The organism is Plantibacter sp. ME-Dv--P-095, assembly GCF_030209365.1.
GTDB lineage: Bacteria > Actinomycetota > Actinomycetes > Actinomycetales > Microbacteriaceae > Plantibacter.
On sequence record NZ_JARVSB010000013.1, the window covers coordinates 1 to 57671 of the forward strand.

54 protein-coding genes and 1 pseudogene (1 of these 55 running past the window's edge) are annotated in these 57671 nt (G+C 69.1%); 51 read left to right on the forward strand and 4 right to left on the reverse strand.

What is annotated here, in order from left to right; translation table 11 throughout:
- Positions 1 to 130: 130 nt before the first annotated feature.
- Positions 131 to 814 carry a lysoplasmalogenase gene (locus tag QRN26_RS17620; RefSeq protein WP_162239328.1) on the reverse strand — a complete coding sequence of 228 codons (684 nt, stop codon included), beginning with the start codon at positions 812 to 814 and terminating at the stop codon, positions 131 to 133.
- A gap of 137 nt (positions 815 to 951) precedes the next feature.
- Here QRN26_RS17620 and thrS point away from each other — a divergent pair, with 137 nt between their 5' ends.
- The 12 genes from thrS to QRN26_RS17680 all read left to right on the forward strand — a co-directional run bounded on the left by thrS (position 952) and on the right by QRN26_RS17680 (position 13969).
- Positions 952 to 2919, forward strand: a complete 1968-nt coding sequence (gene thrS, locus QRN26_RS17625; protein ID WP_502927727.1) for a threonine--tRNA ligase — start codon at positions 952 to 954, stop codon at positions 2917 to 2919.
- On the forward strand, positions 2916 to 3476 hold the full coding sequence (locus QRN26_RS17630; RefSeq protein WP_285037744.1) for an HIT family protein: 561 nt from the start codon (positions 2916 to 2918) through the stop codon (positions 3474 to 3476). Before thrS ends, QRN26_RS17630 begins: the two co-directional genes overlap by 4 nt.
- Before the next feature lie 99 nt (positions 3477 to 3575).
- Entirely contained in the window at positions 3576 to 4481 is a 906-nt protein-coding gene (pdxS, locus tag QRN26_RS17635) for a pyridoxal 5'-phosphate synthase lyase subunit PdxS (protein WP_285037745.1), read from the forward strand.
- 42 nt (positions 4482 to 4523) lie between these two features.
- A complete protein-coding gene (pdxT, locus tag QRN26_RS17640; protein WP_285037746.1) occupies positions 4524 to 5120 on the forward strand; it encodes a pyridoxal 5'-phosphate synthase glutaminase subunit PdxT in 597 nt (198 codons plus the stop codon).
- A gap of 97 nt (positions 5121 to 5217) precedes the next feature.
- Positions 5218 to 5979: a YebC/PmpR family DNA-binding transcriptional regulator gene (locus QRN26_RS17645; RefSeq protein ID WP_056005840.1), complete on the forward strand. Its 762-nt coding sequence runs from the start codon at positions 5218 to 5220 to the stop codon at positions 5977 to 5979.
- Between the two features lie 94 nt (positions 5980 to 6073).
- A complete protein-coding gene (gene ruvC, locus QRN26_RS17650) occupies positions 6074 to 6706 on the forward strand; it encodes a crossover junction endodeoxyribonuclease RuvC (protein ID WP_285037747.1) in 633 nt (210 codons plus the stop codon).
- On the forward strand, positions 6703 to 7329 hold the full coding sequence (ruvA, locus tag QRN26_RS17655; protein WP_056005833.1) for a Holliday junction branch migration protein RuvA: 627 nt from the start codon (positions 6703 to 6705) through the stop codon (positions 7327 to 7329). The genes ruvC and ruvA overlap by 4 nt, the downstream gene beginning before the upstream one ends.
- Positions 7326 to 8357, forward strand: coding sequence for a Holliday junction branch migration DNA helicase RuvB (gene ruvB / locus QRN26_RS17660; protein ID WP_056005830.1), 1032 nt, complete (start codon positions 7326 to 7328; stop codon positions 8355 to 8357). The genes ruvA and ruvB overlap by 4 nt, the downstream gene beginning before the upstream one ends.
- Positions 8358 to 8429: 72 nt before the next feature.
- Positions 8430 to 8810, forward strand: coding sequence for a preprotein translocase subunit YajC (locus tag QRN26_RS17665; RefSeq protein WP_056777498.1), 381 nt, complete (start codon positions 8430 to 8432; stop codon positions 8808 to 8810).
- 64 nt (positions 8811 to 8874) lie between these two features.
- On the forward strand, positions 8875 to 10626 hold the full coding sequence (gene secD, locus QRN26_RS17670) for a protein translocase subunit SecD (protein WP_056777496.1): 1752 nt from the start codon (positions 8875 to 8877) through the stop codon (positions 10624 to 10626).
- On the forward strand, positions 10626 to 11666 hold the full coding sequence (gene secF / locus QRN26_RS17675; protein ID WP_056005822.1) for a protein translocase subunit SecF: 1041 nt from the start codon (positions 10626 to 10628) through the stop codon (positions 11664 to 11666). The genes secD and secF overlap by 1 nt, the downstream gene beginning before the upstream one ends.
- A 47-nt stretch (positions 11667 to 11713) precedes the next feature.
- Positions 11714 to 13969, forward strand: a complete 2256-nt coding sequence (locus QRN26_RS17680; protein ID WP_056005819.1) for a RelA/SpoT family protein — start codon at positions 11714 to 11716, stop codon at positions 13967 to 13969.
- Here the strand turns inward: QRN26_RS17680 and QRN26_RS17685 are convergent.
- The 3 genes from QRN26_RS17685 to QRN26_RS17695 all read right to left on the reverse strand — a co-directional run bounded on the left by QRN26_RS17685 (position 13956) and on the right by QRN26_RS17695 (position 16897).
- Positions 13956 to 14633 carry a hypothetical protein gene (locus tag QRN26_RS17685; protein ID WP_285037748.1) on the reverse strand — a complete coding sequence of 226 codons (678 nt, stop codon included), beginning with the start codon at positions 14631 to 14633 and terminating at the stop codon, positions 13956 to 13958. The genes QRN26_RS17680 and QRN26_RS17685 overlap by 14 nt on opposite strands.
- Before the next feature lie 94 nt (positions 14634 to 14727).
- The gene (locus QRN26_RS17690) at positions 14728 to 15957 is read right to left on the reverse strand and encodes a DUF349 domain-containing protein (protein WP_502927731.1); all 1230 of its coding nucleotides are present in this window, start codon (positions 15955 to 15957) and stop codon (positions 14728 to 14730) included.
- A 133-nt stretch (positions 15958 to 16090) separates the two neighbouring features.
- Entirely contained in the window at positions 16091 to 16897 is an 807-nt protein-coding gene (locus QRN26_RS17695) for a peptidylprolyl isomerase (protein ID WP_235526733.1), read from the reverse strand.
- A gap of 161 nt (positions 16898 to 17058) precedes the next feature.
- Between QRN26_RS17695 and QRN26_RS17700 the strand changes: the two genes are divergently transcribed.
- The 39 genes and pseudogenes from QRN26_RS17700 to gltB form a co-directional block, all read left to right on the forward strand.
- A complete protein-coding gene (locus tag QRN26_RS17700; RefSeq protein WP_082455756.1) occupies positions 17059 to 18504 on the forward strand; it encodes a replication-associated recombination protein A in 1446 nt (481 codons plus the stop codon).
- 222 nt (positions 18505 to 18726) lie between these two features.
- Positions 18727 to 19356 (forward strand): 30S ribosomal protein S4, encoded by a 630-nt coding sequence (rpsD, locus tag QRN26_RS17705; RefSeq protein WP_056005806.1) that lies wholly within the window; start codon positions 18727 to 18729, stop codon positions 19354 to 19356.
- Positions 19357 to 19515: 159 nt separating this feature from the next.
- Complete coding sequence (locus QRN26_RS17710) at positions 19516 to 19749, forward strand: hypothetical protein (protein WP_056005804.1); 234 nt, start codon at positions 19516 to 19518, stop codon at positions 19747 to 19749.
- Positions 19750 to 19820: 71 nt separating this feature from the next.
- Positions 19821 to 22475 carry an alanine--tRNA ligase gene (gene alaS, locus QRN26_RS17715; protein ID WP_056005802.1) on the forward strand — a complete coding sequence of 885 codons (2655 nt, stop codon included), beginning with the start codon at positions 19821 to 19823 and terminating at the stop codon, positions 22473 to 22475.
- Position 22476: 1 nt separating this feature from the next.
- A complete protein-coding gene (gene ruvX / locus QRN26_RS17720) occupies positions 22477 to 22944 on the forward strand; it encodes a Holliday junction resolvase RuvX (RefSeq protein ID WP_157580136.1) in 468 nt (155 codons plus the stop codon).
- Positions 22945 to 23056: 112 nt separating this feature from the next.
- Positions 23057 to 24589: an endolytic transglycosylase MltG gene (mltG, locus tag QRN26_RS17725; RefSeq protein WP_285037750.1), complete on the forward strand. Its 1533-nt coding sequence runs from the start codon at positions 23057 to 23059 to the stop codon at positions 24587 to 24589.
- Between the two features lie 65 nt (positions 24590 to 24654).
- Positions 24655 to 25515 (forward strand): shikimate dehydrogenase, encoded by an 861-nt coding sequence (locus QRN26_RS17730; protein WP_235522537.1) that lies wholly within the window; start codon positions 24655 to 24657, stop codon positions 25513 to 25515.
- A 75-nt stretch (positions 25516 to 25590) separates the two neighbouring features.
- Complete coding sequence (aroC, locus tag QRN26_RS17735) at positions 25591 to 26805, forward strand: chorismate synthase (RefSeq protein WP_285037751.1); 1215 nt, start codon at positions 25591 to 25593, stop codon at positions 26803 to 26805.
- Complete coding sequence (locus tag QRN26_RS17740; RefSeq protein ID WP_056005793.1) at positions 26798 to 27316, forward strand: shikimate kinase; 519 nt, start codon at positions 26798 to 26800, stop codon at positions 27314 to 27316. The genes aroC and QRN26_RS17740 overlap by 8 nt, the downstream gene beginning before the upstream one ends.
- Positions 27313 to 28410, forward strand: coding sequence for a 3-dehydroquinate synthase (gene aroB / locus QRN26_RS17745; protein WP_056005790.1), 1098 nt, complete (start codon positions 27313 to 27315; stop codon positions 28408 to 28410). The genes QRN26_RS17740 and aroB overlap by 4 nt, the downstream gene beginning before the upstream one ends.
- A gap of 52 nt (positions 28411 to 28462) precedes the next feature.
- On the forward strand, positions 28463 to 28906 hold the full coding sequence (locus tag QRN26_RS17750) for a type II 3-dehydroquinate dehydratase (RefSeq protein ID WP_285037752.1): 444 nt from the start codon (positions 28463 to 28465) through the stop codon (positions 28904 to 28906).
- Between the two features lie 116 nt (positions 28907 to 29022).
- A complete protein-coding gene (gene efp / locus QRN26_RS17755; RefSeq protein WP_056005785.1) occupies positions 29023 to 29586 on the forward strand; it encodes an elongation factor P in 564 nt (187 codons plus the stop codon).
- Complete coding sequence (nusB, locus tag QRN26_RS17760; protein WP_056005782.1) at positions 29583 to 29999, forward strand: transcription antitermination factor NusB; 417 nt, start codon at positions 29583 to 29585, stop codon at positions 29997 to 29999. Before efp ends, nusB begins: the two co-directional genes overlap by 4 nt.
- Entirely contained in the window at positions 29996 to 30412 is a 417-nt protein-coding gene (locus QRN26_RS17765) for a VOC family protein (protein ID WP_235522536.1), read from the forward strand. Before nusB ends, QRN26_RS17765 begins: the two co-directional genes overlap by 4 nt.
- A gap of 68 nt (positions 30413 to 30480) precedes the next feature.
- Positions 30481 to 31026: pseudogene (gene pyrR / locus QRN26_RS17770) on the forward strand (bifunctional pyr operon transcriptional regulator/uracil phosphoribosyltransferase PyrR); the annotation flags it as partial.
- The gene (locus QRN26_RS17775; RefSeq protein WP_056005773.1) at positions 31023 to 31982 is read left to right on the forward strand and encodes an aspartate carbamoyltransferase catalytic subunit; all 960 of its coding nucleotides are present in this window, start codon (positions 31023 to 31025) and stop codon (positions 31980 to 31982) included. The pseudogene pyrR and the gene QRN26_RS17775, both read left to right, overlap by 4 nt.
- The gene (locus QRN26_RS17780; RefSeq protein WP_285037754.1) at positions 31975 to 33342 is read left to right on the forward strand and encodes a dihydroorotase; all 1368 of its coding nucleotides are present in this window, start codon (positions 31975 to 31977) and stop codon (positions 33340 to 33342) included. The genes QRN26_RS17775 and QRN26_RS17780 overlap by 8 nt, the downstream gene beginning before the upstream one ends.
- Entirely contained in the window at positions 33342 to 33935 is a 594-nt protein-coding gene (locus QRN26_RS17785) for a PH-like domain-containing protein (protein ID WP_056005770.1), read from the forward strand. Before QRN26_RS17780 ends, QRN26_RS17785 begins: the two co-directional genes overlap by 1 nt.
- The gene (gene carA, locus QRN26_RS17790) at positions 33932 to 35098 is read left to right on the forward strand and encodes a glutamine-hydrolyzing carbamoyl-phosphate synthase small subunit (protein WP_056005767.1); all 1167 of its coding nucleotides are present in this window, start codon (positions 33932 to 33934) and stop codon (positions 35096 to 35098) included. Before QRN26_RS17785 ends, carA begins: the two co-directional genes overlap by 4 nt.
- Positions 35098 to 38388 (forward strand): carbamoyl-phosphate synthase large subunit, encoded by a 3291-nt coding sequence (gene carB, locus QRN26_RS17795; RefSeq protein WP_056005762.1) that lies wholly within the window; start codon positions 35098 to 35100, stop codon positions 38386 to 38388. The genes carA and carB overlap by 1 nt, the downstream gene beginning before the upstream one ends.
- Complete coding sequence (gene pyrF, locus QRN26_RS17800; protein ID WP_285037757.1) at positions 38385 to 39230, forward strand: orotidine-5'-phosphate decarboxylase; 846 nt, start codon at positions 38385 to 38387, stop codon at positions 39228 to 39230. The genes carB and pyrF overlap by 4 nt, the downstream gene beginning before the upstream one ends.
- A gap of 28 nt (positions 39231 to 39258) precedes the next feature.
- Entirely contained in the window at positions 39259 to 40137 is an 879-nt protein-coding gene (gene gmk / locus QRN26_RS17805; protein WP_285037769.1) for a guanylate kinase, read from the forward strand.
- Between the two features lie 68 nt (positions 40138 to 40205).
- The gene (gene rpoZ / locus QRN26_RS17810; protein WP_056005756.1) at positions 40206 to 40463 is read left to right on the forward strand and encodes a DNA-directed RNA polymerase subunit omega; all 258 of its coding nucleotides are present in this window, start codon (positions 40206 to 40208) and stop codon (positions 40461 to 40463) included.
- 200 nt (positions 40464 to 40663) lie between these two features.
- The gene (gene metK / locus QRN26_RS17815; RefSeq protein WP_056005753.1) at positions 40664 to 41857 is read left to right on the forward strand and encodes a methionine adenosyltransferase; all 1194 of its coding nucleotides are present in this window, start codon (positions 40664 to 40666) and stop codon (positions 41855 to 41857) included.
- Between the two features lie 2 nt (positions 41858 to 41859).
- Positions 41860 to 43818, forward strand: a complete 1959-nt coding sequence (locus QRN26_RS17820; protein ID WP_056005750.1) for a primosomal protein N' family DNA-binding protein — start codon at positions 41860 to 41862, stop codon at positions 43816 to 43818.
- A gap of 28 nt (positions 43819 to 43846) precedes the next feature.
- A complete protein-coding gene (fmt, locus tag QRN26_RS17825; RefSeq protein ID WP_285037758.1) occupies positions 43847 to 44776 on the forward strand; it encodes a methionyl-tRNA formyltransferase in 930 nt (309 codons plus the stop codon).
- Positions 44773 to 46260: an RsmB/NOP family class I SAM-dependent RNA methyltransferase gene (locus tag QRN26_RS17830; protein ID WP_285037759.1), complete on the forward strand. Its 1488-nt coding sequence runs from the start codon at positions 44773 to 44775 to the stop codon at positions 46258 to 46260. Before fmt ends, QRN26_RS17830 begins: the two co-directional genes overlap by 4 nt.
- A gap of 10 nt (positions 46261 to 46270) precedes the next feature.
- On the forward strand, positions 46271 to 46939 hold the full coding sequence (gene rpe, locus QRN26_RS17835) for a ribulose-phosphate 3-epimerase (RefSeq protein ID WP_285037760.1): 669 nt from the start codon (positions 46271 to 46273) through the stop codon (positions 46937 to 46939).
- A gap of 66 nt (positions 46940 to 47005) precedes the next feature.
- Complete coding sequence (locus tag QRN26_RS17840) at positions 47006 to 47269, forward strand: phosphoribosyl-ATP diphosphatase (RefSeq protein WP_056005744.1); 264 nt, start codon at positions 47006 to 47008, stop codon at positions 47267 to 47269.
- Between the two features lie 110 nt (positions 47270 to 47379).
- On the forward strand, positions 47380 to 48219 hold the full coding sequence (hisG, locus tag QRN26_RS17845; RefSeq protein ID WP_056005741.1) for an ATP phosphoribosyltransferase: 840 nt from the start codon (positions 47380 to 47382) through the stop codon (positions 48217 to 48219).
- A gap of 47 nt (positions 48220 to 48266) precedes the next feature.
- Positions 48267 to 49031, forward strand: a complete 765-nt coding sequence (gene hisF, locus QRN26_RS17850; protein ID WP_285037761.1) for an imidazole glycerol phosphate synthase subunit HisF — start codon at positions 48267 to 48269, stop codon at positions 49029 to 49031.
- Entirely contained in the window at positions 49028 to 49417 is a 390-nt protein-coding gene (gene hisI, locus QRN26_RS17855; protein WP_056777457.1) for a phosphoribosyl-AMP cyclohydrolase, read from the forward strand. Before hisF ends, hisI begins: the two co-directional genes overlap by 4 nt.
- 13 nt (positions 49418 to 49430) lie before the next feature.
- Positions 49431 to 50102 (forward strand): Trp biosynthesis-associated membrane protein, encoded by a 672-nt coding sequence (locus QRN26_RS17860; RefSeq protein WP_285037762.1) that lies wholly within the window; start codon positions 49431 to 49433, stop codon positions 50100 to 50102.
- 103 nt (positions 50103 to 50205) lie between these two features.
- Complete coding sequence (locus QRN26_RS17865) at positions 50206 to 50436, forward strand: DUF6704 family protein (protein WP_056005731.1); 231 nt, start codon at positions 50206 to 50208, stop codon at positions 50434 to 50436.
- Between the two features lie 2 nt (positions 50437 to 50438).
- Positions 50439 to 51215 carry an indole-3-glycerol phosphate synthase TrpC gene (gene trpC, locus QRN26_RS17870; protein ID WP_285037763.1) on the forward strand — a complete coding sequence of 259 codons (777 nt, stop codon included), beginning with the start codon at positions 50439 to 50441 and terminating at the stop codon, positions 51213 to 51215.
- A complete protein-coding gene (gene trpB, locus QRN26_RS17875; RefSeq protein WP_056005726.1) occupies positions 51212 to 52462 on the forward strand; it encodes a tryptophan synthase subunit beta in 1251 nt (416 codons plus the stop codon). Before trpC ends, trpB begins: the two co-directional genes overlap by 4 nt.
- The gene (gene trpA / locus QRN26_RS17880; protein ID WP_285037764.1) at positions 52459 to 53271 is read left to right on the forward strand and encodes a tryptophan synthase subunit alpha; all 813 of its coding nucleotides are present in this window, start codon (positions 52459 to 52461) and stop codon (positions 53269 to 53271) included. Before trpB ends, trpA begins: the two co-directional genes overlap by 4 nt.
- 122 nt (positions 53272 to 53393) lie before the next feature.
- Positions 53394 to 54407 carry a prolipoprotein diacylglyceryl transferase gene (lgt, locus tag QRN26_RS17885; RefSeq protein WP_502927741.1) on the forward strand — a complete coding sequence of 338 codons (1014 nt, stop codon included), beginning with the start codon at positions 53394 to 53396 and terminating at the stop codon, positions 54405 to 54407.
- A gap of 121 nt (positions 54408 to 54528) precedes the next feature.
- On the forward strand, positions 54529 to 57671 hold the 5' portion of the coding sequence (gene gltB, locus QRN26_RS17890; protein WP_285037765.1) for a glutamate synthase large subunit. Its footprint extends 1420 nt past the window's final position; only the first 3143 of its 4563 coding nucleotides appear in the window; its start codon is at positions 54529 to 54531; its stop codon lies off the right edge, out of view.

Consider the following 57671-nt stretch of genomic DNA (forward strand, 5'->3'; position numbering starts at 1 on the left):
TAGCGCGCTTCCCTGACACGGAAGAGGTCACTGGTTCGATCCCAGTATCGCCCACAGGAACACGAAGGGCCCGAGCTATCAGCTCGGGCCCTTCGTCGTTGAACCCCCGACGCACGGGTCGGGTGTCCGCTCAGACGGAGACGACCGACCGTTCGCGGCGGCGCAGGATCTCCGCGACACCCCACACGATGAGGCCCTGGCCCGCAGCGTAGGTGGCCATGATGATCTCGTCCGCCGCCCAGACCGTCACGGCGGGGACGAAGCGGTCGAGCCCGATCAGCGAGTCGGAGACCAGGAACAGCGCACCGCCGACGGCGATCGTCGGCGTCGTCATCGTCGACGCCGCCGCCATGGCCCCGATCACGACGGCGTAGAGGACGACCGCCGGATACAGCGCCCCCATGTCCTGCTGGCTGAGCAGTGCGATGCCGGCGACGAGCCACACCAGGTACACGAGCGCCCAGGCGGGCGGACGCTTCCTGGTCCGCAGATGCCGCACGAAGAGGACGACGTAGCCGGCCTGCGCGAGCATGAAGAACAGGATCCCCACACCGAACGCGAGTTGCCCCGGAACCATGAGCGCGATGTCGCCCGCCCAGCTGCAGAGGATCGCGACGAGCGCGGTGACCGCAGCGGCCGTCAGTCGTCGGATCGACCAGACGAGCGCCAATGCGAGGACGAGCATGATGAACGGCTTGGTGAGGAGCGACAGCCACTCCTGGCCGGCGGCGAGGGCGACGATGTGCACGAGTGCGACCGCGGGGAGCGCGGCGAAGAGCGCGGTCGCGGCCCCGGTCCTGTGCCCAGCCGTCATCAGCGCCACCCCCGTCACGTCGTAGGCCTTCACTCTAGCGATGCGGCCGAGCGTGAACCATGGCCGCAGCGTCCCGTCGTCGCGGACGACGATAGGCTTGCACGGCCAAGGTTTCACCTGAGAAAGAGAGATCATCCGTGAGTGACGGGTTCGCACTGTTCACCGACCGATCCGTGGTCGCCATGCGCGTCAACGGCGAACTGAAGGACCTCGCGGCCACCGTGACGGAGACGGACACCGTCGAACCGGTCCACCTCGATTCGCCGGACGGTCTCAGCATCCTGCGCCACTCGGCCGCACACGTGCTCGCACAGGCCGTGCAGCAGATCGACCCGCATGCCAACCTCGGCATCGGTCCTCCCGTCACCGACGGCTTCTATTACGACTTCGACGTCGCCGCACCCTTCACGCCCGAGGCGCTCAAGGTGCTGCAGAAGACGATGGAGCGCATCATCCGTCAGGGCCAGCGGTTCGTGCGCCGCGTCGTGACCGAGGACGAGGCGCGGACGGAACTCGCCGGGGAGCCCTACAAGCTCGAGCTGATCGGCCTCAAGGGCGGATCGGCGGCCGACGACGAGAACGTCGAGGTCGGCGGCGCCGAGCTCACCATCTACGACAACGTCGACCCGAAGACGGGGGAGACGGTCTGGAAGGACCTCTGCCGCGGGCCGCACCTCCCGAACACCCGCATGATCGGCAACGGCTGGGCCCTGACCCGCCTCGCCGCCGCCTACTGGCGGGGGAGCGAGAAGAACCCGCAGCTGCAGCGCATCTACGGCACGGCCTGGGCGACGAAGGACGAGCTCCGCGCCTACCAGACCCGGATCGAGGAAGCGGCCAAGCGCGACCACCGCAAGCTCGGTGCCGAACTCGACCTCTTCAGCTTCCCGGAGGAGATCGGCTCCGGTCTCGCGGTGTTCCACCCCAAGGGCGGCATCATCCGCAACGAGATCGAGAACTACATGCGCGAGCGTCTGCTCGCATCCGGCTACGAGCTGGTCAACACCCCGCACATCACCAAGGGGCACCTCTTCGAGGTCAGCCAGCACCTCGCCTGGTACAAGGACGGCATGTTCCCGGCGATGCACCTCGACCAGGAGGTCGACGCCGACGGTCACGTCACCCGCCAGGGACAGGACTACTACCTGAAGCCCATGAACTGCCCGATGCACAACCTGATCTACCGTGCACGCGGCCGCAGTTACCGTGAGCTCCCGCTCCGGCTCGCCGAGTTCGGCACGGTCTACCGGTACGAGAAGAGCGGGACGCTCTCCGGCCTGACCCGCGTCCGTGGGCTCACGCAGGACGACGCCCACATCTACGTGACCGACGACCAGGTCAAGGAGGAGGTCGGGCGTCAGCTGCAGTTCGTCCTGGAGACCCTCCGCGGGTACGGCCTCGACGACTTCTACCTCGAGCTCTCGACGAAGGACCCCGACAAGTACGTCGGCACCGACGAGGTCTGGGACGAAGCGACGGAGACCCTCCGGGAGGTCGCGATCGAATCCGGTCTCGAGCTCGTGCTCGATCCGGCCGGCGCCGCGTTCTACGGCCCGAAGATCTCCGTGCAGGCCCGCGACGCGATCGGCCGGACCTGGCAGCTGTCCACCGTGCAGCTCGACTTCAACCTGCCCGAGCTCTTCGAACTCGAGTACACGGCGGCAGACGGCACGCGGAAGCGCCCGGCGATGATCCACCGGGCGCTGCTCGGCTCGATCGAGCGCTTCTTCGCGATCCTCCTCGAGCACTACGCCGGAGCGTTCCCGGTGTGGCTCGCCCCCGTCCAGGTCGTCGGCATCCCCGTGTCCGAGCAGTACGAGGAATTCCTCGGCGGGGTCGTCGCCGAGTTGCGCTCGTCCGGCGTCCGCGCCGAACTCGACGCCTCCGACGACCGGATGCAGAAGAAGATCCGCAACCACACCAAGGCCAAGACCCCGGTGCAGCTGATCGTGGGCGAGGAGGACCAGGCCAACGGCGCGGTGAGCTTCCGCTTCCGCGACGGCACCCAGGAGAACGGTGTGCCCGTCGCCGACGCGGTACGTCGGATCCGAGCCGCCATCGCGGCGAAGCTGCAGGTGAACACCGCATCGGATCTGCCCGCATGACCTCGGGCACGGATCCGGAGTCGGTCGAGTCGATCGACACCTCCCACCTGGTGGGCGTCCCGGACGCGTTCCAGCGTCTGTGGACGCCCCACCGGATGGTGTACATCAAGCAGGGTCAACCTTCCGACGACGGCTGCCCGTTCTGCATCGCACCGACCCTCGACGACGAGTCCGCGCTCATCGTGCACCGCGGAGAACACGCCTTCGTGCTCCTCAACCTGTTCCCGTACAACTCCGGGCACCTGCTCGTCTGCCCGTACCGCCACGTCGCGATGTACGACGACGCGACGCCTGCCGAGGTCGCCGAGATCGGCACTCTGACGCAGACGGCGATGCGGGTCCTCCGATCGGTGTCGAACAACGACGGCTTCAACCTGGGCATGAACCAGGGTGCGGTCGCCGGCGCCGGGATCGCCGCCCACCTCCACCAGCACATCGTCCCGCGCTGGGCGACGGACGCGAACTTCTTCCCGATCATCGCCCAGACCAAGGCGCTCCCGCAGCTCCTCGGCGACGTGCGCCGATCCATCGCGGAGGCCTGGCCGACGTCCGGCTGATCCGCCGGGGCCCATCCGGTCGAGACCGCTCGAGCCCAAGTCCAATTTCCGGCCGTTGGACGGAGCATCGCCAAGCCACTCGGGGCTACGCTCGCCACCATGACCGACAGCAGCACGACCACTGGACAGCACGGCTCGAACCGCGTGAAGCGAGGCCTCGCCGAGATGCTCAAGGGCGGCGTCATCATGGACGTCGTCACCGCCGAGCAGGCCCGCATCGCCGAGGACGCCGGGGCCGTCGCCGTGATGGCCCTCGAGCGCGTTCCCGCCGACATCCGCTCGCAGGGTGGCGTTGCTCGGATGAGCGACCCCGACCTCATCGAGTCCATCATCGCCGAGGTGTCCATCCCGGTGATGGCCAAGGCCCGCATCGGCCACTTCGTCGAGGCGCAGGTACTGCAGGCGCTCGACGTCGACTACATCGACGAGTCCGAGGTGCTGAGTCCGGCCGACTACGTCAACCACATCGACAAGTGGAACTTCGACGTCCCGTTCGTCTGCGGTGCGACCAACCTGGGCGAGGCGCTGCGACGGATCACCGAGGGCGCGGCGATGATCCGTTCGAAGGGGGAAGCGGGCACGGGCGACGTCTCCGAGGCGACGAAGCACATCCGGAAGATCCGCTCGGAGATCGCGAGCCTGTCGTCGATGTCGAAGGACGAGCTCTACGTCGCCGCCAAGGAGCTGCAGGCTCCCTACGACCTCGTCGTCGAGATCGCCGAGACCGGCAAGCTGCCCGTGGTGCTGTTCACCGCCGGCGGCGTCGCGACCCCTGCCGACGCCGCGATGATGATGCAGCTCGGAGCAGACGGCGTCTTCGTCGGCTCAGGCATCTTCAAGTCGGGCAACCCCGCGCAGCGTGCGGCGGCGGTCGTCAAGGCGACGACGTTCTTCGACGATCCAGCCGTCATCGCCGAGGTCTCGCGCGGACTCGGCGAGGCGATGGTCGGCATCAACGTCGCCGACCTCGCGGCCCCGCACCGGCTCGCCGAGCGTGGCTGGTAGCGGCTTCCCGGCGCTGCGCGACGCCTCGGCCCAGGTCGAGCGATGACGACGCGACCACGGGTGGGCGTCCTCGCGCTCCAAGGGGACTTCCGCGAGCACGCGGCGGTGCTCGAACACCTCGGAGCGGACGTCAGGCTGGTCAGGCGTCCGTCCGAGCTGTCGGGTGTCGACGGACTCGTCCTCCCCGGTGGCGAATCGAGCGTCATGGAGAAGCTCGCGCGTGCCTTCGACCTCGTCGACCCGTTGCGCCAGGCGATCGCCGAGGGACTGCCGGTGTACGGCACCTGCGCCGGCCTGATCCTGCTGGCGGATCGCATCCTCGACGGCATCGCCGGGCAGCACGGTCTCGGCGGACTCGACGTGTCCGTCCGCCGCAACGCCTTCGGCTCGCAGCTCGACTCCTTCGAGACCGAGCTGCGCATCCCGGTCCTCGGCGAACCCCCGGTGCACGCGGTCTTCATCCGCGCGCCGGTCGTGGAGGAGGCGGGTCCCGGCGTGACGCCACTCGCCTCGTTACCGGACGGCCGGATGGTCGCCGTCCAGCAGGGGCGACTGCTCGGCACCTCCTTCCACCCGGAGGTGACCGGGGACACCCGCTTCCACGCCTACTTCCTCGACACGGTCCGTTCGGCCGTTTGAGGCTCGGGTGCGGCACCGCCGCGACGCGCACCGTGATCGCGAGTTCCGGGCCGCTGGCCTAGACTGGTCAGGTTCTTTTCACGCAGTTAGGGAGCACATGTCCGGACACTCCAAGTGGGCCACGACCAAGCACAAGAAGGCGGTCATCGACGGCCGTCGCGCGAAGTCCTTCGCCAAGCTCATCAAGAACATCGAGGTCGCCGCCAAGATGGGCGGTGCAGACCTCGCGGGCAACCCGACGCTGCAGGACGCCATCCAGAAGGCGAAGAAGACCTCGGTCCCGAACGACAACATCGACCGCGCCGTCAAGCGTGGCGCCGGCCTCACCGGCGAGGTCATCGACTACACCACGATCATGTACGAGGGGTACGGTCCGAACGGCGTCGCCCTCCTCGTCGAGTGCCTCACCGACAACAAGAACCGAGCCGCAGCCGACGTCCGGACACTGATGTCCCGCAACGGCGGCACCATGGCCGACCCGGGCTCCGTCGCCTACAACTTCCAGCGCAAGGGACTCATCGTCGTCCAGGCCGAGGGCACCACCGAGGACGACGTCCTCGCCGCGGTGCTCGACGCCGGTGCCGAGGAGGTCAACGCCGAGGCCGAGACCTTCGAGGTCGTCACCGAGCCGAGCGACATGGTCGCGACCCGCACGGCGTTGCAGGAGGCGGGCATCGACTACGACTCGGCCGATGTCGCCTTCGTCCCGAGCCTCAAGGTCGAGATCGACGCCGACACCGCCCGGAAGGTCTTCAAGCTGATCGATGCGCTCGAGGACAACGACGACGTCCAGAACATCTACAGCAACTTCGACCTGACCCCCGAGGTGCAGGCCGAGTTGGAGTCCGACGACGAGTAGCACCTGTCCCGACCGGGCGCCCGCGTTCGAACGGATGTACGACACTCCGTCTCGAGTAGCCGGTACCCGCCCGAGGCTCGCTTAGGGTCGGAGCATGACTCTGCGTGTCCTCGGCATCGATCCCGGCCTGACCCGATGCGGGGTGGGCGTCGTGGACGTCATGCCGGGACGGAAGGCCACGATGGTGGAGTACGGCGTCATCCGCACCGACGCGCACGCGCCTCTCGAACAACGGCTGCTGCTGATCGCTCAGGGCATCGCCGAGGCGATCGAACGTACGTCGCCGACCGCCATGGCCGTCGAACGGGTGTTCGCGCAGCACAACGTCCGGACCGTCATGGGCACGGCCCAGGCGAGCGGCCTGGCGCTGCACGCCGCGGCCGCGAACGGGATCCCCGTCGGACTGCACACCCCGAGCGAGGTCAAAGCCGCCGTGACCGGGTACGGACGCGCCGACAAACTCCAGGTGCAGACGATGGTCGCGCGGATCCTGGGTCTCGACGAGCTGCCCAAACCGGCCGACGCCGCCGACGCCCTGGCACTCGCCATCTGCCACGCCTGGAGACCGGTCGTATCGACCGCCGCGACACCGGCCGGTGCATCACCGCGGGGGAGCGCCGCGCTCACCCCGGCGCAGCTCGCCTGGGCTGCTGCGGAGCGGGGCGGGGGTCCACGCGAGGCGGCGGTCCGAGCCCGCGCCGCCCAGAGCCCTAGGCTGGAAGCATGATCTCCTCCCTCCGTGGCACCGTTCTGAGCGCGGTCGGCAACCTCGTGGTGGTCGAGGTCGGCGGGGTCGGCTTCGCGGTCCAGGTGACCCCGGCGCACGCGCTGTCGCTGCGCGTCGGCTCCGAAGCCCTGCTCTCCACCACCCTCATCGTCCGCGAGGACTCGCTGTCCCTGTTCGGCTTCCGGTCCGCAGAGGAGCTGTCGGTCTTCGAACTCCTCGTCAGCGTCACCGGCGTCGGCCCGAAGTCGGCGCTCGGCGTGCTCGAGGCCCTCACTCCCGAGCAGATCGCGACCGCCATCGCCGCCGATGACGACGCGCCGTTCCGGAAGGTCTCCGGCATCGGCCCGAAGACCGCCAAACTCATCACCCTCTCGCTCGCCGGCAAGCTGCGCGTCACCCGCACGGCCCCGGAGGCTCCGGCCACCACAGTCAACGCCGCCGCGGTCGCCGATCAGGTCGTGACGGCCCTCATCGGCCTGGGATGGCCTGAGAAGACCGCGACCCAGGCGGTCGTCGAGGCCTCTGCCGAGGCGAGCGCAGCCGATCTCTCCGCGGTGCCGTCGCTCATCCGTCTCGCCCTCGGGAGACTCGGACCGGCGCATGCCGGAGGCCGGACCTCGTGACGGACACCCCCGAAGACCTCACCAACCCGGCATCCGAGTCCGACGCGGAACTGGCGTTCGAAGGCGCACTTCGTCCGCGATCGCTCTCCGAGTTCGTCGGGCAGTCCAAGGCCCGCGGGCAACTGCAGCTGCTCATCACCGCCGCCGGCATGCAGAACCGCACGCCGGACCACATCCTCCTCGCGGGTCCGCCCGGACTCGGCAAGACGACGCTCGCCATGATCGTCGCGCACGAGACGGGCAAGCCGCTTCGACTGACCAGCGGCCCGGCGATCCAGCACGCCGGAGACCTCGCCGCCGTCCTGTCATCCCTGACGCCGGGCGAGGTCCTGTTCATCGACGAGATCCACCGCATGGCCCGGCCGGCGGAGGAGATGCTCTACCTCGCGATGGAGGACTTCCGCATCGACATCATGGTCGGCAAGGGTGCCGGCGCGACGAGCATCCCGCTGGAGCTCGCTCCGTTCACGCTCGTCGGCGCCACCACGAGGTCCGGACTCCTGCCGAACCCGCTGCGTGACCGCTTCGGGTTCACCGCGCACCTCGAGTTCTACGACGAGCCGGAACTCCAGCAGGTGCTCCACCGGACGGCGGACATGCTCGGTCTCGACATCGATGCCCGCGCGGTCGAAGAGATCGCCGGTCGGTGCCGGGGAACCCCTCGGATAGCGAACCGGCTGTTGCGTCGGGTCCGCGACTACGCGCTCGTGCATGGCGGCCGTGCCGACCTCGACACGGTGCGGGCAGCCCTCGAGCTCTACGACGTCGACGCCCTCGGCCTCGACCGTCTCGACCGCTCGGTGATGGAGGGCATGTTGGACCGTTTCGCCGGGGGCCCGGTCGGCCTCAGCACCCTGGCGGTCTCCGTGGGTGAGGAACCCGAGACGATCGAGTCCGTCGTGGAGCCGTTCCTCGTCCGGATCGGCCTCATCACGCGGACACCGCGGGGCCGTGTGGCGACGCCGTCGGCCTGGCGCCACTTCGGCAGAACACCTTCCCAGCCCGGCGCCACCCTCGATGGCCTATAATTTCCCTTTGGCGGTGCGTTCCCAACGTCTCCCGCCCTCAATCTCCTCTGGAAGGTTCCCATCGTGGATGCAATGACCCTCGTCCTGTTCGGCCTCGCCGGCGTCATGATCGTGTTCATGATGGTGAGCAACAACAAGCGGAAGAAGCAGGCCGCGGAGACGGAGCAGAAGCTCCTCCCGGGTGCAGAGGTGCTCACCGGCTTCGGCGTGTACGGCACGCTCATCTCCATGGACCGCGACGCCCGGAAGGCCGACGTCGAGATCGCTCCCGGGGTCATCGTCACGATCGACCCGCGCTACGCCGGTGCCGTCGTGCCCCCGGCCGTCTCCGAGACCATCGAGGACGCTCCGGTCGTCGAGTCGATCCCGGACGACGCCGCAGGCATCGAGACCAAGGCCGAGTACGGTCAGCGCGTCGAGGACTCCTCGAAGCCCCAGAAGAGCGACGACTAGTCCCAATCCCTTCCCGGGCAGGCGCCGTCGTGCGTCTGCTCGCAGAGAAAGCTGAGTTCCGAGTTTGGCAAAGTCGACTCCGGTCAAGAAGGCGTGGCGTTCGCTCACGTGGCTTGGCGTAATCCTCATCGGTTTGTTCGCGATCAACGCGGCCGGAGTCCTCTGGGGGAACAGTTCCTGGGCGCCCAAGCTGGCCCTGGACCTCGAGGGTGGCACGCAGATCATCCTGGCGCCGAAGCTCGAGTCCGGCCAGACGGTCTCGAACGAGCAGCTCAACCAGGCGGTGGCCATCATCCGGCAGCGTGTGGACGCTTCCGGTGTCTCCGAAGCCGAGATCACCACGCAGGGCCAGAACGTCGTCGTCGCCATCCCCGGCACGCCCGACGAGGCGACGCTGCAGCGCATCCAGTCCTCGGCGAAGCTCGAGTTCCGGCCGGTCCTGACGTCGCAGCAGTTGACGCCCGGCCAGCCGTCGAACACCTTCATCGGAGAGGACGGCGCCTCGACGCCGTACCCGACACCCGACCCCGGTCTCGAGAGCACCCCGACGGCCGCCCCCACCGACGCGAGCGACCTCTCCCAGGTCACGCCGGCCCTGTACGCACAGTTCCAGGCGTATGACTGCGCCGCCGAGGCCGATTCGCTCGACGCCACGGCAGCGCCGGCAGCGGAACCGCTCGTCACCTGCGACGTCGACGGCACGTTCAAGTACGTCCTCGGTCCCGTCGAGGTGTCCGGTCAGGACCTCTCGGACGCGAGCGCCGGCATCAAGACCACGCAGAACGGTGCCAGCACCGGCGAGTGGGCCGTCTACCCCGTCTTCAACGAGCAGGGCACGAAGCTCTTCGCCGACGTCACCGGTCGACTCACCGCGCTGCAGAGCCCACAGAACCAGTTCGCGATCGTGCTCGACGGCAACGTCATCTCCGCACCGCAGTCCCTCGCGGTCATCTCCGACGGCAAGCCGGAGATCAGCGGGTCGTTCACCGAGGAGTCCGCGAAGACCCTCGCCGACCAGCTCAAGTTCGGCGCGTTGCCCATCAGCTTCGTGGTCCAGAGCCAGGACACCATCTCGGCGACCCTCGGGTCCACGCAGCTCGAGAGCGGATTGATCGCCGGGCTCATCGGACTCATCCTCGTCGTGATCTACACCCTGTTCCAATACCGGTTGCTGGGTACCGTCACGATCGCCTCGCTCGTCGCCGCCGCGGTCCTGACGTACATCGTGATCCTGCTGATGTCCTGGCGACAGGGCTTCCGACTGTCGCTCGCCGGCATAGCGGGGTTGATCGTGGCCATCGGGTTCACGGCCGACTCGTTCATCGTCTACTTCGAGCGCATCAAGGACGAGCTTCGCGACGGACGCGGGCTGGAGTCCGCCGTCGAGGCCGGATGGAAGCGTGCGAAGCGCACCATCTATGCGGCGAAGGGCGTCAACCTCCTATCCGCCGTCGTGCTCTACGTCCTCGCCATCGGCAACGTCCGTGGGTTCGCGTTGACCCTCGGCGTGACGACCATCATCGACGTCATCGTCGTGCTGCTCTTCACGCACCCGATGATGCAGCTCCTCGGGCAGACGAAGCTGTTCAACAGCGGCAAGCCGTTCACGGGCCTCGACCCGTCCGCGCTCGGGGCGATCTACCGCGGCCGTGCCGAGTTCCGCAAGCCGACGGGCGTCCCCGGCGTCAAGGCCTCCTCCAGCAGCCGTGAGGCGGCGAAGCGGCAGACGATCGCGGAGCGGAAGCAGGCCGCCCTCGTGGGCGGCGGTGCAGAGACCAGATCAGACGATCTGCCGACCGATGGGAAGGACTCCTGATGGGTGCGTTCGCACGGTTCGGAAACGAGCTCTACACGGGCAAGCGCTCCTACGACTTCGTCGGTAAGCGCAAGATCTGGTACACGATCGCCATCATCGCGGTCGTCGCCTCCATCCTGATCCCCGTCGTCAAGGGCGGCTTCAACTTCGGCATCGAGTTCCGCGGTGGTTCGCAGTTCCAGATCGCCGACGTCGAGAGCACGGACCAGACCCTCGCCGAAGACGCGGTCTCCTCCGTCGTCTCCGGCGCGACGACCCACGTGACCGTCGTGGGTGGAGACGCCGTCCGCGTCCAGACCGACCAGCTCGAGAACGACAAGGTGACCCAGCAGGTGGCGGCAGCACTGGCCGACGCCTACGGGGTCGAGCAGTCCGACATCACCAGCTCGTTCATCGGGCCGTCCTGGGGTCAGGACGTCTCCAAGCAGGCGATCGTCGGCCTGATCGTGTTCCTGGTGCTCGCAGCGATCCTCATGGCGCTGTACTTCCGGACCTGGAAGATGTCGGCCGCCGCCCTGCTGTCCCTCATGCACGACCTCGTGATCACGGCGGGCGTGTACGCGGCGACCGGGTGGGAGATCACCCCGGCGGCCATGATCGGCTTCCTCACCATCCTCGGCTTCTCGCTCTACGACACCGTGGTGGTGTTCGACAAGATCCGCGAGAACACGACGCTCGACGCCGATGGTGCCGCGCGGACGTTCGGGGAGTCCGTGAACCTCGCGGTGAACCAGACCCTCGTCCGCTCGATCAACACGGGCGTCGTCGCTGCTCTCCCGGTCGCCGCGATCCTCTTCTTCGGTGCGTTCGTGCTCGGAGCGGACACCCTCCGCGACATCTCCCTCGCCCTGCTCGTCGGCATCCTCGTCGGCACGTACTCGACGATCTTCGTCGCGGCGCCGCTCTACGCGAACTTCCGACACAACGAGCCCCGCATCGCCAAGCACGACAAGCGCGTGCTGCAGGCGCGCGAGCGGGCCCAGGGATCGGAAGCCGCCGACGGCGAACAGACGGAAGCCGACGCGCCGCTGGCGCGTTGACCTGACAGCGACGAACAACCGCGTGCACGGACGCAGGGAGGCCTGAGATGGCGGACACCACGACATCCTCGACGGCCTCCCTGCGCCGTCTCGTCCCTCGGATCTTCTCGAAGGCGCAGCCTGCAGGAGCCGTCGACACGCTCATGCGGACGGTGCGCCAGCACCACCCGAAGGCGGACCTCGCGCTCATCGAGCGCGCGTACACGGTGGCGGAGCGGGCCCACTCGGGTCAGAAACGCCAGAGCGGTGAGCCCTACATCACCCACCCGGTCGCCGTGTCGCAGATCCTCGCAGACCTCGGTATCGGCCCGAAGACCATCGTCGCCGCACTGCTGCACGACACGGTCGAAGACACCGAGTACTCGCTCGACCAGTTGCACGCGGACTTCGGCGACGAGGTCGCGATGCTCGTCGACGGAGTGACGAAGCTCGACAAGGTCAAGTACGGCGACAGCGCGCAGGCTGAGACGGTCCGGAAGATGATCGTCGCGATGTCGAAGGACATCCGGGTCCTGATCATCAAGCTCGCGGACCGTCTGCACAATGCCCGCACCTGGGGTTTCGTCCCCGCGGAGAAGGCGGCGAAGAAGGCCACCGAGACGCTCGAGATCTATGCGCCGCTCGCCCACCGGCTCGGTATCCAGGCGATCAAGTGGGAGCTCGAGGACCTCTCGTTCGCCGTGCTGTACCCCAAGCTGTACGCCGAGATCGAGTCCCTCGTGAAGCAGCGGACGCCGCAGCGCGAGGAGTACGTGCAGCACGTCATCGACGCCGTGAACGAGGACCTCAAGGCGCAGAAGATCCGTGGCAAGGTGGCCGGCCGTCCCAAGCAGTACTACTCGATCTACCAGAAGATGGTGGTGCGAGGCCGCGAGTTCGACGACATCTACGACCTCGTCGGCATCAGGGTGCTCGTCAACTCGCTGCGCGACTGTTACGCGGTGCTCGGCTCGATCCACGCGCGGTGGACGCCCGTCCCCGGTCGGTTCAAGGACTACATCGCGACGCCGAAGTTCAACCTGTACCAGTCGCTGCACACGACCGTCGTCGGCCCCGGCGGCAAGCCGGTGGAGATCCAGATCCGGACGAACGAGATGCACCAGCGTGCCGAGTTCGGTGTCGCAGCGCATTGGAAGTACAAGGAGCGGATGAACAGCGGGAAGACCGCGACCTCCGCTGAACCCGACAACTCGATGGCCTGGCTCGCGCACATCTCGGACTGGCAGGCCGAGACCGCCGACCCGGGGGAGTTCCTCGACTCGCTGCGCTTCGAGATCGGCGCGAAAGAGGTCTACGTCTTCACCCCGAAGGGTCGAGTCGTCGGGCTCCCCGCGGGCGCCACGCCGGTCGACTTCGCGTACGCGGTCCACACGGAGGTCGGCCACCGCACGATGGGTGCCCGGGTGAACGGTCGACTCGTGCCGCTCGAGAGCTCGTTGAACACCGGTGACGTCGTCGAGGTGTTCACCTCGAAGAACCCCGACTCCGGTCCGAGCCAGGACTGGCTGAACTTCGTCAAGAGCCCCAGGGCGCGCAACAAGATCCGTCAGTGGTTCACCAAGGAACGCCGGGACGAGGCGATCGAACAGGGTCGCGACGCCATCGCGCGTGCCATGCGGAAGCAGAACCTGCCCCTGCAGAAGCTGATGAACCAGGACTCCTTCGCGGAGGTCGCGGCGCAGTTGCGCTACGAGGACGTCACCGCGCTCTACGCCGCCGTCGGCGAGGGCCACGTCTCGACGCAGTCGGTGCTCGAGAAGGTCGTCGCGCTGCTGCAGAAGGATGCAGACAGCGAGCACGCGGAATACACCGTGCCGGTCCGTGGGAGCCGACGCGAGCGGCTGCAGAACAGCGACTCCGGTGTCCTGGTGCTGGGTGCCCCCGACATCCTCGTCAAACTCGCCAAGTGCTGTACGCCGGTGCCGGGGGATGAGATCGTCGGGTTCGTCACCCGAGGGTCCGGCGTCTCCGTCCATCGGGGCGATTGCCACAACGTGCAGAGCCTCCTGCAGGAGCCGGAGCGCATGATCGACGTCGAGTGGGCGCCGTCGTCGAAGAGCGTGTTCCTCGTGCAGATCCAGGTCGAGGCCTTGGACCGTGCCGGCCTGCTCTCGGATGTGACCCGGGTGCTGTCCGAGTACCACGTCAACATCCTCTCCGCGACGGTCAACACCTCGAGCGATCGTCTGGCGATCAGTCGTTTCGTGTTCGAGATGGGCGACACCACCCACCTCGATCGCGTCCTCAACGCCGTCCGGCGCATCGACACCGTCTACGACGTCTACCGCGTCAACGGCGGCTGAGCGGGAGCGACCACGAGGCGAGTTCCCCGGCGGTCGGTTCGAGACCGGGGAGCATGACCTCGGTGGCGCCCGACACGACCCGGAGGATCCGCGAGCCACCGAGGACCCGCGGGACCGAGCGGACCCAGGCGACGACCTCCTCAGGGCTGGTCAGTCCGAGGAGGAAGTAGTTGCGGATCGTGGCCAACGCCGGCTCGGCGTCCGCACCGGTCCGCCGCGCCAGGTCGGCCACCGTGCGGGTGGGCGTCGTGACCCGCAGCGGGCCGCACGGCTCACTGTCGTCCGGCCGCAAGGACACCTGACGGAGCTGCACCCGTGCCACTCGCCGACTCCGGCGGTCCGGCGTCACGAACCCCGTGTGGATGCGGGGTGCGACCAGGGCTGCGCCGTGGAGCCAGGCGGCACTCGTCTCGGCGATGGTCGCGCCGTCCAGACCCGACAACCGTGTCAGGACCGCGGCGCGCAAGCGGACCGTGTCGGGTTCGTCGACACTGCAGTAGCCGTCTTCGAAGGCGAAGACCTCGCCGTCCAGGCGGGCGGCGGTGAACTCGGCGACCGAGAGCTCGGGCGGCTGCAGGTAGACCGCCAGGCGCCCGGAATGCACCGCGCTCGTCGAGCTGGTCTGGGTTCGGCCGGGGGAGCGCGTGGGAGGTGCCGTGGACATACGACGATCCTCCTGCAGCGGGGCTGCTGCAGGAGGATCGTCCGATGGATCTGTGGAGAACGCGACCGGAGGGCGGGGCGTGGAGTGGATTCGCTCAGCGGATCGCGCCGAGCCACGCCTTCCGTGCGTCGAGGGCTTCGATGGCCGCCGTGAGCCGGTTGGCGTCGCCGGAGGCACGAGCAGCCTCCACCTCGTCCTCGAGCTTGGCGATGGCATCGGCGAGCTGGCTCGCGAGCCCTTCGGTGCGGGCCTTCGTCTCCGGGTTGTTCCGCTTCCAGTGCTCGTCCTCGAGCTGCTTCACATGCGACTCGACCTTGCGGAGTCGATCTTCGACGACCCGCACCTGCTCGCGGGGGACCTTGCCGATCTCGTCCCAACGACGCTGGATGTCGGTGAGCGCCTTGCGGGCAGAATCGCGGTTCGTGTTCGACAGGATCGGTTCGGCCTCGGTGAGCAGCGCGAGCTTCAGATCGAGGTTGCCCTGGAACTCCTCGTTGTCGCGTGCGTCGATCTCAGCCTTGGCACCGTAGATCGCGTCGCCGGCGGCCTTGAACTTGGCCCAGAGCGCGTCGTCCTGACGCTTCCCGGCACGGGGGGACTGCTTCCACTCGTCGAGCAGGCTGCGGTAGGGCGGGATGCCGTCGGCGCCCTTCGCGATGAGTTCCTCGGCGCGCTCGACCAGCTTCTGCTTGATCGAGCGGGCCTCCTTGTGCACCGAGTCGAGCTCGGTGTAGAACGCACGTCGGTGCTGCTCGATCGCCGCGCGGGCGGTCCTGAACCGCTTCCACAGGTCGTTCGCGTCGTTCTTCGGGAGTCGTGGTCCGTCGTGCTGCTGGCGCTGCCACTCGGCGAACAGTTCGTCGAGTCGGCTGGAGGTCTGCTTCCACTGCACGCGTGCGGGATCCTGCTGCGCGAGCTGTTCGGCCTCCTCGACGATGGTGAGGCGGGCTCGGACCGCCTCGTCGAGGGCCGCCTTGCTCTCCTGGCTCTGGGCCTCGGTGAGCTCGGTCACCGTGCCGTCGAGGGCAGCGAGGCGGGTCAGGAGGGCCTGCAGGTTGCCGACCGCGTTGGCCGATTCCACCTGCTTGGTGATCGACTTGACCGCCTTGGCGACGTCGGCTGCCGGGGCACCGCGCTTGGCGCGCTGTTCGAGCAGCGTCACCTGCCCGGCGAGATCGGTGAACTTCCGTTCGAAGTAGGCGAGCGCCTCCTCCTTGGAACCGTCGGGATACTGGCCGACCACTCGCTCGCCGTCCGCCTCACGGACGTAGACGGTACCGTCGTCGTCGACACGGCCCCACGGTTCGATCTCTGGACTGGTCACGCGCATCACCCTTGCTGTGTGTTGACCGCCGTTGATGGCGATCGTGATCGATCCACAAGCCTATTACCCCGAGCCGAGCTCGGGGAGACCGCTTGCGCCGGTCGGTTCCGTCTGGTGCAGGTTACTGCACCGGCTACTGCACCGTCACCGAGGTGATCGTGGCCGGCACCGCGGGCTTGCCGTCGCCGCTGCCGTCAGCGACGCCACCGGACACGACGCCGGAGACGAGCTGGTCCAGGCCGCTCGTGATCTGCCCGAGGACGGTGTACCCGCCCGCGGCGTCCGACGGGATGGTCGAGTCCTGGTAGACGAGGAAGAACTGTGAGCCGTTGCTGTAGCCGTTCCCGCCCTGACGGGCCATCGCGATGGTGCCGGCCGGGTAGACGTCGTCCGTCGGGGCGTTCTCGACCGGGCCGTAGCTGTACCCGGGGCCCCCGGTGCCGGTGCCGTCCGGGTCGCCGCACTGGAGGACGTAGATCCCGCTCGTCGTGAGACGGTGGCACGTCACGCCGTCGTAGAAGCCGGACTGCGCGAGGGAGATGAAGGACGACACGCCCTGCGGTGCGCACGCGCCGTCGAGGGTCAGGTTCATGACGACGTCGTTGATCGTCATCTCGCCGGTCCAGTCCCGATCCTCGGCGACCGTGGTCGCGGGCACCGTTCCCGTGTTCGCGCCGTCGGTCGCGCCGGTCACGCCGCACGCTCCCGCCTCGGCGGTGGCGGTCGGCGTCGCCACCGGGGCCCCCGGGCCGCCGGCGAAGAAGAAGACCTGTGCGGCGGTGGCGCCGGCCAGGACGAGGACGAGCGCCGCGGCCGCGATGACGTTGTCCCGCACCCGCCGCTTCGAGCGGTGCTCATGCACGGTACGACGGGCGTTGTAGGCACGCAGCCGTGCGCGTGCTGCGCGTGCCTCTTTGTCCGGACCCTTGCTCGTTGCCACGTCGTTCCCTCCAGATGCCGTCGCGGTGAGCGGCGGCATCGCGCTGTCGTCTGGCGTCCCGCCTGCGGCGGGCTGCCCAGGAGAACCTTACGGGGACGGCTCCACGCGGACCAAACGACGCTGCGTGGAACCGTGTCCGAGGCTGCGGCTAGCCTGGAGGAATGTTCAGTCGAGGACCCGGCATCGCCGGCGCACCGGTCCCACTCGCCGTGCGCATGCGCCCTCGCAGCCTCGAGGAGGTCGCCGGTCAACAGCACCTGTTGCGCCCGGGTTCACCGCTCGTCCGACTCGCGAGCGACCGGGAGGGGACGCAGGCGGCCGTGTCGGTCATCCTCTGGGGCCCGCCGGGCACCGGTAAGACGACCCTGGCGCAGGCGATCGCCCACAGCTCGGGCCGACGCTTCGTCGAGCTCTCGGCGGTCACAGCAGGGGTGAAGGACGTCCGTCAGGTCATGGAGGAGGCGATGTCGAGCCGCGACCTCTACGGCAGCTCGACCGTCCTGTTCCTCGACGAGATCCACCGCTTCACCAAGGCGCAACAGGACGCCCTGCTGCCGGGGGTGGAGAACGGCTGGGTCATCCTCGTGGCCGCCACGACCGAGAACCCGTCGTTCTCCGTCATCTCCCCGTTGCTCTCCCGGTCGCTCCTGCTCACGCTCGAGCAGCTCAGCGACGACGACCTGGGCATCCTCATCGACCGCGCCGTCACCGATCCACGTGGCCTCGCCGGTCGCTTCACGGTCACCCCCGAGGCGCGGGCCGCGATCATCCAGCTCTCCTCCGGCGACGCCCGCCGAGCGCTCACCGCGTTGGAGGCGGCGGCCATCGCGGCCGACTCCGACCTCGGTGCGGCAGTCGACCCGGACGAGCTCGATCTCGACGACGTCGGCCTCCTGGACGTCGGCGACGAGGATGACGAGGACGAGGGAACGTCGGACGCGGGTGATGCAGGTGACGCGGCACCGCGCGGTCCCGTCATCACCGACGAACTCGTGTCCCAGGCGGTCGACCGCGCTCTGCTGCGATACGACCGGAACGGCGACGAGCACTACGACGTCATCAGCGCGTTCATCAAGAGCATCAGGGGTTCCGACGTCGACGCCGCGCTGCACTACCTGGCACGCATGATCGAGGCCGGGGAGGACCCGCGCTTCATCGCGCGCCGGATCATCATCTCGGCGGCCGAGGACATCGGCATCGCCGACCCGCAGGCGCTGCCGATCGCGGTCGCGGCGGCCGACGCCGTCCAGTTCATCGGCATGCCGGAGGGCAGGATTCCGCTCGCCGAAGCCGTGGTGTACCTGGCCACGGCGGCGAAGTCGAACGCGGCCTACGTCGCGATCGACCGGGCTATCGCCGACGTCCGCGCCGGAGCGTTCGGGCGCGTACCCAAGCCCATGCGCGACGCCCACTACGCGGGCGCCAAGCGTCTCGGACACGGCAAGGGCTACCGCTACCCGCACGACCACCCGATCGGTGTCGTCGCCCAGCAGTACCTCCCCGACGAGCTCACCGAGGTGCGCTACTACGAGCCCACCGACCACGGTCACGAGCGCGACATCTCGGCGCGGTTGGACAAGCTCCGCAAGATCGTCCGAGGCGAGTGAACCACCCGCGTCGGCGTCCGGCTGCCGAGGTCACCTCGTGCTAGTATTGATCCGCCTAGAACCGGTGTGACTGCGCGGCTGCTCGATCACCGTGTTCGACGGGCGTGTTCTGTAGCCGAACAGCCCCGGCGGACCCCTCTGACTTTGTCCGGTGTGATTCCGGATCACCGGCGCGTTCTCGCGTCGGTCATTCATCGTTTGAGACTTCATTGAAAGGAAACCGTGTCTACCAAGTCACGTACCCGCAGCAAGACCCGCCTCTCGCGGGCCCTCGGCATCGCCCTCACCCCGAAGGCTGCCAAGTACCTCGAGAAGCGTCCCTACGCTCCCGGTGAGCACGGCCGCACCAAGCGCAAGGCCGACAGCGACTACGCGGTCCGTCTGCGCGAGAAGCAGCGTCTGCGCGCCCAGTACGGCATCCGCGAGGCCCAGCTCAAGATCGCCTTCCAGGAAGCGCGTCGCACCCAGGGCCTGACCGGTGAGAACCTCGTCGAGATCCTCGAGACGCGTCTCGACGCGCTCGTCCTCCGCGCCGGCTTCGCCCGCACCACGGCTCAGGCCCGCCAGATGGTCGTGCACCGTCACATCATGGTCGACGGCCAGCTCGTCGACCGCCCGTCGTTCCGTGTGAAGCCGGGTCAGCTCATCCACGTCAAGCCGCGCTCCGAGGGCACCGAGCCCTTCCAGGTCGCTGCAGCCGGCGGCCACGTCGACGTCCTTCCGAAGGTGCCCTCGTACCTCTCGGTCGAGCTCGACAAGCTCCAGGCACGGCTCGAGCGTCGCCCCAAGCGCGCCGAGATCCCCGTGACCTGCGAGGTCCAGCTCGTCGTCGAGTACTACGCAGCCCGCTAGGACTGCGGCCCGGTCCCGGGCGAACCACGAAGAGGCATCGGCTCCGGCCGGTGCCTCTTCGTCGTTCACCGACGCCATCCGGTTCCAGGGCTCGACTACGATGGTTGCTTGGCACGCCCGAGCACACCCGGGTGATCGCACCGCAGATGAGGAGTCCCCATGAAGAACGTGTTCTGGCTGATCGTCGGTATCGGCGCCGGCTTCGTCGTCGCCCACGAGATCAACAAGACACAGTCCGGCAAGCGGTTCTTCTCCGAGCTCGACTCCCGCATCAGGGAGTTCACCGACACCGTCGGCGACGCCTACAAGGAGCGCGAGGCGCAGTTGCGCGACTCGGCGGAGACCGTCGTCTCCCGCGTCGAGGACGCTGCCGAAGGCCTCACCAAGCCGTGACGGTCCGCCCACCCGGGCACCGCCGCTGCTGCACGAACATCGACACGCACACCCCCTGACGTACGGACACCATGGACACCGCTGACATCCGCTCCCGCTGGCTCACCTTCTTCGGCGATCGGGGGCACACCGTCGTCCCCTCCGCCTCGCTCGTCAGCGACGACCCGTCGTTGCTCTTCACGGTCGCGGGCATGGTGCCGTTCGTGCCGTACCTCACCGGGGTCGTCCCAGCGCCGTTCGATCGTGCGACGAGTGTCCAGAAGTGCATCAGGACCAACGACATCGAAGAGGTCGGCAAGACCCCTCGTCACGGCACCTTCTTCCAGATGAACGGCAACTTCTCCTTCGGCGACTACTTCAAGGAGGGGGCGATCACCTACGCCTGGGAGCTCCTGACCGGCAGTGAGTCGAGCGGCGGCCTCGCCTTCGACGAGAAGGACCTCTGGGTCACCGTCTACAAGGACGACGACGAGGCGATCGACCTGTGGAAGCGGGTCGCGGGCCTGCCGGAGCACCGGATCCAGCGTCTCGACAAGGACACCAACTACTGGTCGACCGGCCAGCCCGGTCCCGCAGGACCCTGCTCCGAGATCTTCTTCGACCGTGGCCCGAAGTACGGCATCGACGGTGGTCCCGCGACGGACGACGACCGCTACGTCGAGATCTGGAACCTCGTCTTCATGCAGTACCTGATCGAGAACGTGCGCGGCAAGGTCGACTTCGACATCGTCGGTGAGCTCCCGAAGAAGAACATCGACACCGGGATGGGTCTCGAGCGCGTCGCCTTCCTCAAGCAGGGCGTCGAGAACATGTACGAGATCGACCAGGTCCGGCCCGTGCTCGACCGCGCGGCGGAGTTGAGCGGCCGTCGATACGGCGCGGATCACGACGACGACGTCCGCATGCGGGTCATCGCCGACCACGTGCGCTCCTCGCTCATGCTCATGAGCGACGGGATCACCCCGTCGAACGAAGGCCGCGGGTACATCCTCCGGCGCCTCATGCGTCGGACCGTCCGTGCCATGCGCCTCCTCGGTGTCGACACGGCCACCTTCCCCGAGCTCTTCTCCGCCTCTCGCGACGCCATGAAGGCGGCCTACCCCGAGGTGGAGGCCGACTTCGGCCGCATCTCGCAGAGCGCCTACGCCGAGGAGGAGACCTTCCTCCGCACACTGGCCAGCGGCACGACCATCCTCGACCTCGCCCTCGAGAAGACGAAAGAGTCCGGTCAGCCGGCACTCGCCGGGGATTCGGCCTTCCTCCTCCACGACACCTACGGGTTCCCGATCGACCTGACGCTCGAGATCGCGGAGGAGGCGGGTCTCTCCGTCGACCGCGGCGCGTTCGACTCCCTCATGACGGCACAGCGCCAGCGCGCGAAGGCCGACGCGAAGGCGAAGAAGAGCGTCCTCGCCGACCTCTCCGTGTACAGCGACATCCGCGCCAAGGGTGAGACGGTGTTCACCGGGTACACCGAGCTCGAGACCGAGAGTCGCATCCTCGGGATCATCGTCGACGGACACCCCGTCCAGCGTGCGGTCGCCGGAGACATCGCCGAGGTGATCCTCGCGGAGACCTCCCTCTACGCCGAGTCCGGCGGTCAGGAAGCCGACCAGGGTGTGATCGTCGGTCCCGGGTTCGAGCTCGAGGTCCTCGACGTCCAGAAGCCCGTGAAGGGCCTCATCGCGCACAAGGTGCAGGTGAGCCAGGGCGAGGTCGGTCTCGACGCCCCGGCGACCACGGTCGTCGACGCGAGCTACCGGCGCGGGGCGCAGCAGGCGCACTCGGGGACGCACATCATCCACGCCGCCCTGCGGCAGGTCCTCGGTTCCAGCGCACACCAGTCCGGCTCGTCGAACAAGGCCGGCTACCTGCGGCTCGACTTCACGTGGAACCAGCCGCTCTCACCGGCGACGAAGACGGAGATCGAGGAGATCTCGAACAACGCGATCCGCGACAACCTGCAGGTGTCCACCCGCGAGATGGCGTTGGACGACGCGAAGGCGCTCGGAGCCATGGCGCTCTTCGGCGAGAAGTACGGCGAAACGGTCCGGGTCGTCGACATCGGCGGCCCCTGGTCTCGCGAACTCTGCGCGGGGACGCACGTCGACTCCAGTGCTGAGATCGGGCTCATCAGCTTGATCAGCGAGTCCTCGGTCGGTTCGACGAACCGTCGTGTCGAGTCCCTCGTCGGGTTGGAGGCCTTCCGTGACCTCACCGCTGAGCGGGCACTCGTGTCGCAGCTCTCCGGCAGCTTGAAGACCCCGAAGGAGCAGCTGCCGGAGCGGATCTCCGAGCTCGTCGCGAATCTCAAGGCCGCTGAGAAGAAGATCGCGGCCTTCGAAGCCCGCGGCCTGAGCGAACGCCTCCCGGCGCTCGTGCAGACCGCGCACCAGGTCGGAGCGGTGTCGCTCGTGGCCGAGCACCTCGGCGAGCTCGGTTCGCCGAACGACGTCCGCACGCTGGTCACGCAGCTCCGGGAGCGCCTCGGAACGGCTCCTGCCGTCGTCGCGCTCGGCGCCGTCGTCGCCGGGAAGCCGGCGATCGTGGTGGCGACCAACCAGGGTGCTCGCGACGCAGGGCTCAAGGCGGGGGCGCTCGTGCGGGTCGCCGCCGGCGTGCTCGGCGGCAACGGTGGCGGCAAGGACGACATGGCGCAGGGTGGCGGCGTCGACGCCGCCGCGCTGGGCGATGCGCTCGCGGCCGTCGCCCGCGAGATCGGCTGACGTGGAGGCGTTCCGCCGGGGCGTCCGCCTCGGCGTCGACGTCGGGAAGGCGCGGGTCGGGGTCGCGCGGAGCGACCCCGACGGTCTGCTCGCCACCCCCGTGGAGACGGTTCAGCGCGACCTCGGAGGCGACGCCGACCTCAGGGCGATCGCTGCGATCGCGACGGAGCTCGGCGCGGTCGAGCTGGTCGTCGGGCTTCCCATCGCACTGTCGGGCAAGGACACCGCGTCCACGCAGGACGCCCGGGAGTTCGCGGCGAGACTGGTGGCCCTGACGGGAGTCCCAGGCCGATTGGTCGACGAGCGGTTGACGACGGTGACCGCGCACAGCGCCTTGCGCTCGGCTGGGAAACGGCAGAAGCAGACGCGTTCGATTGTCGATCAAGTGGCGGCCGTCATACTCTTGCAGTACGCCCTCGACGCCGAACGCGGTTCGGGGCGTCCCCCCGGAACCCCCGTCGACCCGTGAACAGGACGTGCCTGTGTCGAATCTGACACCTCAGAACAGCCCAGAAGACGACCCGCTGGCGGACCTTTTCACGTCCGAGCGGAACGCCGCGGGCCCCGAGCAGCCGGCACCGTTGTCCCGTCGAGAGGCCCGCCAGCGACGCGAAGCGGCTGCCGCCTCATCGGCGCCGGCCGACCAGGGTGACCTCACCGAGGCTGCGGGCCGCGAGGCCGCAGAGGCACCGGGCGGAGCGAACCAGAGCGCCTCCGCTGCGAACCCAGGCCCCACGGCCCCCTCCGCGACGGCGGCCACCACGCCGCTCGATCGAGTGCCGTCCGAATCGTCCGACGCCTCGCCGGCCGCCGCGTCGTCGCCCACCTCGACCGCCGCCGGCCCGGAATCGGTCGACGCCGAATCATCCGAGCCCCGTTCGCTCATCGAAGAGCCGTCGCCAAAGCCGGCCAGGACGACCACCATCCCCGCGTTCGAGGACCTGCTCGCCGAGGACGACTCCGCCGACGAGGCCGGAGCGCAGCCCATCCACCGAGGGCGACGCCGCTCGCTCGCCGGCGGCGAGCCGCCCAAGCGGCGCCGCGGCCGTCGCGGACTCATCGCCCTCATCGTGTCGATCGTCGTCGTCGGCGGTCTCGCGGCCTGCGCCGCGGTCGTCTGGACGAGCTACGAGCCGCAGATCCGGAAGGTGCTCGGTTGGGAGGAGCCCAACGACTTCGAAGGCGCCGGGAGCGGCGAGGTCGTCGTGATGATCAATGAGGGCGACATCGGAGAGGACATCGCGACGAACCTGCACGACGCTGGTGTCACGAAGTCGTTCGACGCCTTCTACGACCTCCTCCTCGCGCAGCCGACCCAGCCGGAGTTCTTCCCCGGGGCGTACAAGCTGAAGCTCAAGATGAGCGCCGAAACCGCCCTCGCGGCGCTGACCGATGAAGCGAACCGTATGGAGGACACCTTCGTGATCCCCGAGGGGACCGCCGAGCAGGACGCCCTGCCGTCCATCGCCGAGGGGACCGGCATCCCACTGGAGGAGCTGCAGGCCGCGGCCGCCGACGTCGCGTCGTTCGGCCTGCCCGCCGAGGCGACCTCCCTCGAGGGCTTCCTGTTCCCGGCCACGTACAGCCTCCCGGACGGCGGCGATGCGCACGCGGTCCTGCAGACCCTTGTGAACCGGTCGTTCCAGGCCCTCGACGACGCCGGCGTGAAGCCGGAGGACCGCTGGAAGACGATCGTCCTCGCCTCGCTCATCCAGAAGGAGGCCGGCCTCCGCGACGACTACTACAAGGTCTCGCGGGTCTTCCTCAACCGTCTCGACCCGTCCCAGTGGGAGAGCGGCCTGTTGCAGTCCGACGCGACGGTGGCCTACGGCACGGGGAACACGCACCGCGTCTCGACCACGGACGCCGAGCGCGAGGACGCCTCGAACCCCTACAACACCTACGTCCACCCGGGGATGGTCGTCCGACCGATCTCCAACCCGGGCGACCTGGCGATCGACGCGGCGTTGCACCCGGCGGAGGGTCCCTGGCTCTACTTCGTCACCTGGAACCTCGACTCCGGCGAGACCATCTTCTCGACTACCCAGGAGGAGCACGAGGCAGCGGTCGACAAGTGGTTGTCCTGGATGGACGAACACCCCGAGTACCAGTAGCCGTGCAGGACACCATGCGGGGAACGGAACCGGCTGACGGACCTGCAGTCCGAACACGCCTGGCCGTGCTCGGGTCGCCGATCGAGCACTCCAAGTCACCGGCCCTGCACACGGCCGCCTACCGGGTGCTCGGCCTGGACTGGAGCTACGGTCGGCACGAGCTCGACGCCGCCCGGCTCGACGCCTTCTTGGACGACCTCGGTCCGGCGTGGCGCGGCCTCTCCCTGACCATGCCGTTGAAGCATCGCGCGCTCGAACTCGTCGACCACGCCGACCGTGCAGCCCACGAGACGGGGGCCGTCAACACCGTTCGCATCGGGTACACCGCGGACGGCGCTCGACGGGTGGAGGGCTTCAACACCGACGTCGGCGGGATCGTGCGGGCGATCGGCGCGGCGGGTGTCGACGTGGTCACGGGCGCCGTCGTGCTCGGCGGGGGAGCGACGGCAGCCTCCGCGATCATGGCGGTGGCCGAGCTCGGCGCGCAGGAGGTGCACGTGGCACTCCGCACGCCGGCGCAGGCGCAGCCGCTCCAGACGCTGGCCGAGCACCTGGGGCTGCGATTCGGTTCAGGACCGATCGACGGCCGAGTGCCCGATGCGCCGCTCGTCATCAGCACGCTCCCTGGCGGCGCGCTCACCGAACCGGGTCCCGTGCTGACCCTGGCACCCGGCGGACTGCTGCTCGACGTCGCGTACGATCCCTGGCCCAGTGCGCTCGCGACGGCCTGGTCGGCGGCCGGAGGGTCCGTCCTCAGCGGCTTGTCGATGCTCGTCCATCAGGCACTGCTGCAGGTGCGGATCTTCGTGCACGGCGATCCCTCGGTCCCGCTCGACGAGGAGCCGGCGGTCCTCGGCGCCATGCTCGCAGCCGTCGACCTGGACGCGACGGGGACACCGGTCGACGGATCTCACCCTCAGAGATGACCGAACGGGCCACGATCGGCCGGCGTCCGGTTCGCCGCGCACCGGCGGGTCCCGGCTCTGTGGAAGGATAGGTCCATGCTTCGTTGGCTCACTGCCGGAGAGTCTCACGGCCCGGAACTCATCGCCGTCCTCGAGGGACTCCCGTCCGGCGTCCCCATCTCCATGGACGGCATCCGTGCCGACCTCGCCCGCCGCAAGCTCGGCTACGGCCGCGGCTCCCGCATGAAGTTCGAGGCGGACGAGCTGCACCTCTCGGGTGGCGTCCGACACGGCTTCTCGATGGGCAGCCCGGTCGCGATCCGCGTCGGCAACACCGAGTGGCCGAAGTGGGAAGAGGTGATGAGCCCCGAGCCGACCGAGGTCTCCGAGAAGTCCCGCGGTCGCAGCGCAGCGCTCACCCGTCCTCGCCCCGGTCACGCCGATCTCACCGGCATGCAGAAGTACGGCTTCGACGAGGCCCGCCCCGTCCTCGAGCGCGCGAGCGCTCGGGAGACCGCCGCTCGCGTCGCCCTCGGCGCCGTCGCGCGGTCCTTCCTCGCGGAACTCGGGATCAGGCTTGTCAGCCACACCCTGTCGATCGGCCCCGTCCGCGTGCCGGAGGACGCCCGGCTCCCGCTCCCGTCCGACGTCGACGCACTCGACGCCGATCCGCTGCGCTGCTTCGACGCCGCCACGTCCGAGCGGATGGTCGCCGAGGTCGACGCGGCCAAGAAGGACGGCGACACCCTCGGTGGCATCGTCGAGGTCCTGGCCTACGGTCTCCCGCCGGGCCTCGGCTCGTACGTGCACTGGGATCGTCGGCTCGACGCCCGGCTCGCGGCCGCGCTCATGGGCATCCAGGCCATCAAGGGCGTCGAGGTCGGCGACGGCTTCCTCACCACGACACGCCGTGGCTCGGCGGCACACGACGAACTCGTCCAGGAGGCCGACGGCATCGCGCGTCAGAGCGATCGCGCCGGTGGCACCGAGGGCGGCATGACGACGGGCACGGTCCTCCGTGTCCGCGCCGGTATGAAGCCCATCGCGACGGTCCCGCGCTCGCTCCGGACGGTCGACGTCGCGACGAGCGAGGCCGCGACCGCCCACCACCAGCGGTCCGACGTCTGTGCGGTGCCAGCCTCGGGCGTCGTGGCCGAGGCCATGGTCGCCCTCGTCCTCGCCGAGGCGGTGCTGGAGAAGTTCGGCGGCGACTCGGTCACCGAGACGAAGCGCAACCTCGACGGATACCTCGCGGCGATCCCGTCGAACCTGCGCACGCGAGGCGATCACGCCTCCGGCGCCGATGCCTGATCAGGCCGACGGGCTCCGGCTCCCGGTCGTCCTGATCGGACCGATGGGCTCGGGGAAGAGCCGCGTCGGCAAGCAGCTCGCGAAACGCCTCGGGCTCCCGTTCGTCGACACCGACAACGTCGTCTCCGGCGAGCACGGCCCCATTGCACGGATGTTCGAGCAGCACGGTGAAGCGCACTTCCGTGCCCTCGAGCGCGAGGCGGTCGCGGCGGCGCTCGCACAGCCGGCGATCGTGTCACTCGGCGGAGGAGCAGTCCTCGACGAGGACACACAGCGTGAGCTCTCCGATGCTCGGGTCGTGCTGCTCACCGTGACCGAGCAGGCCGTGCTGGCACGGGCCAACCTCGACAAACGGCCGCTCCTCCGCGACGATCCCGGTGCCTGGTCACGCATCGCCGCAGCACGCCGCCCCCTCTACGAACGACTCGCGGATGTCACCTTCGACACCTCGCACCGACCCATCTCAGGCATCGTCGACGAGCTCGTCGCCTGGGTGAAGGAGCCTGCATGAGCACCGAACCGACCACCTCGCCCGAGCGCACCGTCATCGAGGTCACGGGCTCCGCACCGTACTCGATCACGATCGGTCGCGGGCTCGAGGACACGATCGTCGACGCACTGGGCACGGGCGTGCAGCGGGTCCTCATCGTGCACCCGTCGACACTGGGGGAGAAGGCCTCGAAGCTGCGCGAGTCCCTCAGCGACCGCTACCAGGTGCTCCTTGCCGAGGTGCCCGACGCCGAAGCCGGCAAGCGCGTCGAGGTCGCCGCGTTCTGTTGGGGCGTGCTCGGGCAGGCCGATTTCACGCGATCCGACGCGGTCATCGGTTTCGGCGGTGGCGCGGTCACCGACCTCGCCGGCTTCGTGGCGGCCACCTGGCTGCGCGGCGTCCGACTCGTGCAGCTCCCGACGACGGTCCTCGGCATGGTCGATGCGGCGGTCGGCGGGAAGACGGGCATCAACACCGCCGAGGGCAAGAACCTCGTCGGCGCCTTCTACGCACCCGCTGCCGTGATCGCGGACCTCGACACCCTCGACACACTGCCGAAGAACGAGATCCTCGCGGGCTTCGCGGAGGTCGCGAAGGCCGGGTTCATCCGCTACCCCGAGATCCTCGACCTCATCGAGGCGGACGTCGACGCGGCCACCGATCCGACGACCCCGGCCTTCCGCCGATGCATCGAGCTCGCCATCCGGATGAAGGCCGACGTCGTCAGCGAGGACTTCACCGAACAGGGGCTCCGCGAGATCCTCAACTACGGCCACACCCTGGGTCACGCGATCGAGCACGCCGAGCGCTACCAGTGGCGGCACGGCGCCGCCGTCGCCATCGGCATGATGTACGTCGCGGAGCTGTCCCGTCTCGCGGGTCGGTTGTCTGACGAGGTCGTCGACCGCCACCGCCGTGTCCTGGAGTCGCTCAGCCTGCCGACCGCATATCCCGTCGGTCGCTGGAACACCCTCCTCGCCACCATGCAGCGCGACAAGAAGACCCGTGGGTCGATGTTGCGGTTCATCGTGCTCGACGACCTGGCCAAGCCGACCGTCCTGCAGGGCCCCGAGACCTCGCTGCTGTTCGCCGCCTACCAGGAGATCGGCTCCTGATCGACGCCAACGCGCGCCGCGAGCGCTCGTCCGGAACGGATACCCTCGACACATGACCACCGTGCTCGTCCTCAACGGACCGAACCTCGGACGCCTCGGCAGCCGCGAACCCGACGTCTACGGCTCGGCCGACCTCGATGCACTGCGCACGCTGCTCGAGGGAGAGGCGGGTACCGGGACACGGATCGACCTCCGCCAGACGGACGACGAGGGCGAACTCATCGGCTGGCTCCACGAGGCTGTGGATTCACGGACACCCGTGATCCTGAATCCCGCAGCGTTCACGCATTACAGCTACGGCCTCCGGGATGCCGCGGCCATGGTCACCAAAGCGGGTCTCATCCTCGTCGAGGTGCACCTGTCGAATCCGCACACCCGGGAGACGTTCCGACACACGAGCGTCATCTCGGCGGTCGCGACCGGGGTCATCGCCGGATTCGGTTTCGACTCCTACCGTCTCGCACTCGACCTCGTCGTGCGGCGGACCACCGCCTGACGACCGACACGACCCGGAACGCCACGGCCGCGTTGGTCAGCGGTCCTCCCAGCGGTTACACTCGTTCGTTGGGTCGTATCCGGCCGCACACTTTCCACGAACGGACATTCTCGCGCATGGCTTCTACCGCTGACATCAAGAACGGCATCGTCCTGAACATCGACGGGCAGCTCTGGACGGTGATCGAGTTCCAGCACGTCAAGCCGGGCAAGGGTGGCGCGTTCGTCCGCACCAAGATGAAGAACATCATGACCGGCAAGGTCGTCGACAAGACGTACAACGCGGGCACGAAGATCGACGTCGAGAACGTCGACCGCCGCGACTTCACCTACCTGTACGCGGACGGCGACTCCTTCGTGTTCATGGACAAGAGCGACTACGACCAGATCACGATCCCGGCCGTCGTCGTGGGCGACACCAAGAACTTCCTCCTGGAGAACCAGGACGTCACGGTCGCCCTGAACAACGGCAACCCGCTGTACGTCGAGCTCCCCGCCTCGGTCATCCTCGAGGTCACCTACACGGAGCCCGGCCTCCAGGGCGACCGCTCGACCGGTGGCACGAAGCCGGCGACCGTCGAGACCGGCTACGAGATCCAGGTCCCGCTCTTCCTCGAGACCGGCACCAAGGTCAAGGTCGACACCCGCACCGGTGACTACCTCGGTCGCGTCAACGAGTGAGCGCTCGGACCAAGGCGCGGAAACGCGCCCTCGATCTGCTGTACCAGGCCGACGTCCGTCAGCAGACCCTCGCCGAGGTCCTCTCGGCTGAGGCAGCACGTGCGGTCAGCGAACCCGACCGCCAGGCCTCCTGGCTGTACGCCCGTGAGATCGTCGACGGCGTCGGCGACCACGCCGAGGAGATCGACGAGCAGATCGAGACGTACGCCCAGGGTTGGACCCTCGCGCGGATGCCGACGGTCGACCGCGCCATCCTCCGGATCGCCATCTGGGAGATCCTGTTCAACGACGAGGTGCCGCACGGCGTCGCCATCGACGAGGCGGTCGAGGCGGCCAAGACGCTGTCGACCGACGACTCGGCGGGGTTCATCAACGGGCTCCTCGGCAAGATCTCGCAGATCAACCCGCGATGACCATGGGCGACGAGACCGGCCCGGCCCTGCCGCTGAAGCGCGTGCATCACATCGCGATCATCGCCAGCGACTACGAGCGGTCGAAGCGCTTCTACACCTCGGTGCTCGGCTGCGAGCTGATCACCGAGGTGTACCGCGCGGAGCGCGACTCCTGGATGGGCGACCTCGCCCTGAACGGCGAGTACCTCATCGAGCTGTTCTCCTTCCCGGACCCGCCGGCGCGCGCATCGGGGCCCGAAGCGCTCGGTCTCAGGCACCTGGCGTTCGCGGTCGACGACGTCGACGCCGGCCACGCCCGTCTGGTCGAACTGGGCGTCCGGGTCGAAGACGTCCGGATCGACCCGCACACCTCCCGGAAGATGCTGTTCTTCTTCGATCCCGACGGTCTCCCGTTGGAGCTCTACGAGGCCTGATCCGGCTGCTAGGCTCGGGTGTTGACCAAGACAACCTTTAAGACCGTCCAGAGAGGCGGAGAAGGGAGTCGGCGATGAGCGCACGTACCGTGCTGCACGAAGCTGACATCACGCGGGCGTTGACTCGGATCTCCCACGAGATCCTCGAGTCCAACCGCGGAGCTGACGACCTCGTCATCCTCGGCATCCCCACCCGCGGGGTCATCCTCGCGACACGGATCGCCGCCTCGATCTCCGCCATCTCCGGCGCGACCATCCGGTCTGGTGCCCTCGACGTCACGATGTACCGCGACGACCTGGCGAAGCACCCGACCCGTGCACCACAGCCGACGACGCTCCCACCGGAGGGCATCGACGGCCGCACGGTCGTCCTCGTCGACGACGTCTTGTACTCGGGGCGCACGATCCGCGCCGCTCTGGACGCCCTGACGGATCTCGGCCGCCCGCGCGTCGTGCGGCTCGCCGCCCTCGTCGACCGCGGCCACCGCGAGCTCCCGATCCGACCCGACTTCGTCGGCAAGAACCTGCCGTCGTCGCAGGCGGAGCGCATCTACGTCAGGCTCACCGAATTCGACGGGGCCGACGCGGTCACGATCGAGGGGAGTGGCGAGTGAGGCACCTGCTGTCGACGAAGACGCTGACGCGCGACGAGGCGATCGAGATCCTCGACGTCGCCGAGGACATGGCCGACACGCAGTCGCGCGAGGTCAAGAAGCTGCCGACCCTCCGCGGCAAGACGGTCGTCAACCTGTTCTTCGAGGATTCGACCCGCACGAGGATCTCCTTCGAGGCGGCTGCGAAGCGGTTGTCGGCCGATGTGATCACCTTCAGCGCCAAGGGATCGAGCGTCTCGAAGGGCGAGAGCCTCAAGGACACCGCGCAGACCCTCGCCGCCATGCACGCCGACGCCGTCGTGATCCGGCACTCCGCCTCAGGGGCTCCGCAGACCCTCGCGGACAGCGGGTGGATCGACGCCGGCATCCTCAACGCGGGAGACGGGACGCACGAGCACCCGACGCAGGCCCTGCTGGACGCGTTCACGATGCGCAAGCGCATCCACGGTGGCGGGTCACGCGGCCGTGCGCTCGACGGCGTCGCGGTGACGATCGTCGGCGACATCCTCCACTCGCGGGTCGCCCGCTCGAACGTCTGGTTGCTGGACACCCTCGGCGCCGAGGTCACCCTCGTCGCCCCGCCGACACTGCTCCCGGTGGACCTCGGCCCGTGGCCGGCGACCGTCCGCTACGACCTGGACGACGCCATCGCCCAGCGTCCCGACGTCCTGATGATGCTCCGGATCCAGTCCGAACGCATGCAGGCCGCCTTTTTCCCGAACAGCCGGGAGTATTCCAGACGCTGGGGGCTCGACGACGAACGGCTCGCGCGGCTCGACCCGGCTAGCATTGTCATGCACCCCGGACCGATGAACCGCGGACTGGAGATCTCGTCCGGGGCAGCCGACTCGCCCCAGTCGACCGTCCTCGAACAGGTCGCCAACGGGGTGTCGGTCCGGATGGCCGCGCTGTACCTGCTGCTGTCCGGCGATCGAGAGGAATCCACCCGTGTCTGAGCCCGTATCGAACCCCGACGTCACGCTGATCACCGGAGCGACCCTCGCCGACGGATCACGCACCGACCTCCTCCTCCGGGAGGGACGGATCGCGGAACTCGGCTCCGGCCTGAGCGCCTCGGGAGCCACCGTCGTCGACGCGGACGGCCTGCTGGCCCTGCCGGGACTCGTCGACCTCCACACGCATCTCCGCGAGCCCGGCTTCGAGCAGAGCGAGACGGTGCTCACCGGGACGCGTGCCGCGGCGGCCGGTGGCTTCACCGCGGTGTTCGCGATGGCCAACACCTCGCCGGTCGCCGACACGGCCGGGGTCGTCGAGCAGGAGCAGTCGCTCGGTGAACGCGCCGGCTACGCCACCGTGCAGCCGATCGGCGCTGTGACGGTCGGACTCGCGGGGGAGCGGCTCGCCGAACTCGGCGCGATGGCGTCCTCGCGTGCCAAGGTCCGCGTCTTCTCGGACGACGGACTGTGTGTCTCCGACCCGCTGCTCATGCGTCGTGCGCTGGAGTACGTGAAGGCCTTCGACGGCGTCATCGCGCAGCATGCGCAGGAACCGCGGCTCACTGTCGGCGCACAGATGAACGAGGGCGCCCTCTCGGGTGAACTCGGTCTCACGGGCTGGCCGGCGGTCGCCGAGGAGTCGATCATCGCGCGGGATGTGCTCCTCGCCGAGCACGTGGGTTCCCGCCTGCACATCTGTCACGTCTCGACGGCCGGCTCCGTCGACGTCATCCGATGGGCCAAGGCCCGCGGCATCCCGGTCACCGCCGAAGTCACTCCGCACCACCTGCTGCTCACCGAGGAGTCCGTGGCGAGCTACGACGCCCGGTACAAGGTGAACCCGCCGCTGCGTCGGGCTGAGGACGTCCACGCGCTGCGCGAGGCCCTCGCGGACGGCACGATCGACATCGTCGCGACGGACCACGCACCCCATCCGGTGGAAGCGAAGGACTGCGAGTGGGACGCCGCGGCGAACGGCATGGTGGGGCTGGAGTCCGCCCTCTCCGTCGTGCACGCGTCGATGGTGGCGACCGGGCTGCTCGACTGGAACGACGTCGCGCGGGTGCTGTCGGCGACGCCCGCGAGGATCGGGCGGATCACCGGTCAGGGGTCCCCGCTCGAGGTGGGCGCGCCCGCGGAACTCGTACTGTACGACACCGCGGCCAGCCGGCCGTTCGGCACGGTCGACCTCGCCGGCAAGGGCGTGAACTCTCCCTACCTCGGCCTGGAGCTGCCCGGCCGGGTCATCGCGACCTTCCACCGGGGCTACGCGACCGTCCTGGAGGGCGCCGTGCTGCCGTCGGAGCAGGTCGCGGCCGCCGCACGACGCGCCGCGCGCGCCGCCGAGGTCGAGCACTGATGGACGGACGCATCCTCGCCGCGCTCCTCGTCGCCGTCTTCCTCCTCGGCGTCCTCGCCCTCATGGCGCTCGCCTGGCGGCGTCGGGTCTCGCGCGACGCCCGGATCGGACCGCTCCCCGAGCTCCCCGACCCCCGTCCCGTCCCGTCCCTGACGGTCGAGGTCCTCTACGTCGCGACGTCGAAGCACGACCAGCCGCTGGAGCGCCTGGCCCTCGAAGGTCTGCGCTATCGCTCGCGGGTGACGCTCGAGCTCGGAGCAGCCGGTGTCGTCGTCGACGTCCCCGGGGAGCGGCCGACCTTCATCCCGGCGACGAGCATCGTCGGGATCGACCAGACCAACCTCACGATCGACCGGGTCGTCGAGCCGGGCGGGCTCCTCCGTCTGAGCTGGCGCCCCGTCCCGTCGGTGATCGCCGACAGCACCTTCCGCGTCCTCGAGCAGGCCGACCGCGCCCGCATCATCGACGCCGTCACGAGCATCATCCCCGCCGCGGACGCCGGACTCCGGCCGACCGGCACTCCAGACACCGTCGGCGAGGCCTCCTCGACCGACGACCGCACCCCACCGCCTCACGAGAGGGCTCGACCATGACCTCCTTCACCCCACCCAGTCCAGCGGTACTCGTCCTCGAGGACGGCAACCGCTACGTCGGGCACGCCTACGGTGCCACCGGCCGCACGCTCGGCGAGGTCGTCTTCGCCACCGGCATGACCGGCTACCAGGAGACCCTGACCGACCCGTCCTACGCCGGCCAGATCGTCCTCATGACGGCGCCGCACATCGGCAACACCGGCGTCAACCGCGAGGACATGGAGTCCGCCCGCGTCTGGGTCGCCGGGTACGTGGTGCGCGACGCCTCCCGCGTCGTCTCCAACTTCCGCGCGGACCGCTCGCTCGACGACGAACTCGTCCAGGACGGTGTCGTGGGCATCAGCGGCATCGACACCCGTGCGGTGACCCGACACATCCGGTCCGCCGGCTCCATGCGCGGCGGCGTGTTCTCGGGGGAGGACTTCGAGCTCTCCGGCGCCGAGCAGCTCAGTCTCGTCCGCGCCGGTGCACAGATGGCCGGTCTCAACCTGTCCGGTCAGGTCTCCACCACCGAGCAGTACACCGTCGAGGCGGTGGGCGAGCGTGTCGGTTCCGTCGCGGTCCTCGACCTCGGCGTCAAGACCTCCACGCTCAACCACCTCGCCGCCCGCGGCTTCGACGTCGTGGTGCTGCCGCAGTCGGTGACCTCGGCCGAGGTCCTCGCGCTCGAGCCCTCCGCCCTGTTCTTCTCGAACGGCCCCGGCGACCCAGCCGCCAGCGACGCGCACGTCGCGCTCCTGCAGGACGTGCTCCGGGCAGGCGTGCCGTACTTCGGGATCTGCTTCGGCAACCAGCTGCTGGGCCGGGCGCTCGGCTTCGACACCTACAAGCTGCCCTTCGGCCACCGTGGGATCAACCAGCCGGTCCTCGACAAGGCGACCGGCCGGGTGGAGATCACCTCGCAGAACCACGGGTTCGCGGTCGACCTGCCCATCGAGGGCCGTCACGAGACGCCTGCCGGGTTCGGGCTCGCCGAGGTCAGCCACTACAGCCTGAACGATGAGGTCGTCGAGGGCATCAACTGCATCGACATCCCCGCCTTCTCGGTCCAGTACCACCCGGAGTCCGCCTCCGGTCCGCACGACGCGGTCTACCTGTTCGACCGGTTCCGCGATCTCGTGACCGGCCACGCCACCACTTCCAGCACCAAGGAGAACAACTAGTGCCCAAGCGCGACGACATCAACAGCGTCCTCGTCATCGGCTCCGGGCCGATCGTCATCGGGCAGGCCGCGGAGTTCGACTACTCGGGCACCCAGGCCTGCCGAGTCCTGCGAGAGGAGGGCGTCCGCGTCATCCTCGTCAACTCGAACCCGGCGACGATCATGACCGACCCCGACTTCGCCGACGCGACCTACGTCGAGCCGATCACGTGGCAGGTCATCGAGACGATCATCGCGAAGGAGAAGCCCGACGCCATCCTCCCGACGCTAGGCGGCCAGACGGCCCTGAACGCGGCGATCCAGCTCCACGAGCACGGGATCCTCGAGAAGTACGACGTCGAGCTCATCGGAGCGAACTTCGAGGCGATCAACAAGGGCGAGGACCGCCAGATCTTCAAGCAGCTCGTCCTCGACGCCGGCGCCGACGTGGCCCGCTCCTACATCGCCCACACGGTCGAGGAGGCCGTCGGCTACGCCGAGGACCTCGGCTACCCGCTCGTCGTCCGTCCCTCGTTCACCATGGGCGGTCTCGGCTCGGGCTTCGCGTACACCGAGGCTGAGCTCCGTCGGATCGTCGGCGACGGCCTCCACCAGAGCCCGACCACCGAGGTGCTCCTCGAGGAGTCGATCCTCGGTTGGAAGGAGTACGAGCTCGAACTCATGCGCGACACGGCGGACAACACCGTCGTCGTCTGCTCGATCGAGAACGTCGACCCCGTCGGTGTCCACACCGGAGACTCGATCACGGTGGCTCCCGCGCTGACGCTGACCGACCGCGAGTACCAGAAGCTCCGCGACATCGGCATCGACATCATCCGCGCGGTCGGTGTCGACACCGGTGGTTGCAACATCCAGTTCGCCGTGGACCCGGCCGACGGCCGCATCATCGTCATCGAGATGAACCCGCGCGTCTCGCGCTCGAGCGCCCTCGCCTCGAAGGCGACCGGCTTCCCGATCGCGAAGATCGCGGCGAAGCTGGCCATCGGTTACCGTCTCGACGAGATCCCGAACGACATCACCAAGGTCACCCCGGCGAGCTTCGAGCCCACGCTCGACTACGTCGTCGTCAAGGTCCCGCGGTTCGCGTTCGAGAAGTTCCCGGCCGCGGACCCGACGCTGACCACCACCATGAAGTCGGTGGGCGAGGCGATGGCCATCGGCCGCAACTACGCCACGGCCCTCCAGAAGGCGCTCCGCTCGCTCGAGAAGCGCGGCTCCAGCTTCCACTGGGGCGAGGAGTCACGCAGCGCCGACGAGCTGCTCGAGATCTCGAAGACGCCCACCGACGGCCGTATCGTCGTGGTCCAGCAGGCGCTCCGGAAGGGTGCGACCGCCGAGCAGGTCTTCGAGGCGACCAAGATCGACCCGTGGTTCATCGATCAGATCGTCCTCATCAACGACGTCGCCGACTGGATCGCCGCGGCCGAACGCCTCGACACCGAGGTGCTTCGGACCGCCAAGAACCACGGCTTCTCCGACGCGCAGATCGGTCAGCTCCGCGGCTTCGGCGAGCAGGAGGTGCGCGAGGTCCGCCACATCCTCGGCGTGCGTCCGGTCTACAAGACGGTCGACACCTGCGCCGGGGAGTTCCCCGCCCTCACGCCGTACCACTACTCCAGCTACGACACGGAGACCGAGGTGGTCGCGAGCGACCGCCGCAAGGTCGTCATCCTCGGCTCCGGGCCGAACCGGATCGGTCAGGGCATCGAGTTCGACTACTCCTGTGTGCACGCCTCGTTCGCGCTGCAGGCCGCCGGCTTCGAGACCATCATGATCAACTGCAACCCCGAGACGGTCTCCACGGACTACGACACGAGCGACCGCCTGTACTTCGAGCCGCTCACACTCGAAGACGTGCTCGAGGTCATCCACGCGGAGAGCGAGTCCGGCGAGCTCGTCGGGGTCGTCGTCCAGCTGGGCGGCCAGACGGCACTCGGCCTCGCGAAGGGGCTTGAAGCCGCCGGAGTCCCGATCCTCGGCACCACGCCGACCGCCATCGACCTCGCCGAGGAGCGCGGACAGTTCCAGCAGATCCTCGACGCCGCCGGGCTCGTCGCACCGAAGAACGGCACCGCGGTCGAGATCGAGGGCGCGCTCCGGGTCGCCGAGGAGATCGGCTACCCGGTCCTCGTGCGTCCGAGCTTCGTCCTCGGCGGTCGCGGCATGGAGATCATCTACGACAGCGCTTCGCTGACGGACTACTTCGTGCGCATCGAGGACCAGGGCATCGTTGGCCCGGCGCAGCCGCTGCTCGTCGACCACTTCCTCGACGACGCGATCGAGATCGACGTGGACGCCCTGTTCGACGGTGAGGAACTCTACATCGGCGGTGTCATGGAGCACATCGAGGAGGCCGGGATCCACTCGGGCGACTCCAGCTGCACCCTGCCACCGGTCTCCCTCGGCCGTGCCGAGATCGACCGGGTCCGTACCGCAACGCTCGCGATCGCCCAGGGGATCGGGGTCCGTGGCCTGCTCAACGTGCAGTTCGCCATCGGCGCCGGCATCCTCTACGTCATCGAGGCCAACCCACGGGCGTCCCGCACCGTGCCGTTCGTCTCGAAGGCGCTCGGCATCCCGCTGGCGAAGGCCGCGTCCCTCATCATGACGGGCGCCACGGTCGCCGAGCTCAAGGACTCGGGGCTCCTGCCCCCGGTCGACGGGTCGCGCGTGCCGATCGACTCCCCGGTGTCGGTGAAGGAGGCCGTGCTGCCTTTCAAGCGGTTCCGAACGAAGGACGGTCAGATCGTCGACAGCGTGCTCGGGCCGGAGATGCGCTCCACCGGTGAGGTCATGGGCATCGACAAGGACTTCCCGCGCGCCTTCGCGAAGAGCCAGGAGGCGGCCTACGGCGGTCTGCCCTCGAGCGGCACGGTGTTCGTCTCGGTCTCCGACCGCGACAAGCGCTCGATCATCCTGCCGGTGCTCCGCCTGCAGCAGCTCGGCTTCGACATCCTCGCCACCGACGGCACGGCTGAGGTCCTGAACCGGAACGGCATCAGCGCGCGGACGGTCCGCAAGTACAGCGAGACCACCGCAGCGGGGGAGGACGACTCGATCGTCGACCTGATCAACCGCGACGAGGTCGACATGGTCATCAACACGCCGAGTGGCCGATCCGCCCGCGCGGACGGCTACGAGATCCGTGCGGCAGCGGTCGCAGCGGACAAGCCGCTCTTCACGACGATCGCGCAGTTGACGGCCGCTGTCGGCTCCTTCGAGGCACTCGGCGGGGGCTTCGAGGTCCGGTCCCTTCAGGAGTACGCACTCGATCGGGCTGCACGCTCGTGACGGCTTCGTTCGGAACCCGACTGGACGAGGTCTTCGTCCGGTCGGGCCGGCTCTGCGTCGGCATCGATCCGCACCGCTTCCTGCTCGAGGCATGGGGGCTGCCCGACACCGCCGCCGGCGCCGGGGCCTTCGGGCTCGCCGTCGTCGAGGCGACGGCGGGCCGGGCCGGCATCGTGAAGCCGCAGGTGGCGTTCTTCGAACGGTTCGGGTCGGCGGGCTACGTCGCGCTGGAAGGTGTCCTCGCCGCGGCACGCGACGCCGGACTCCTCGTGATCGGCGATGCCAAGCGTGGCGAGATCGGGACGAGCATGGAGGGGTACGCCGAGGCCTGGCTGACCCCGGGTTCCCCGCTCGAAGTCGACGCGCTCACCGTGAACCCGTACCTGGGTTTCGGCTCGCTCCAGCCGGCACTCGAGCTCGCCGAACACGAGGGCAAGGGATTGTTCGTGCTGACGGCGACCTCGAATCCCGAGGGACGCGACGTCCAGCTCGCCGAGGACCGCGCAGGCCTCACTGTCGCAGCGTCGATGCTCGGCGAGATCGACCACTGGAACGCGAGACATCACCCAGGGTCGACGGGTTCGATCGGTGCCGTCATCGGTGCCACGCTCCGTCTGGAGGAGTTCGGCATGACGGCGGTGCCGACCCGATCGGTCGTCCCGATCCTCGCACCCGGCTTCGGCCATCAGGGCGCGGCGATCGCCGACCTCGAATCCATCTACGGTGACCTCGCTCCGGGCGTCATCGTCTCCGAGTCCCGCAGCATCCTCGCCGCCGGGCCGTCGGGGATCGCGGACGCCGTCGAGCGCTCCGCCGACGCCGTGAGGAGCGCCCGTGGTTGACCAGGAACCGGACCAGCTCGCGAGGAGCATGCCGGAGGTCGACCGGGCAGCGGCCTCCAGGGAGGCGGTCCGCAAGCGACGTGCCCGCGCCACCGTCAAGGCCTCCATCGCCTCGGGTGCGCGCACGCCGCTCGAAGTCCTCGACGCCGCGACGGCGGATCCCGACGGCATCGAAGGAGGCGTCCGCGTCACCGAGTACCTCCTCAGCATCCCGAGCGTCGGGGTCACGAAGCTCGGGCGCATCCTCGAATCGCTCGGCATCTCCTCCGTCAAACGTCTCGGCGGACTCGGCCGACTGCAGCGGGAACGCCTCCGCGCGTTCATCGCGGAACGGTACCCGGGCACGGCCCGCAGCCGACTCGTGGTGCTCGCCGGCCCGACGGCCGTCGGTAAGGGGACCGTCGCGGCCTACATCCGCGACCACTACCCGGACGTGCACCTCTCCGTCTCCGCCACGACGCGGAAGCCGCGCCCGGGCGAACAACACGAGGTCAACTACTACTTCGTGGACGACGACGAGTTCGACGGGCTCATCGCCGGCGACCGGCTCCTCGAGTACGCGACGGTGCACAACGCCTACCGGTACGGCACGCCGCGCGAGCCGATCGAGCGTGCCCTCGCCGCCGGAGACAGCGCGCTCCTGGAGATCGACATCCAGGGTGCCAGGCAGGTCAGAGCGGCGATGCCGGAGGCGACCCTCGTCTTCCTCCTGCCTCCGAGCTGGGACGAACTCGTCCGTCGGCTCGTCGGGCGAGGCACCGAGGACGAGGAGGAACGGGAGCGTAGACTGCGCACCGCGAAGGTCGAACTGGCCGCTGCGGACGAGTTCGACCACCGTGTCGTGAACGACGACGTGGCCCGTGCGGCCCAAGAGGTCGTAGACTTGATGAAGATTCACGGGGATTGACGTCCGACGCGCACCCCGCATCGATCAGATCTTCCCCGAACACAACCACACGAGGAGTGTGAACCTGCATGGCTGACAAGCTCAAGGGCATCATCGATCCGCCCATCGACTCCCTGCTCACCAAGGTCGAGTCCAAGTACGCGCTCGTGATCTTCGCGTCCAAGCGCGCGCGCCAGATCAACGACTACTACGCCGACCTCCACGAGGGCAGCCTGTTCGACAACGTCGGGCCGCTGGTCGACTCGTCCGTCGAGGACAAGCCGCTCTCCATCGCGATGCACGAGATCAACGAGGACAAGCTCCAGATCAAGCCGATCGCCGAGTAGCACCCTCACCACGACGAATCCGCCGGGCGCCAGACGACCGGCGGATTCGTCGTGTCCGGGCAGGCGTACCGCCGACGACGTCTCGCGTCACGGACGGATGCCACGTCGGAGGCCTGGGCTAGAGTGATGAAGGCTCTGGCCTCGACGTCTGCGACGGCCGCCCCTCCACCTCCGCTCCACCACTTCCGACGGGAGACCGCATGACCGAGCTGCGCCTGTTCACCTCCGAATCCGTGACCGAGGGCCACCCCGACAAAATCTGCGACCAGATCTCGGACAGCATCCTCGACGCACTCCTCGAGGTGGATCCGCGCAGCCGAGTCGCCGTCGAGACACTCGTCACCACCGGCCTCGTCCACGTCGCCGGCGAGGTCTCCACGAGCGGCTACGTCGACATCCCGACGATCGTCCGCGAGCGCATCCGCTCCATCGGATACACCTCGTCGGACATCGGCTTCGACGGGGACTCCTGCGGGGTCAGCGTGTCCATCGGCTCCCAGTCCGCCGACATCGCCGCAGGAGTCGATCACGCCTTCGAGTCCCGCGAGCAGTCCAGCGTGGACGCCTACGACCTCCAGGGCGCCGGCGACCAGGGCATCATGTTCGGGTTCGCGACGACCGAGACGCCGCAGTACATGCCGCTGCCCAGCTGGATCGCGCACCGGCTCGCGGAGCGACTCGCCGAGGTCCGCAAGTCGGGCCAGCTCGACTACCTGCGTCCGGACGGCAAGACCCAGGTCACCATCGGGTACGACGGCTTCCTGCCGAAGACCGTCGAGACGGTGGTGGTCTCCACGCAGCACAACCCCGGCGTCTCGACCGAACAGCTGCGCCGCGACGTCCAGCGCCACGTCATCGAGCCGGTCCTCGCGACGGTCGAACTCGACAGCTCGAACGTCACTCACCTGATCAACCCGACCGGTATCTTCGTCGTCGGTGGCCCCATGGGCGACGCCGGCCTCACCGGACGCAAGATCATCATCGACACCTATGGTGGTGCCGCGCGTCATGGCGGGGGAGCGTTCAGCGGCAAGGACCCGTCGAAGGTCGACCGTTCGGCCGCGTACGCCATGCGATGGGTCGCGAAGAACGCCGTGGCCGCCGGATTCGCCGAGCGACTCGAGGTGCAGGTCGCCTACGCCATCGGCAAGGCGGCGCCGGTCGGACTCTACGTCGAGACGTTCGGGACGGCGCACATGCCCGAAGCCGACATCACGCGTGCCATCCGGGACGTCTTCGACCTCCGGCCCGCCGCGATCATCGCCGACCTCGACCTCATCCGGCCCATCTACGCCGCCACCGCCGCCTACGGGCACTTCGGCCGCGAGCTCCCCGACTTCACCTGGGAGCGTCTCGACCGGGTGGAGGCGTTGCGGTCAGCAGCCGGGCTCTAGTCGTGGCAGGCGCGAGGGTCGCCAGGGTGGTGCTCGACTCGCCGTTGCCGCAGCTCGACCACCTGTTCGACTACGCCGTGCCCGCCGAGCTCGCCGACGACGCGGTGCTCGGTGCCCGGGTGACGGTCCCGTTCCGGTCGGCAGGGAGATCGGCGAACGGGTTCATCGTCGACCTCACGGACTCGAGCGAGTTCAGTGGGACGCTCAGTCCGGTGCAGTCGGTCGTGTCGTCGGTGCCGGTGCTGACCCCGGCCTTGTGGACGCTGGCGCGTCGCGTCGCCGATCGCAGCGCCGGCAGCGCGATGGACGTCCTGCGCCTCGCGATCCCACCGAGGCAGGTCCGGGTGGAGAAGACCTGGGCCGCGACCACGCCGCCGGAACCCGCCGTCGTGGAGCGACGCACCGTCCCAGGTTTCGCTCCCGGCACACTCGACCGGGTCGAGCCTGGCGAGCGGTACGCGGTCACGGCGATCCCGGCGTTGACGGCCACGTCCACGGGCACATCGCTGCCCGACTGGTCCTTCACCTTCGCAGCCCTCGCGGTGAACCAACTCGCCGCAGGGCGCAGCACGATCCTCGCCGTGCCCGACTATCGCGACGTCGAGCACCTCCTGGCCGCGCTGGAGGACCTCGGGGCCGGGTCCGCGGTCGCGCGGGCCGATGCGAAGCAGACCCCCGCGGCGCGGTACCGCTCCTACCTGGACGGCCTGCACCCCGTGCCCCGGATCGTGGTGGGCAACCGTTCGGCCGTGTACGCGCCCGCGCACGACCTCGGACTCATCGCCCTGTGGGACGACGGGGATCCACTCCATCAGGAGCAGCTCGCCCCGTACGTGCACGCCCGCGACGTCGCCCTGACGAGGCAGGAGATGAGCGGCGCCGCGCTCGTCTTCGCCGCCCATTCGCGGAGTACCGAGACGCAGCGTCTGGTCGAGCTCGGGTGGTTGCGCGAGGTGTCGCCGACACCCCCCGTCCGTCCGCGGGTGGTCGTGTCCCGAGCGAGTGGCGACGACGCCATGACGAGCCAGGCACGCATCCCGTCGAGCGCGTGGCGGGCCGTCGACGAGGCGCTGCACCACGGTCCGGTGCTCGTTCAGGTGGCACGTCCCGGGTACGCGCCGCATCTCGCCTGCCGCCGTTGCGGGACAAGGGCGCACTGCTCGGTGTGTCACGGTCCACTCCACCTGGCGACGGCGCGGTCACAGCCTTCCTGCCGTTGGTGTGGTCACCTCGCAACCGGGTGGTCGTGCGAGACGTGCCACGACACCGCGTTCCGCGTCACGGCGGCAGGGACGGGCCGGACCGCCGAGGAACTCGGTCGCGCCTTCCCCCGATACCGGGTCGTGGTGTCCGACGGCGATGCACCGAAGCTCGAGGTGGGGTCGGAACCGGCCCTGGTGATCGCGACGCGGGGTGCCGAGCCGATCGCGGACGGCGGGTACGCCGCCGTGCTCCTGGTCGACGCCGACCGCATGCTCGCACGCGAGTCGCTCCGCGTGGCCGAGGACTGTCTCCGATGGTGGTCGAACGCCGCCGCGCTGGCGGCGCCGCGCGCTCCGGTGCTGCTCATCGGCGTCGAAGCGCCGGTCGCGAACGCCCTCGCCCTCTGGCAGCAGCCACGGTTCGCGAGCGAAGAACTCGCCGAACGCCGCGAGCTCGGCTTCCCACCGGCGGTCAGGAGTGCGACCCTCACCGGCACCCGCGAGGCGGTCGAGGCCGCCCTCGCCGGCCTGCCGCCGGAGTACCGGAGCCGAGTCCTCGGCCCCACGGTCGACGACGCGGGGGAGACCGTCGCGATCCTCCGCGTCGACTACGGGCACGCCCGTGCGGTCGCCGAGCAGTTGCGCGCGACCGTCGTCGCCCAAGCGGCGAAGCGCCGACGACCGACCCCCGGCAGGCGGGCGCCGAAGGCCCCGCCTACACTCAGAGTACGATTCGACGATCCGGAGATGCTGTCATGATCCACCCCGACCACGAATGCCGAACCGCGTGAGGCTCGTCTTCGCCGGCACCCCGGCCGTCGCCGTTCCGACCCTCGAGGCACTCGTCGAAGCCGGCCACGAGATCGCCGCCGTGGTGACCCGTCCCGACGCGCCGATCGGTCGCAAACGCGTCCTCACACCGTCACCCGTCGCCGCGGCCGCCGAGCGCCTCGGGCTCGACGTCGTCCGCGCCGCCAAGCTCGACGACGAGGCGACCGCCCAGATCTCGGCCCTGCGTCCTGACCTCGGTGTCATCGTCGCGTACGGCGGGCTCGTGCGTGAACCGCTCCTGTCGGCGCCCGAGCACGGGTGGATCAATCTGCACTTCTCCCTCCTGCCGGCCTGGCGCGGAGCGGCGCCCGTGCAACGATCCGTGATGGCCGGGGACCAGGTCACCGGGGCATCGGTCTTCCGGCTCGTGCCGGCGCTCGATGCCGGCGACGTCTTCGCGACGATCGAGACGCCCATCGGCTCGGGGGAGACCGCAGGGCGCCTCCTCGATCGCCTCGCGGACCTCGGGGCACCGCTGACGGTGGACGTCGTCGCCGCGATCGCCTCTGGCACCGCAGTCGCCGTCCCACAGGAAGGACAGCCCACGCTCGCGCCGAAGCTCGACGGCCTCGCCGGCGGCATCCAGTGGGACCGCCCCGGTTCCGAGGTGTGGTCGCACATCCGAGGGGTCACGCCGGAGCCCGGTGCGTACACCCTCGTCGACGACGCACGGTTGAAGGTGCACGCCGCCGCCCCGGCCCCCGACCTCCCGATCGACCCGCCGGCTCCCGGCACGATCGTCGAGTTCGACGGTCTGATCCTCGTGGGGACCCTCGACACCCCACTCCAGCTGCTCCAGGTACAGCCGGCCGGACGGACCGCCATGCCGGCCGCCGACTGGTGGAGGGGTGCCGCCAACGGCACGGATCGGCTGGTGACCGCATGAGCGCTCAGCAACCCGACGGCAGACCGCGCCGCGACCGACGTCCGCAGAGCGAGCAGCCACGACGGGGTCGGCAGCGTCCGACCCGGCCGCGCGACTCGTCGACCGTGCAGCCCGCCCGCCGGGTCGCCTTCGACGTCATCCACGCGGTCAGCACCTCCGACGCGTACGCGAACCTCCTGCTCCCGCACCGTCTCGCGGAGGCGAAACTGAATCCGGCCGACGCCGGACTCGCCACCGAGCTGACCTACGGGACGCTCCGTCGTCGTGGCTACTACGACCGGGTGATCGCGCTCGTCGCGAAGCGACCGGTCACGGAGATCGACGACGCGATCCTCGACGTCCTCCGGCTCGGCGTGCATCAGCTCCTCTCCATGCGTGTCGCCGGCCACGCCGCGGTGAACGAGTCGGTCGAACTCGCACGCTCGGCCGGGTCGCGGTCGGCCGCCGGGTTCACCAACGGTGTGCTCCGCACCATCTCGCGGACCGAACCCGCCGAGTGGGAACGTCTCCTCCTCGACGAGGCCACGAACGACACCGATCGCCTCGCCATCGCGACCGCCCACCCCTCGTGGGTCGTCCGGGCGATCCGCCAGTCCCTGGACCTCCAGGGCCACGGCGACGAACTCGAAGCCGCCCTCGACGCCGACAACCTCGCGCCGCAGGTCAACCTCGTCGCGCTGCCGGGCCTCGCCGAACGGCCGACGGACGCCGAGCCCAACCGGTTCTCGCCCTACGGGTTCCGAAGCTCCGGCGGAGACCCGGTCCAGCTCGTCGGCACCGGGGGCGGTCGTCTCCGGGTGCAGGACGAAGGCTCGCAGCTCGCGGCACTCGCCCTCACCCGGGCTGAGCCGGTCACGGCCGGCGAACGCTGGCTCGACCTCTGCGCAGGACCCGGCGGGAAAGCGGCGCTCTTGGCCGCCGAGGCCCTGGCCGGGGGAGCACACCTCGACGCGAACGAACTCGTCCCCGCTCGGGCACGCCTCGTCGAGCGCGCACTCGCCGGTGTCCCGCTCGAGGTGGAGGTGTCGACCGCCGACGGTGCGACGCTCGCGGCCTCACGTCCGGAGGGGTACGACCGCATCCTCCTCGACGCCCCCTGCACGGGCCTCGGTGCGTTGCGTCGACGACCGGAGGCGCGCTGGCGGAAGACCCCGAAGGACGTCGCCGACCTGACCCGTCTCCAATCGTCGCTCCTCGACGCCGCGATCCTGGCGCTCGCCCCCGGTGGCATCGTCGCGTACGTGACGTGCTCGCCGCACGTCGCCGAGACCGCCCTCATCGTGGAGAGCGCCCTCCGCGCCCACCCCACGATGGAACGGCTCGACACGGCCGAGATCCTCAACCGGGTCACGGTGGAACCGCTCGACGCAGCCGCCCCCGGTGGCGCCGTGCAGCTCTGGCCGCACCGGCAGGGGACCGACGCCATGTTCATCGCGCTGCTGCGGAAGCCCGCGGCGGCGGCCGAACCCACTGTCGATCGCTAGGCTCGATCACATGTCCGTGCGTATCAACCCGAGCATCCTGTCCGCCGACTTCGTGAACCTCCAGACCGATCTGGAGCGGATCGCCACCGCCGACCTCGTCCATGTCGACGTCATGGACAACCACTTCGTCCCGAACCTCACCTTCGGCACGCAGATGGTCGGACGGATCCAGGACGTCTCGCCGATCCCGCTCGACGTCCACCTCATGATCTCGGACGCCGACCGATGGGCTCCCGGCTACGCCGAGCTCGGCGCGTACTCGGTGACGTTCCACGCCGAGGCGGCCACCGACCCCGTCGCCCTGGCCAGGCGCCTGCGCTCCATCGGGGCGCGCGCCGGGATCGCCGTGAAGCCGGGCACGTCCATCGAGCCGTACCTCGAGCTGCTGCCGGAGTTCGACCAGGTGCTCGTCATGACGGTCGAACCGGGCTTCGGCGGGCAGTCGTTCATGCCGGAGACCATGCCCAAACTGCGCGCGCTCTCCGCCGAGGTCGCGAGGACCGGTCTCGACGTCTGGCTGCAGGTCGACGGTGGGATCTCCGCGGACACGATCGGGATCGCCGCGGAAGCCGGTGCGGACACCTTCGTCGCGGGGTCTGCGGTCTACGGCGGGTCCGACCCGGCAGCGAACATCGCGCTGCTGCGGGCCGCCGCCGAGGCGTCGACGCACAGCCACTGAGCCCGCGACCCGCTCCGTCCACCCCGGCGGCGCGCACCCCCGCCCGGAACCGGTACCCTGGAGCACGTGAAAACCTTCGACGAGCTGTTCGACGAGCTGCGCCAGAAGGCCGAGTCCCGGCCTGAGGGGTCCGGCACGGTCCGCGAACTCGACACCGGCGTGCACGGCATCGGGAAGAAGATCGTCGAAGAGGCGGCCGAGGTCTGGATGGCGGCCGAGTACCAGAGCGACACCGAGACGGCCGAGGAGATCTCCCAGCTGATCTACCACGTGCAGGTGATGATGGTGGCGAAGGGCCTCACCCCCGCCGACGTCTACCGACATCTGTAGGCCGGACGAGTCCGCCGGAGCACAACCGTCTCCGGGAACCGTCGAGGACGGACCCCGACGCCATGGGTCCGCGCACCCCGCACGCCACCACGCCACGAGATGAGATCCCCATGCTGAGAGTCGCCGTGCCCAACAAGGGCTCGCTGTCCGAGACCGCCGTCGAGATGCTCCAGGAGGCCGGGTACGCCACCCGCCGCGACACCAAGGAGCTGCACGTCGTCGACGCGCGGAACGACGTCGAGTTCTTCTACCTGCGTCCGCGGGACATCGCGACGTACGTCGGTTCGGGTGCGCTCGATATCGGCATCACGGGCCGCGACCTCCTGCTCGACTCGCACTCCGCTGCGACCGAACTCGCCGAACTCGGCTTCGGGGGTTCCACCTTCCGCTTCGCTGGTCCGGCAGGGGAGTTCGCGGAACTCTCCGACCTCGCCGGGAAGACCGTCGCCACGAGCTACCCCGGCCTGGTCGGGAACTTCCTGCGCGAGGCCGGTGTCGACGCGACGCTCGTCCACCTCGACGGCGCGGTCGAATCCGCCGTTCAGCTCGGGGTCGCCGACGCGGTCGCCGACGTGGTCTCCACCGGTACGACCCTCAGGAAGGCCGGCCTCGGCATCTTCGGCCCCGTCATCCTCGACTCCACAGCCGTCCTCATCGCCTCTCCCGAGACGAAGCCCAGCACGGCCACCCTCATCCGTCGTCTGCAGGGAGTCCTCGTCGCGCGGCAGTACGTGCTCGTCGACTACGACCTCCCGGTCCGACTCCTGGAGCAGGCCACCGCGGTCGCCGGTGGCATCGAGTCGCCGACGATCTCGCCGCTGCGCGACCCCGAGTGGGTGGCCGTCCGGGTCATGATCCCGCGCGGCGAGGCGAACGACGTCATGGACCGCCTCTACGAGCTCGGCGCGCGCGCGATCCTCGTCACGGCGATCCACGCGGCTCGACTCTGAGCACCGAACCCATCCCAGACCGCTCCAGTCGCCCCGCGGAGGCCATCGTGTCACTCGCCACCCGAGTCATCCCCTGCCTCGACGTCGCCGACGGCCGCGTCGTGAAGGGGGTCAACTTCCTCGATCTGCGCGATGCCGGCGATCCCGTCGAGCTCGCCAAGCGGTACGCCGAGCAGGGTGCCGACGAACTCACCTTCCTCGACGTCACCGCGACCGTCGCCGAACGCGAGACCACCTACGACCTCGTCAGCCGCACTGCGGAGCAGGTCTTCATCCCGCTGACCGTGGGCGGTGGCGTCCGGACCACGCACGACGTGTCACGGCTCCTCGCGAGCGGAGCCGACAAGGTCGGGGTGAACAGCGCGGCGATCGCGCGGCCCGAGCTCCTCGGAGAGATCGCCGACCGGTTCGGTGCACAGGTGCTGGTGCTCTCGCTGGACGTCAAGCGGCACGCCGACAGCGCGTCGGGATGGATCGTCACGACGCACGGCGGTCGTCGCGAGACCGGACTCGACGCGCTCGCCTGGGCGACCGAGGCCATCGAACGCGGCGCGGGGGAGTTGCTGGTGAACTCGATCGACGCCGACGGCACCAAGGCCGGCTTCGACACCGAGCTCATCCGCGCCATGCGCGAGGTGAGCCGGGTGCCGGTGATCGCGTCGGGCGGGGCGGGCAAGCTCACCGACTTCCCGCCCGCGATCGCAGCGGGTGCGGACGCCGTCCTCGCGGCCAGCGTCTTCCACAACGGGGAACTGACGATCGGCCAGGTCAAACAGGAGCTCGCCGACGCGGGTTGGACGGTCCGAGCATGAGCGCCGACATCACCATCCCCGTCGGAGCCGACCCGGAGACCGCGATCCGGCAACTCACCTTCGACGCGCAGGGGCTGATCCCCGCCGTGGTTCAGCAGTGGGACTCCCGGGAGGTCCTCATGCTCGGCTGGATGGACGCCGAAGCCGTCCGTCGCACGATGACCGAGGGACGCGTCACCTACTGGTCGCGATCCCGCCAAGAGTACTGGCGGAAGGGCGACACCTCCGGGCACGCACAGTTCGTGCGAGGGGTCTCCTACGACTGCGACGGCGATACCCTGTTGGTGGAGGTCGACCAGCTCGGAGCCGCGTGCCACACGGGCACCCGCAGCTGCTTCGACGCCCGGAGCCTCGACGTCGTCGCCGCGCCATCGTCGACACCATGAATCGAGTTCGAGCATGACCGAGACCAATGAGACAGCATCGTCCGCGCCTGAATCGTCCCCGGCCGACGACCTCGAGGCGCGGGCCCTCCGCAGCCGACAGCGCCGTCTGAAGACGCTGCTCCTCGTCACCGCGGTCCTGGCGAACGCCCTCATCCTCGCCGCGTGGACGCAGTCCTGGCTCTCGATCAGCCTCGTCGGCGTCGGACCGCACTCCGGTGCCCTCGACGTGGTGGGGTCCGTCGCGGCCCCAGCCCTCTCGGCGCTCGCGCTCGCCGGTCTGGCGCTCGTCGCCGCCCTGGCGATCGCCGGACCGGTCTTCCGGATCATCCTCGGTGTGCTCGAGGCGGTGATCGGCGTGTGCGTCGCGATCTCGGCGATCACCGTCCTCACCGCTCCCGCGACCGCCGGAGCAGCGGCCGTGACGGAGGCGACGGGCGTCGCCGGCAACCAGTCGACCGTGGACCTCGTCGCCGCGACGTCGCTCACCGCGTGGCCGGCCGTCGCGCTGGTCCTCGGAATCGTCCTCGGTCTCGCCGGCCTCGCCACCGCGGTCACGCACCGGATGTGGCCCGGCCCGTCGCGCAAGTACCAGGCCGTGCGCTTCACGCAGGTCGAGTCGGCCCCGAGCGCCGATCCGGTCGGCGCCTGGGACGACCTCAGCCGCGGCGACGACCCCACCCGGTGAGTCGAGGCCGGGGCTCAGGCCACCTGGGAACTCGTGGCCCACGCACGGAACCGTCCACGACTTGCCGGTACACTGGAACCCGCACCCGCACAGAAGGAGAACCATGAGCACCGACCCCTCGGACCCCGGCCACGGACACTCGCCCGCCGCCTGGACCGCCGTGATCATCATGTTGGTCGCGTTCGCCGCCGGTACGGTCTTCTTCTGGCTCGACATGCCGCTGCTCGTCTGGATCTCGGCCGGGGTGCTGCTCCTCGGTTGGATCACCGGTGGCGTCCTCGCCAAGGCCGGGTACGGCGTCGGCGGCTCCAAGACCCTGGCGAAAGAGCACTGAACATGCTCGCCGACCTGATGGCCGGCGCGAAGGAGGACGCCCTCGGGCGCCTCGCGGGCCGTCCGGCTGCAGCCGTCGAGGCTCTGGCGGTCGACGCCCCTCCGGCGATCGATGCATTGGCCGCGCTGGCTCCTGCCGAGCGCGTGAAGATCATCGCCGAGGTCAAGCGGTCGAGCCCCTCTCGAGGCGCCTTGGCCGACATCCCCGACCCGGCGCTCCTCGCCTCGCTGTATGAGCGGGGCGGCGCCAGTGCGGTCAGCGTCCTCACGGAGGGTCGGAAGTTCGGCGGTTCGCTGGACGACCTCGAGGCCGTCCGTGCGTCGATCCGGATCCCGGTGTTGCGCAAGGACTTCATCTCGCTGCCCTACCAGGTCTTCGAGGCCCGGGCCGCGGGCGCGGACCTCGTCCTGCTCATCGTCGCCGGGCTCGACCAGCCCACCCTGCTGTCGCTGCACGAGCTCGTCGTCCAGCTCGGTATGACGCCCCTGGTCGAGACCCACTCGGCTGACGAGCTCGCTCGGGCGAGCGACATCGGCGCCCGGCTCATCGGCGTCAACGCGCGGAACCTCAGCACCTTCGAACTCGACCGCAACCTCTTCGGCTCGCTGACGGACCGGTTCCCCGCCGACGCGATCAAGATCGCCGAGTCCGCCGTGCTCGGCGCGTCGGACGTCGCAGCCTACCGACGTGACGGCGCGGACGTCGTCCTGGTCGGCGAAGCACTCGTCACCGGCGACCCCGTCGCCACCCTCGAACAGTTCCTGGGAGCATCCGAATGACCCTGTCACCCCCCACGCCCGCGAACACCGAGCCCACCCACCTGCGAGACGAAGCCGGCCCGTTCTTCGGCGACTTCGGCGGACGCTACATGCCGGAGGCGCTCATCGCCGCGGTCGACGAGCTGGCGGCCGCCTACGAGGCCGCGAAGGTCGATGAGACCTTCCAGGCCGAGCTCACCACGCTGCTGCGCGACTACGCCGGCCGACCGTCGATCATCACCGAGGTCCCACGGTTCGCAGCCTCCGCCGGCGGAGCGCGCATCTTCCTCAAGCGCGAGGACCTCAATCACACCGGGTCCCACAAGATCAACAACGTGCTCGGCCAGGCGCTGCTGACGAAGCGCATCGGCAAGACGCGCGTGATCGCCGAGACCGGGGCAGGTCAGCACGGGGTCGCCACGGCGACCGCCGCCGCCCTGTTCGGTCTCGACTGCACGATCTACATGGGCGAGGTCGACACCGAACGGCAGGCGCTCAACGTCGCACGCATGCGCCTCCTCGGCGCCACCGTCATCCCGGTCACCTCCGGCTCGCGCACGCTCAAGGACGCGATCAACGAGGCGTACCGCGACTGGGTCGCCTCGGTCGAGACGACCAACTACCTCTTCGGCACCGCTGCGGGACCACACCCCTTCCCCGTCATGGTGCGCGACTTCCAGAAGATCATCGGCGAGGAGGCTCGCGCCCAGCTCCTCGAGCTGAACGGGTCCCTCCCCGACGCGGTCGTCGCCTGCGTCGGCGGCGGCTCGAACGCCATCGGCATCTTCCACGCCTTCCTCGACGACGCGGACGTCGCCCTCTACGGCGTCGAGGCGGCCGGCGACGGCGTCGACACCCCTCGACACGCCGCGTCCATCGGACGCGGACGTCCCGGCGTCCTCCACGGTGCCCGGACGTTCGTCCTCCAGGACGACGACGGCCAGACGGTCGAGTCGCACTCCATCTCCGCCGGGCTCGACTACCCGGGCGTCGGCCCCGAGCACGCCTGGCTCGCCGACACCGGACGCGCGACGTACGTCCCCGCGACCGACGCGGAGGCGATGGAGGCGTTCCGGCTCCTGAGCCGGACCGAGGGGATCATCCCGGCCATCGAGTCGGCGCACGCCCTCGCGGGTGCCATCGTGCTCGGCAAGGAGCTCGGTCCCGACGCGACCATCCTGGTCAACCTGTCAGGACGTGGCGACAAGGACGTCGAGACCGCCGGTGCCTACTTCGGGCTCCTCGACGAAGCCGGGCGCAACGCATGACCGCTCAGCAGGCGGGCCCCGCCGTGGCGTCGGCCGTCTCGACGGCCATCGACGCCGCAGCGACCGAACGCGCCGGCGCACTCATCGGGTACCTGCCGGTCGGGTTCCCCGATCTCCAGACGAGCATCGATGCCGCCATCGCGCTGGCGCAGAACGGCGTCGACGTTCTCGAGCTGGGTGTGCCCTACTCCGATCCGGTCATGGACGGTGCCGTCATCCAAGCCGCCACCATGACGGCGCTGGCCGGAGGCTTCAGACTGCGCGACGTCTTCACGGCGGTCAGTGCGATCCGCGCCGCGGTCGACGTCCCGGTCCTCGTGATGACCTACTGGAACCCGGTGACGCAGTACGGCGTCGAGCGTTTCGCCTCAGACCTCGCTGCGGCGGGGGGAGCCGGCCTGATCACGCCGGACATCACCCCGGACGCCGCCGCGGAGTGGCTGGACGTCAGCGACCGCCTCGGGCTCGACCGCGTCTTCCTCGCGGCCCCGACGTCGAGTGACGAGCGCCTCTCGCTCGTGACCGAGCACTCGAAGGGCTTCGTCTACACCGTCTCGACGATGGGTATCACGGGAGCGCGGCAGGATCTCGACGCCGCCGCCAAGACGCTCGTCGGACGCCTCCGCGCAGCCGGCGCCGAGCACGCCTGCGTGGGTATCGGCATCTCGACGGCCGAGCAGGTGCGATCCGTCCTCGAGTACGCCGACGGCGCGATCGTCGGGTCCGTGTTCGTCAAGGCCCTCGCCGACGGCGGCGTCCCCGCCGTCACCGAGGTCGTCCGGTCGCTCGCGGCCGGCACCAGCCGCTGAGCCGCACGCCCGGACCCGTCGCGGCGTTCCGTCGACGGGCGCGCTGAGGGTAGCCTCAGCACGTCCGCGATGCCGAAGGCCGTACACTCGATCAGAGTTCGTAACGAAAGGCGACCACTGCAGTGATTGCACCCCTCAGCATCCCGAGCCCGAACCCGGACATCGCGTCGTTCAGCGTCGGTCCGTTCACGGTGCACATGTACGCGCTGTGCATCATCGCCGGGATCGTCGTCGCGACCATCCTGACCTCCCGTCGCCTGACCAAGCGCGGAGCCGAGCCGGGTATCGTGCTCGACATCATCCTGTGGGCCATTCCGCTCGGCATCATCGGAGCGCGGATCTTCCACGTCTTGACGCACCCCGGGGACTACTTCTACCCGGGCGCCGACCTCCTGCGCACGCTCTACATCTGGGAGGGCGGGATCGCGATCTTCGGTTCGCTCCTCGGAGGAGCCGTCGGCGCCTACATCGGCTGCCGGATGACGGGCATCCGCTTCTGGACCTTCGCCGACGCGCTGGCGCCAGGGCTGCTGCTCGCACAGGCCTTCGGGCGCCTCGGCAACTACTTCAACCATGAGCTGTACGGTCTGCCGACCGACCTGCCGTGGGGCCTGGAGATCGAAGCCAGCAACCCGGCGTTCCCGATCGGTCTGCCGGCCGGCACCCTGTTCCACCCGACGTTCCTGTACGAGATCATCTGGAACCTCCTCGGTGTCGCCGTCATCCTGTGGATCGGTCACCGCTTCAACCCGCAGTGGGGTCGGCTCTTCGGCGTGTACCTCATCTGGTACGGCGCCGGCCGCACCGTCTGGGAGACCATCCGGATCGACCCGAGCGAGTACCTGTTCGGCATCCGCGCCAACGTGTGGGCCGCCATCCTCGCGATCGTCGCGGGTATCGCGATCATCGTCATCCAGTCGCGCCGTCACACCGGCACGGAGCCGTCGGCCTATGTCGCCGGTCGCGCCTGGAACGATCCGAAGGCTGCGGTAGACTACTACGACACCGACGCGGAGAACCTGGGGCTGCGCAGTGCCGCGACCGGCGATGATGCCGGTCGTCCACGGAGCACTGCATCGTCCGCTCCGACGTCCAAGGACACGGTCGCCACAAGCAAGACCGGCTCACCCTCCTAGGCCAGGCATACCCTCTCTCCGGCCGGGTGGATCCCGACGACGCACGGGGTCCGCCAACCGTTTCGTTCCAGGGCCAGTGACGTCCCGCTTCTGATCCCCCATTCGTGAGGACGGTAATCCCATGGCGCATGCACCGTACGCTTCGTTCAGCGCAGTCCCGCCCAAGCAGGGCATGTACGACCCGGCGAACGAGAAGGACGCCTGCGGTCTGGCGATGGTGGCGACCCTGACGGGCGACGCCTCGCACAGCATCATCGACGCCGCACTCGGCTCGCTCCGGAATCTGGAGCACCGAGGTGCGATCGGTTCCGACGCCGGCACCGGCGACGGCGCCGGCATCCTCACCCAGATGCCCGATGAGTTCCTGCGCGGCGTCGCCGGGTTCGAACTCCCGCCGCTCGGCGAGTACGCGGTCGGGATCGCCTTCCTCCCCACGGACGACTCGGCACGAGCGCTCCTCAAGTCCGAGATCGCGGCGATCGCCGCCGACGAGCAGCTCACGGTGCTCGGTTGGCGCGAGGTCCCCGTCGACCCCGACGAGCTGGGCAAGCTCGCGCGCGCCGCCATGCCCGCCTTCGAGCAGCTGTTCGTCACCGGGTCGGACCCCTCGAAGCCGTCCGGCATCGCCCTCGACCGCCTCGCCTTCCGTCTGCGGAAGCGCGCGGAGCGCGAACTCGGCGCGTACTTCATCTCCCTGTCCAGCCGGACCCTCGTCTACAAGGGCATGGTCACCACCCTGCAGCTCGAACCCTTCTACCCGGATCTCTCCGACGAACGGTTCGCGACCAAGCTCGCCATCGTGCACTCCCGGTACTCCACCAACACGTTCCCGTCGTGGCCGCTCGCCCAGCCCCTGCGGATGATGGCGCACAACGGCGAGATCAACACGGTGGAGGGCAACCGCAACTGGATGCGCGCCCGTCAGTCCCAGCTCGAGTCCGAACTCATCGGCGACGTCCGGCCGCTGCTCCCCATCATCACGCCCGGTGCGAGTGACTCCGCGTCCTTCGACGAGGTGCTCGAGCTGCTGACGCTGACGGGCCGGTCACTGCCGCACGCGATGATGATGATGGTGCCCGAGGCCTGGGAGAAGCAGACCGGTCTCTCGCAGCAGCGTCGAGACTTCTACGAGTTCAACTCCATGCAGATGGAACCGTGGGACGGTCCGGCCGCCCTCACCTTCACCGACGGCTCGCTCGTGGGCGCCACCCTCGACCGCAACGGGCTGCGCCCGGGACGCTGGCTGGAGACCACCGACGGGCTCGTCGTCCTCGGCAGCGAGATCGGCGTGCTCGACATCGAGCCGAGCCGGGTGAAACGCAAGGGCCGTCTGCGTCCGGGCAAGATGTTCCTCGTCGACACCGTCGCAGGACGCATCATCGAGGACGACGAGATCAAGGACGAGCTGTCGGCCTCCGCCCCCTGGGGTGAGTGGCTCGAGCAGGGCCGGATCAACCTCAGCGACCTCCCCGAGCGCGAGCACATCGTGCACACGCCCGCTTCGGTGACCCGCCGCCAGCGGACCTTCGGGTACACGGAGGAGGAGGTGCGCATCCTCCTCCAGCCGATGGGCCAGAACGGCGCGGAGCCGCTCGGGGCGATGGGCTCCGACACGCCGATCGCCGTGCTCTCGGATCGGCCACGGCTCCTGTTCGACTACTTCGTGCAGCAGTTCGCACAGGTGACGAACCCGCCGCTCGACTCCATCCGCGAGGAGGTCGTCACCTCCCTGAAGCTCGGCCTCGGACCGGAGCGGAACCTGCTGTCCTGGGGTCCGGAGCATGCGAAGCAGGTCGTGCTCGACTTCCCGGTCATCGACAACGACGAGCTGGCGAAGATCCAACACATCGACCCGACCCCGGGGAGCCCGCTGACGGCCACGGTGCGGGCGCTGTACCGGGTCGAGGACGGAGCCGCGGGCCTTGAGTCCAGGCTCCGCGAGATGTGTGCCGAGGTCGACGAGGCGATCCTCGCAGGCTCGGAGTTCATCGTCCTCAGCGATCGTGACTCGAACTCGGATCTTGCCCCGATCCCGTCGCTGCTGTCGCTGGCCGCCGTCCACCACCATCTCATCCGCGCCGAGAACCGGATGAAGGTCGGGCTCGTCGTCGAAGCCGGCGACGTCCGCGAGGTCCACCATGTCGCCCTGCTGATCGGGTACGGCGCGTCGGCGATCAACCCATACCTGGCGATGGAGAGCTGCGAGGATCTCGTCCGCAGCGGTCTCATCCAGGGCGTCACGCGCGAACAGGCCGTGAAGAACGTCATCAAAGCGCTCGGCAAGGGCGTCCTGAAGATCATGTCCAAGATGGGCATCTCGACCGTCTCCTCCTACGCGGGTGCGCAGGCGTTCGAAGCGGTCGGCCTGAGTGAGCAGCTCGTCGAGACCTACTTCACCGGCACCGAGACGAAGCTCGGGGGCGTCGGCATCGAGGTCATCGCCGAGGAGAACGCGAAGCGTCACCGCTACGCCTACCCGGAGGACGCCGCGTCGACCGCGCACGAACGCCTGCAGTCCGGTGGCGAGTACCAGTGGCGGCGCGACGGCTCACCACACCTCTTCAACCCCGAGACCGTCTTCAAGCTCCAGCACGCCACGAAGACCCGCCGGTACGACATCTTCCGTGAGTACACGCACATGGTCGACTCACAGGCGGCACAGCTCATGACGCTGCGAGGGATGTTCACGCTCCGCGCGGGCGCCCGTCCGCCGGTCCCGCTGGACGAGGTGGAGTCGGTCTCCTCGATCGTCAAGCGGTTCTCGACCGGGGCGATGAGCTACGGCTCGATCTCGCGGGAGGCCCACGAGACCCTGGCGATCGCGATGAACAGCATCGGCGCGAAGTCCAACACGGGCGAGGGCGGCGAGGACGTCGATCGTCTGCTGGACCCGACGCGACGCAGTGCGATCAAGCAGGTCGCGTCCGGCCGGTTCGGCGTGACGAGCATGTACCTGACCCACGCCGACGACATCCAGATCAAACTCGCCCAGGGCGCGAAGCCCGGCGAGGGTGGGCAGCTGCCCCCGACGAAGGTCTACCCGTGGGTGGCCCGGACCCGGCACGCGACGGCCGGTGTCGGCTTGATCTCGCCGCCACCGCACCATGACATCTACTCCATCGAGGACCTCAAACAGCTGATCTTCGATCTGAAGCGTGCGAACCCGAAGGCCCGGATCCACACGAAGCTGGTCAGCCAGTCCGGCATCGGTGCGGTCGCGGCGGGCGTCGCGAAGGCGCTCTCCGACGTGATCCTCGTCTCGGG

Bases quoted from the DNA above. Each gene is read 5' to 3' on its own strand.
- QRN26_RS17860 (WP_285037762.1), top strand. From the start codon at position 49,431: ATGACCGAGACCAATGAGACAGCATCGTCCGCGCCTGAATCGTCCCCG.
- secF (WP_056005822.1), top strand. From the start codon at position 10,626: ATGGGTGCGTTCGCACGGTTCGGAAACGAGCTCTACACGGGCAAGCGC.
- gmk (WP_285037769.1), top strand. From the start codon at position 39,259: ATGCCGGAGGTCGACCGGGCAGCGGCCTCCAGGGAGGCGGTCCGCAAG.
- trpC (WP_285037763.1), top strand. From the start codon at position 50,439: ATGCTCGCCGACCTGATGGCCGGCGCGAAGGAGGACGCCCTCGGGCGC.
- carA (WP_056005767.1), top strand. From the start codon at position 33,932: ATGACCTCCTTCACCCCACCCAGTCCAGCGGTACTCGTCCTCGAGGAC.
- trpB (WP_056005726.1), top strand. From the start codon at position 51,212: ATGACCCTGTCACCCCCCACGCCCGCGAACACCGAGCCCACCCACCTG.
- rpe (WP_285037760.1), top strand. From the start codon at position 46,271: ATGTCCGTGCGTATCAACCCGAGCATCCTGTCCGCCGACTTCGTGAAC.
- pdxS (WP_285037745.1), top strand. From the start codon at position 3,576: ATGACCGACAGCAGCACGACCACTGGACAGCACGGCTCGAACCGCGTG.
- QRN26_RS17700 (WP_082455756.1), top strand. From the start codon at position 17,059: ATGTTCAGTCGAGGACCCGGCATCGCCGGCGCACCGGTCCCACTCGCC.
- QRN26_RS17630 (WP_285037744.1), top strand. From the start codon at position 2,916: ATGACCTCGGGCACGGATCCGGAGTCGGTCGAGTCGATCGACACCTCC.
- hisG (WP_056005741.1), top strand. From the start codon at position 47,380: ATGCTGAGAGTCGCCGTGCCCAACAAGGGCTCGCTGTCCGAGACCGCC.
- QRN26_RS17665 (WP_056777498.1), top strand. From the start codon at position 8,430: ATGACCCTCGTCCTGTTCGGCCTCGCCGGCGTCATGATCGTGTTCATG.
- QRN26_RS17645 (WP_056005840.1), top strand. From the start codon at position 5,218: ATGTCCGGACACTCCAAGTGGGCCACGACCAAGCACAAGAAGGCGGTC.
- aroB (WP_056005790.1), top strand. From the start codon at position 27,313: ATGAGCACCGAACCGACCACCTCGCCCGAGCGCACCGTCATCGAGGTC.
- ruvA (WP_056005833.1), top strand. From the start codon at position 6,703: ATGATCTCCTCCCTCCGTGGCACCGTTCTGAGCGCGGTCGGCAACCTC.
- trpA (WP_285037764.1), top strand. From the start codon at position 52,459: ATGACCGCTCAGCAGGCGGGCCCCGCCGTGGCGTCGGCCGTCTCGACG.
- QRN26_RS17680 (WP_056005819.1), top strand. From the start codon at position 11,714: ATGGCGGACACCACGACATCCTCGACGGCCTCCCTGCGCCGTCTCGTC.
- QRN26_RS17750 (WP_285037752.1), top strand. From the start codon at position 28,463: ATGACCACCGTGCTCGTCCTCAACGGACCGAACCTCGGACGCCTCGGC.
- QRN26_RS17710 (WP_056005804.1), top strand. From the start codon at position 19,516: ATGAAGAACGTGTTCTGGCTGATCGTCGGTATCGGCGCCGGCTTCGTC.
- QRN26_RS17685 (WP_285037748.1), bottom strand. From the start codon at position 14,633: ATGTCCACGGCACCTCCCACGCGCTCCCCCGGCCGAACCCAGACCAGC.
- ruvC (WP_285037747.1), top strand. From the start codon at position 6,074: ATGACTCTGCGTGTCCTCGGCATCGATCCCGGCCTGACCCGATGCGGG.
- alaS (WP_056005802.1), top strand. From the start codon at position 19,821: ATGGACACCGCTGACATCCGCTCCCGCTGGCTCACCTTCTTCGGCGAT.
- QRN26_RS17620 (WP_162239328.1), bottom strand. From the start codon at position 814: ATGACGGCTGGGCACAGGACCGGGGCCGCGACCGCGCTCTTCGCCGCG.
- metK (WP_056005753.1), top strand. From the start codon at position 40,664: ATGACCGAGCTGCGCCTGTTCACCTCCGAATCCGTGACCGAGGGCCAC.
- QRN26_RS17830 (WP_285037759.1), top strand. From the start codon at position 44,773: ATGAGCGCTCAGCAACCCGACGGCAGACCGCGCCGCGACCGACGTCCG.
- pdxT (WP_285037746.1), top strand. From the start codon at position 4,524: ATGACGACGCGACCACGGGTGGGCGTCCTCGCGCTCCAAGGGGACTTC.
- hisI (WP_056777457.1), top strand. From the start codon at position 49,028: ATGAGCGCCGACATCACCATCCCCGTCGGAGCCGACCCGGAGACCGCG.
- QRN26_RS17785 (WP_056005770.1), top strand. From the start codon at position 33,342: ATGGACGGACGCATCCTCGCCGCGCTCCTCGTCGCCGTCTTCCTCCTC.
- QRN26_RS17865 (WP_056005731.1), top strand. From the start codon at position 50,206: ATGAGCACCGACCCCTCGGACCCCGGCCACGGACACTCGCCCGCCGCC.
- efp (WP_056005785.1), top strand. From the start codon at position 29,023: ATGGCTTCTACCGCTGACATCAAGAACGGCATCGTCCTGAACATCGAC.
- aroC (WP_285037751.1), top strand. From the start codon at position 25,591: ATGCTTCGTTGGCTCACTGCCGGAGAGTCTCACGGCCCGGAACTCATC.
- rpoZ (WP_056005756.1), top strand. From the start codon at position 40,206: ATGGCTGACAAGCTCAAGGGCATCATCGATCCGCCCATCGACTCCCTG.
- QRN26_RS17765 (WP_235522536.1), top strand. From the start codon at position 29,996: ATGACCATGGGCGACGAGACCGGCCCGGCCCTGCCGCTGAAGCGCGTG.
- QRN26_RS17740 (WP_056005793.1), top strand. From the start codon at position 26,798: ATGCCTGATCAGGCCGACGGGCTCCGGCTCCCGGTCGTCCTGATCGGA.